Below are 57671 nucleotides of genomic sequence, written 5' to 3'. Positions count from 1 at the left end.
AAACGCTTGGGATGGATAACTCCATTGCATTGGCTGCAAAAACCATATTCTTTGTTTTCAAAACGAATTAACGCTTGGCTGATTAAGCCCAGTTCAATTTTAGCTTCGAGATGAATTTCATTGAGCACTTCGTTATTTTTGTTTTCGCAAGTCTGTTCAGAAAAATCTTGAGAACGACCTTTTCTAAAGTCTGCTTCAATTGCACTAATACGTCGTTGAAGTTCATATTTCTTCTCTAATAAGCTACTTAGAATTTCTTTATTCATTAGCATTCCTCCTCAAGCCTCAATTCATTTTAAGCCTCTAGTTGCTAACTGTTTTGATCTAGCGCAATAATTTGCTTAAGTTTTTACATTACTTAAGGGGTAAAACTTATTCAGCTAATGGCGACCCAAGGCATTATTTTTCGACTAAATAACTGGGTTTTTTGTTAGTGAGTAGCTAAACTAAATAGCCCAGTTCTCATCAAGAAAAAAAATGGTTCACAATAAAGTCTCGTGGAAAAACAGTCAGCAACAATACGGCTTGCTGAGTAAATTACTACATTGGCTCTCGGCATTAACGGTTTTTTCGTTATTTGCCTTAGGTTATTGGATGGTCGAGTTAAACTACTCAAGTAAATGGTATCAATTAGCCCCGCATTGGCATGAAAGCGTCGGGATACTTTTATTAATGGTAACTATATTCAGATTGTTGTGGCGTCGTATTGCCGGCTCTCCCGGTGCAATAACTAGTCATAGTGCTTTTGAGAAAAAAGCCTCAGCTTTAATGATATTTATTTTGTATATTACGTTGTTTACTGTTTTGATTTCTGGTTACTTGATTACAAGTGCTAACGATAAAGCTATTGCTGTTTTTGATTGGTTTAAGGTTATACCATGGGTGCTGGAGATAAAAAACCAGGAAGATATTGCAGGTGTGGTACATTATTACCTAGCTTACGGCATAATGATTTTCGCACTATTACATGCATTAGCTGCCTTAAAACACCATTTTATTGACCAAGATGTCACGCTAAAACGTATGACTAAAACCACAGATAAATAATTAAAGGAACTGATATGAAAAAAAAATTACTTGCTAGCGCTCTATTAACCTCGAGTTTACTAATACCAGCTTTAGCTGCTGATTATGTTATTGACACTAAAGGGGCACATGCCTCAATTAATTTTGCAGCGAGTCATCTTGGCTTTAGTGTACTTGCCGGCCGATTTAACGACTTTTCAGGTAACTTCTCTTATGACAAAGATAATGTTTCTGCAGCTAAAATTAAGGTAATTGTAGATACCTCAAGTTTTGATTCAAACCATACTAAACGTGACAAGCATGTACGTTCAGATGATTTTTTAGATGTTAGTAAATATGCACAAGCGACATTTATTAGCAGTAAAGTTGAAGATAAAGGTGATGGTAAACTTGCCATAATAGGAAGTTTTACCATGCACGGTATTACTCACCCATTAACTATTGACGCCGTTAAAATAGGTGAAGGTGATGATCCTTGGGGTGGTTATCGTGCCGGTTTTAGCGGTACCGCCACTATCGCTATGGCAGATTTTGGTTTTAAAAAAGATTATGGCAAAGTGGATCTAACTTTACATATTGAAGGTATTCGCCAGTAATAAATAAAGTTGATTGAAAAAGGGCCATGTGCCCTTTTTTTTCGCTTAAATTTTATAACCGCTTAGGTCAATTTCATCAACCCAATTGGGTTGTTCACGAGATAACAATAACGCGAGTTAACACCGATATTTTTACGCTATCGGCTGCCATTAATACTGCTATATTAGGCTTATATAATTACTCGCTGAAGGTAAACTCTTTTGGTGGTGTTAATGCCAGTAAATGCTGTACAAAGTAATCCCAGCGTTTACGCATCATATACGGCTTTCTGGCAAAGCCATGACCACGGTTTGGTAGCATCAGCATATCAAAGTCTTTATTAGCGGCAATTAACGCTTCTACGACAATTAGAGTGTTATATGGCGGTACATTGGTATCAGTTGTACCATGGGCAATCAGTAGCTTACCTTTTAGGTTTTCAACGATTAATTGATTTGCTTGGCTGTCATAGTTAGTAGTGCCATCTTCCTTTTTTACTAACATACCATGATATTTTTCACCCCATTCATCCGCATAGTTTCTATTGTCATGATTACCTGCTTGTGAAACAGCAACTGAATAAAAGTCTGGATAAGTTAACAAGGCGCGTGTTGAAGCAAATCCACCACCTGAATGGCCCCAAATGCCAACACGGGTGCTATCAATCCAGTGATATTTTTTTGCTAGTTGTTTAATGGCTGACACTTGGTCCGGAATGCCACTATCACCCATGTTTTGATAATAAAATTCATGGAAGCTTTTTGAACGACCAGGTGTACCTAAAGCATCAATTTCGATAACAATAAAGCCAAGTTCAGCAATTGCTTGGTTATCACCTCTAGCGCTTCTAAAATGACGACCACGAATACTACCGACTTGTGGACCCGGGTATAAATAATTGACCACAGGATAAGACTTACTGGCGTCAAAATCGCTAGGTTTATACATTAGCCCATAGATGTCATGCTCATTATTACGGTCTTTAACAATAAACGGCGTAGGCGCTTGCCAACCAGTATCGCTAAGCTTAGTAATGTCCATTTGTTCGATGATAAAACCAGACTTACTGTTAGTGCTGCGAACAAAGCTGGTTTCTGGCTGGTTTGGTGTTGAGACTCGATCTAAGAAATATTCAGCATTGCTACTCAAGGTAATACGGTGATGTTTTTGCTCAGGGCTTAATAAGGTAAAATTTGAGCTATCTTTGTTAATACTATAAAGGTAATGAAAATAGGGATCTCCAGCTTCTTTACCCGCGGCAGAAAAAATGAGTTTCCCTGTTTTTTCATCTACATTGAGTAATTCTAAAACGGTCCAATCGCCCTGAGTTATTTGATTTTTAATTTTACCGGTTACGGCATCAACTAAATATAAATGGCCCCAATTTGAGCGTTGAGAAAACCAAATAAACTCATTACTTTGATCTAGGTATTGCCAACTAATAGCACTAACACCTGACTCGAAAAAGCTATCGGCAGTTTCAGTTAACACTATACGCACTTTACCGCTTATAGCATCTGCTATTTTTAAGCTTGCAGTTTTGTGATCACGTGTTGATGAGACAAAGGCAAAATGACTGCTGTCACTCGACCAGTCAACGTCTAACAAACTACCATCACTACCAGCAACATGGTCTGTTATGGTTGATCTGTGATCATCGGCAGGCATATCTAGCACCACTACATTTGCTTGTTCAATATCAATTACCACACGGTGAATTTTGAAGATGTGTTTATCACCCGGTAATGGATATTTCCAAACATCGATTTTAGGGTGACCAACTGCGGTAGACACTATAGCCATTTCACCAACGTTTCGGCTGTCATGTTTAAAGGTGGTGAGTTTTTTCGAATCGGGTGACCATTTTACTACCGGCTTGTCACCGCGAACCCAACCTGCATTATTGGTGGCGTAACCAAAGTTTGCTATCCCGTCAGTGGTTAATTGTTTCTCGCTATTATCATTAAGGTTACGCAGCCATAAGTTATGGTCTTTAATATAGACTGCCAGCTTGCCATTAGGCGAAACTAACTCACTATTTTTAATAGCAATTTCATTCAGTTGACATAAGTAATTTTCAATATTACATTGGTATAATTTATCATCTACAGTCAGCGTAATTATTTTTTCACTTATCAGTTCAAAGCGATTAAAAGGTAAGTTTTCTGGTTTTATTTCTTGTTCAGTAAGGCGAGCTAAGGCGCGGGTAAGTTTTTGATGATCGAAGGCCAATTTCTTTTCTTTTGTTACTGCGTCCAAGATAAAAAATTGTTTGCCATGCTGGGTTTGGCTGCTATAAATCAGCTTGTTGTTTTCAGTCCAGCTTGGATACTCTACTGTGCCAACAACTAATTTTTCGGTGTGTTTGCTCAGTTGACGTTCAGCTTGTTGGTATTTTTCAATGTTGAGTGATTCAGCATTAACACTAAAGGCTAGGCATGCTAAAACTGTGCTTGATGATATAGATTTTATTTTTGAAACCATGAATAACCTTGATTTTATCAGTTATAAAAATAGGATTTTTAAGATGCTATCATTTCTGATAACTTTACTGTGGAGATTTTCGACCAAGTGAATATTGATTGCGATAACTAACCGCTAACTTGCCGTTAATTCATTGATTTTTACTTTATGTAGACTAAAGTCTAGGCTATTTTTTGTCAATTTTAGACTTAGGTCTAATTTATAAACTAACGCTGACTCTCTACTGTTACTAACATAATAAATAGCTTTGATTAAAATTCGATCAAAGTGATGAAATAGAGAGTGATATGCCGAACTTGTTTAATCATAGTGATCATAGTGGTCAACAAGCACAATTGTCTTGGTTGCAATCGAGCAATGGTGAATGGTTTTATTTCAGAGACAAAAATTTTATTAATGAAGATACGCTATTAGCTCGCGAGCAAGATTATATCTGGTTAGTTTCACAAGCTACTTCCGCTGATAAAGTCAGTGGTTATCGTGTGGCTAATCAAACAATAGAAGAGTTTATTGAGCAATTAGCCGATGTTAATCAGGTTGTTGTGTTTGGCGTTCCTCATGAGAAGAAAGGTAATGCGATTCATGTTTATGTTGAGTTAAATAACCCAGCTACTGAATTATCGACACTATCAAACACTATTAATGCAAAACTTGCCAGCTGTTTGGGTGACTTTGCTCAGGCTGATACCATCAAATTTGTTGATCAATTACCGATTACTCACAACAAAAATGTTTCTAGAAAAATATTAAAATCTCAAAATATAACCATGAATTACGCAGCATAAAAATTATAAAAAAAACGATAACGGTTTCTAATTTTTATTAAAAATACGCTATCAAAAATTAAAACGATAAAAACACGACCAGAGCATATCTTTTGTTGCTCTAAGATCAATAACACACGGGGAAAGTAAAAATGTTTAATATGAAAAAGCTTTTATTAGCAACAGGTCTTTTGGCTATGGCCGGCAGTGCAACTGCTGGTTATGAAATTAAATTGTCAGACAAAGATACCATTACTTTTGGTGGTTATGTCAAACTAGACGCACGATATGTTGACGGTAACATTAACAGTATCACTAATGATTATTGGGTCGGTGCAGGTAACGTTGGCGATATTTCTCGAACTAGCCTTCGAGCAACAGAAACGCGCATTAATACTAAATATGTTCATGGTGATGTAACTGGCTTTATTGAGTTTGATCTTCATGGCGGCGGTGGTAATGAAATTGTTTCAAACTCATCAAATCCAAGATTACGTCACGCATTTATCAAATATAAAAATATTCTAGTTGGCCAAACATGGTCAACATTTGTTAATACCAGTGCTTTAGTTGATGGAGTCGATTTTGGTGGCCCGCTTAATGCTTCTGCGTTTATTAGACAAGGACAAGTACGTTATACCCAAGGCAATTTTCAAGTTGCCTTAGAAAACCCTGAATCTGACAAAGGTGATTCAAGTCAAGATTCTATGCCTGACGTTGTTGCTAAGTATACCTTTAATGGTGACTGGGGTAATGTTTCTGTTGCGGGTTTAGCTCGTCAATTAAATACTGTTGGTGGTAATTCTGAGTCAGCATTTGGTTACGGTATTTCAGGTAAAATCAACACGTATGGTAAAGATGACTTGCGTTTTCAAATACACGGTGGTGACACCGGACGTTACGTTGGTGTAGTAGCTGCGCGTGATTTAGTGGGCGAAAAAGTAGAAGAATCAAAATCTTACATGGTCGCTTATCGCCATTTTTGGAGTGATGATATTCGCAGTACTGCATTTTATGGTAAAACAACGACAGAAGTTGCTGATACCGATAGAAGACATTGGGGCGTTAATCTCTTTAAAAGCTACACCAAAGAGCTTTCATTTGGTGTCGAAGTAGGCAACTTTGAATCTATAGATCAAAATGCTGATTCAGATTACGTACAATTTTCAGCTAAATACGTGCTTTAGTTTAACATCTTATGTTAGTTAACCTCCCAACCGAGGTTGTTTTGGGGAAGCTTCTGGCTTCCCCTTTTTTTATGTTCAGGATGAAAGGTATGTCATGATCACATGGATGTGAAAGAATGACGATGTTCAGGATGAAGGGTATGTCATGATCATATGGTCGTTTCTTGCCATCTCGATAATTGCTCCTGCATTACTCTAATGACTTACGTCTATGTAAGAACATGGCATTACGACATTAATGCGCCCATGCATGTCGATGTTCAGACCATCCATGGCTTCACGGCATGAGTGCATTATGCATCCCATTCATAGCCATCCGGTAATTGCTCCTTGCATTACTCTAATGACTTACCTCCATATAAAAATATCCACCTTGATGAATATCCATCTTGATTTAGCCGTTTCTGCTATCTTTATGGCGCTTGTTTTTAACTGATAACTTATAACTGACAGCTAATAACTATTAACTTAACAATAAGTTAATAGTTATTTTTTTAGGTTGGCAAAAGCGTCAGCAAAGGCATTACCCATAGCGGCATTATTTGAGGCTTTTGGTTGCTGTGTTTTTGCCTTATTTTTGCTCTGTTGTGGTGGTTTAGCACTTTTGTCGTTAGCTTGTGCTTTTTGAGACTGTCCTGAAGGCTGACTTTTTGTTTGTGCTATTGTTTCATCTAAACGCATAGTTAAACTGATACGTTTGCGTTGTGGGTCAACTTCCGTCACTTTAACTTTGACCACTTCACCGGCTTTGACAATTTCATGCGGGTCACTGACAAACTTATCGGTCAGTGAAGAAATATGCACTAAACCGTCTTGATGCACACCCACATCAACAAAAGCGCCAAAATTCGCTACGTTAGAAATAACCCCTTCGAGTATCATGCCCACTTTAAGGTCGTTAATGGTATTAACACCGGCTTGAAAAGTGGCGGTTTTAAATTCTGGACGAGGATCACGACCGGGTTTTTCTAATTCGCTAATAATATCTTTAATGGTTAGCGCACCAAAAGCATCGCTAGTTAAGCTGTCGATATTAATTTTTTCTAGCGTTGATATATTACCCATTACTTGACTGATATCAGTGTCGAGTTGTTGTAATATTTGCTCAACTAAGCGGTAAGTTTCAGGATGAACGCCTGAATAGTCTAGCGGGTTATTACCCTGGCTTATGCGCAAGAAGCCTGCGGCTTGTTCAAAGGCTTTTGGTCCTAAGCGAGCGACTTTTTTTAATTCATTGCGATTGTTAAATCGGCCGTGTTCATCGCGAAAACTAACGACATTATTTGCCATAGTTTTGTTTAAACCTGAAACCCGTGATAACAAAGCGGCAGAAGCACTATTTAAGTCAACCCCAACAGCGTTAACACAATCTTCAATAACATTGTCTAAGGTTTGGCTGAGTTGGCTTTGGCTGACATCATGTTGATATTGACCAACACCAATGGCTTTGGGATCTATTTTCACTAGCTCTGCCAAGGGGTCTTGTAAGCGGCGTGCAATAGATACCGCACCGCGAATTGACACATCTAAATCGGGAAACTCTTTGGCGGCAAATTCTGATGCTGAATAGACTGATGCGCCGGCTTCACTGACAATCACTTTGGTGGGCTTATTAGTTGCTAACTTAGTAATAACATCGGCGATAAGCTGGTCACTTTCACGTGAAGCCGTGCCGTTACCTATCGCGACTAATTCTACTTTATGTTGTTGGCATAAATTAACTAAAGTACGTACTGATTTATCCCAATGATTTTGTGGCGCATGAGGAAATATAGTCGCCGTTTGTAATAATTTACCGGTAGCATCAACAATCGCCAATTTACAGCCGGTTCTAAGACCGGGATCTAAACCTAAGGTTGTTTTTGGCCCTGCTGGCGCCGCCATCATTAAGTCGTTTAAATTACGTGAAAAAACCTTAATCGCTTCAATTTCCGCTTGTTCGCGTAATTGACCTAATAATTCTGTTTCCAAACTTTGGCTTAACTTTATTTTCCAGGTTGTTTGTACCACTTTAGTTAAAAATGTTGCCGCAGCTTGCCCAGTTAAGCGCAAATTGAAATGCTCGGTGATCAGCTGTTGTGCACTTGAAAAAGCCCCTTCTTGGCCGGGGTCGACATCAATACTTAATGATAATAATTTTTCATTACGACCGCGTAACATAGCAAGCATACGGTGTGATGGCACCGACTTTAATAATTCGGAATGCTGAAAGTAATCACGATATTTTGCTGCGGCTTTATCTTTGCCTTTGATTAATTTACTGCAAAGGTGTGCTTGCTTAAGTAAATGACGGCGTAATTTTTGAATTAAATTAGCGTCTTCGGCAAAGCGCTCTACCAGAATATAGTGCGCACCTTCAAGTACTGAATTTTCATCAAGAAAGCCTTGCTCTTTATTGATGAAGGCTTGTGCTTCCTGTTCAGGGTTAAGTTGCCAATTATTATAAATTTTATTGGCTAAAGGCTCTAAACCCGCAGCAATCGCAATTTGCCCTTTGGTTCTTCTTTTCGGTTTAAAAGGTAAGTAAAGATCTTCTAAACGAGTTTTATTGTCGGCATTATTGAGGTCAGCCGCTAACGCAGGGCTTAATTTACCTTGTTGCTCAATATTGGTCATAATAACTTTTCGACGATCGGCTAAATCTCGCAAATAAACTAAGCGTTGCGCTAAGTAACGCAAATGATTGTCATCAAGCCCTTGAGTGACTTCTTTTCTATAGCGAGCAATAAAAGGAACCGTTGAACCTTCATCTAATAAGTTTATAGCCGCATTTATTTGGCTGGTTTTTACATCAATTTCTTTGGCTATTTGCTCAGCAATGGGGGTCATCTATACGGGATCCTAGTTGAATAAAAGTGGGGTGTTTACCGTCTATTTGTTGCACATAGTATATACCCAAACGCTCGCAAGGTGCGATATACCGGCTAAGATTTTTTCTTGTCAGCGAGAAAAAACTATACAGGTTAAGCGCTTAATATGTTTTTAATAGAGAAGCATTTAATTTAACGTTACAATACTGGCATACGTTAATGCCAAGTTAATCAATTTATGCTTAATGACAACTTGTATTATGTAACTTTATAAAAATAATCGGACAAATTATGGCTCTCTCTGTTGTTATCTTAGCTGCGGGTAAAGGCACTCGCATGCGCTCTGCTTTACCCAAAGTTCTTCATCCCGTTGCTGAAAAGCCGATGGTCTCTCATGTTATTGACGCTGCACGTCAAGTTGATAGCGAAAATATCTACTTGGTTTATGGTTTTGGTGGCGATGTGCTTAAAGCCAAAGTCACGGGTGATGATTTAACCTTTGTAGAACAAAAAGAGCAATTAGGCACAGGTCATGCTGTTGATATGGCATCGCCATTTTTATCTGACGATGAAGATGTATTAGTGCTTTATGGTGATGTACCTTTAACTAAAGTGAGCACATTACAGCGATTAATTGCCGCTAAGCCTGACAATGGTATGGCGTTATTAACCGTGCATTTAGCTAACCCAGCCGGCTATGGTCGTATTATGCGCGATAGCTCAGGCACAGTGGTTGGTATTGTTGAACAAAAAGATGCCACTGCTGAGCAACTATTAGTCAATGAAGCTAACACAGGTATTTTATTGGCCAATGGCGGTGATTTAAAACGCTGGTTAGCCAATTTATCAAGCGATAATGCCCAAGGTGAATATTACTTAACTGACATTATTGCCGCTTGTCATCAAGAAGGTAAGCTTATTGCAACGGCCCACCCTGATAGTGAAATTGAAGTAGAAGGTGCCAACAACCGTGTGCAACTGGCCGGTCTAGAACGCGCGTATCAAATAAGAAAAGCAGAAGCTTTGATGATTGCTGGCGCGAGTTTACGTGATCCTAACCGTATTGATATTCGTGGCCATGTTAGCGTGGGTCAAGAAGTGGTGATCGACGTGAACTGTATTTTTGAAGGCAATGTTGATATTGCCGATAACGCGACCATTGGCGCTAATTGTATTTTAAAAAATTGTACTATCGGCAAAGGTGCTGACATTAAGCCTAATACCATGATCGAAGGTGCCATTATTGGTGAGCTAGCCTCAGTAGGTCCGTTTGCTCGTATTCGCCCCGGCACAGAATTAAAACGTGATGCTCATGTGGGTAATTTTGTTGAAATGAAAAAAACATGCTTAGGCGAAGGTGCAAAAGCGGGCCATTTAAGTTATTTAGGTGATGCAGAAATAGGCGCTAACGCTAACATTGGTGCCGGTACTATTACGTGTAACTATGACGGTGTGAATAAAGCTAAAACAATTATCGGCGCGGGGGCTTTTATCGGTTCAAATGCCTCATTAGTAGCACCTGTTGTTATTGGTGAAATGGCCACAACGGGCGCCGGTTCAGTTATTGTTAAAAATGTTGATGATCATGAATTAAGTGTGGCGCGTGGTAAACAGCGTAATATTGCGGGTTGGAAACGCCCAAGTAAAAAATAACTTTATATTTTTTTATAAGCCTATTAAAATTTATCATGAGAAAAATGCACGAGTTTAACAAGGCGTGCATTTTATTTTTTACCATAACTTATACCCATATCACTCACTTTGTGAGTATTTATACTCGTTAAAATAACTAACAACGACATTATTTATTTCATAGTTAGAACAACTGGTTATTAAATAAATAGTTTATATTGAGCCATTTTCTCTGGCTATAAAATAGCTCAGCCAACGAAGAGAATTCTTATCATCAATGAATTAACGGTTAACGGATAATAAGATTTTAAACACTCATTTACGCTGAAAACCAGATGAGAGTTAATCAATAGTTAAGTAAATTGATGACCGATCTTTAGATAAATATTGTTTTTATTTTCAGCTTTTGTTTTAATAGCTAAGTTTTAAACCGAAACTTTTAAGAGTAAAACGAAAGCAATGTCAAAACGAAATACTCAGCAACGTCGTCACACCATTATTGCCGAGCTAAGCAACCTAGGTGAAGTAAGTGTTGATAGGCTTGCAAAAATGTTTGATACCTCAGAAGTTACTATCCGTAAGGACTTGGCGGTATTAGAAAATAGTGGTTTACTCCTGCGTAGATATGGCGGCGCAGTGCCTTTACCTCATGAAATTATCGCGCCGAAAACAGATAAAGTTTCGAAACGAAAGATAATGATCGCAAAAACAGCGGCATCGCTGATCAGAGACCATAATCGTATTATTTTAGACAGTGGCAGCACAACATCAGCTTTAGTGCGGGAGTTGAATGTAAAACAAGGCCTAGTGGTGATGACTAATTCACTTGCTATAGCGTCTGATTTACATGCGCTAGAAAATGAACCAACATTATTGATGACCGGTGGTACTTGGGACCCGCATTCGGAGTCATTTCAAGGGCAAGTCGCAGAAAGTGTTTTACGCTCTTATGATTTTGATCAGTTATTTATTGGTGCCGATGGCATTGATTTAGCTCGCGGTACAACAACGTTTAATGAACTACTAGGCTTAAGCCGAGTTATGGCTGAAGTATCTCGTGAAGTTATCGTGATGTTAGATTCAGAAAAACTTAATCGCAAAATACCTAATTTAGAATTACCTTGGGGTAAGATTCACACGTTGATCACAGATGCAGATATGCCTGAAAACGTACGAAGTGAAATTATCAAACAAGGCGTTAACCTCGTTATAGCAAGTTAAAAAGGATAGATAATATGTGTGGAATTGTTGGTGCTGTCGCACAGCGCGATGTAGCAGACATTTTAGTAGAAGGTTTGAAACGATTAGAATATCGTGGTTATGACTCTGCTGGTGTGGCCATTGTTGATAATAATAACCAACTTAATCGCGCTCGTCGTTTAGGTAAGGTGCAAGAACTTGCTGATGCATTACATGCTAACCCGATAGTGGGTGGCACGGGTATTGCGCATACACGTTGGGCAACACATGGTGCGCCAAGCGAAGCTAATGCGCATCCGCATATATCGTCAGAAACCATTGCGGTTGTGCACAACGGTATTATTGAAAACCATGAAATTTTACGCACTCGTTTACAAGATTTAGGCTATAACTTTACCTCTGAAACTGACACAGAAGTTATCGCCCACTTAGTGCATCATGAATTAAAATCGACCAATAGTTTGTTAAGCGCTGTTCAAGCGACCGTAAAACAATTAACCGGGGCTTATGGCACTGTTGTGCTTGATACTCGCGACAAAGACCGTGTTGTGGTTGCACGTTCTGGTAGCCCATTAGTGATTGGCTACGGTGTTGGTGAAAATTTTATTGCCTCAGATATGCTGGCACTATTACCCGTGACGCGTAAATTTGCCTTCTTAGAAGAAGGTGATGTTGCCGAAGTTACGCGTTTTGAAGTGAACGTTTTTGATACTAACGGCAAGCCTGTAAAGCGCGAAGCGAAAGAGTCTGCTGTTAGCCATGATGTTGGCGACAAAGGTGAATATCGTCACTACATGCTAAAAGAAACCTTTGAGCAACCTACCGCCATTCGTAATACCTTAGAAGGTCGCTTATTGGGTAACGTTTTAGACATCAATACCTTTGGTGAAGGCGCTGATGATATTTTTCAAAAAATTGAACATGTGCAAATTATTGCCTGTGGTACCAGTTACCATTCAGGTATGGTGGCACGCTATTGGTTAGAAGCCTTAGCTGGCGTGTCATGTAATATAGAAATTGCCAGTGAATTTAGATACCGCCAATCGCACGTACCTAAAAATGCCTTGTTAGTAACTATTTCACAATCAGGCGAAACTGCTGATACTTTAGCCGCCTTACGTTTAGCTAAACAAATAGGTTATCAAGCTAGTTTAACGATATGTAATGTTGACGGCTCCTCATTAGTACGTGAATCTGACTTGGCCTTTATGACTAAAGCGGGTGCTGAAATAGGCGTTGCTTCAACCAAAGCCTTTACCACTCAACTGGTGGGTTTATTAATGATGACCTTAGCGATTGGTCAGCATCACGGTATGTCAAAAGACAAGCAAACCGAAATTGCTCAATCATTAATGACCTTACCGAGTAAGCTAGAAGAAGTGTTAGCACTTGCGGGCTCAATTGAAGACTTAGCAGAAGATTTTGCTGATAAACATCATGCGTTATTTTTAGGGCGTGGTGATCAGTACCCTATCGCGATGGAGGGGGCATTAAAGCTGAAAGAAATTTCATACATTCATGCTGAAGCCTATGCTGCCGGCGAACTTAAACATGGGCCACTGGCGTTAATTGACGCCGAAATGCCAGTGATCGTTGTCGCACCTCAAAACGATTTAATTGAAAAGTTAAAATCCAATGTGGAGGAAGTACGTGCTCGTGGTGGTTTAATGTATGTATTTGCTGATTCAGACGCTAACTTTAGCAGCGATGACACCATGAAAGTGATTAATGTGCCAGTATGTGATGACTTAATTGCCCCTATCGTTTACACCTTGCCGCTACAATTACTGTCTTACTATGTTGCCATCATCAAAGGTACCGATGTTGACCAACCGCGTAATTTGGCTAAGTCGGTGACGGTTGAATAGTTTTCTGTCATGGGGTTAAAAACTCTAGCAGTTAAATAACATTATAAATTCAAAAGCAGATGAGAACATTTTAAAGCAGCCTTAATATCAGGCTGCTTTTTTTGTTGCTGGGATTGAGGGAATCAAAAAAATTAATTAACAAACATCATCAATGTATCTATTTTAAAGAAAATAATACGGTTATATTTGACGAAATAAATGTAGTTCATTGAAAAATCATTCAATCAATGTAATCAAATTTTAGCATTATGCAGGATTATTTTCCGCTATTGTCCGCCTGATTTTTTAGTGATGAATAAGGTTTAGTGAGTATATTTCAGTGCCGAATAAGGTTTATGTTAACGGGGGACTAATGGTGAATGATAAATATTTTGCCACGGCTAATTAACCTGCTTAAGTTGCTGTACTTATTTAAAGCGAAGTAGCGTCAGAAAGAGACTTTCTGGCGGATAAAATTAGTAACATAAATAAAGTGAACTTATGCGATGAGTTGTGTTATGTTTACGATCAACGGCATGGAAAATAACAAAATGCTGTATTGAGTTAAGGGAGTAAACCATTGATAGCGCATCCAGGGACGATAGATTGGAAGCACTCTTGATGGTTTTTTTGTGGCCAAAATTACTGATTTGTTTTATTTTACGAAAATAGGAGGGTGTAAAAGACCAAGGTCAAAAAAAGATAGAAAAATAAAAAATATAACTATAAAAAATATAACTATACTAATACTAGAGGAAGAGAATATGTCATCAACATTTAAAATAGCTACCTTAGCTTTAGCGGTAAATATCGCTTTAGGTACTGCGCCAGCATTCGCTGCTGAAAATGATGCAGATAAAGTCAAAAAAGAAAACATTGAACGTATCGCTGTTGTAGGCTCTCGTGGTGCACCACGTTCAGTTGATAATTCACCGGTTCCTATTGATTTAATTGGCGCAGAAGAGCTAGAAAGATCGGGTAATACCGATATGCTTGAATTGTTAAAAGGTACTGTACCTTCGTTTAACGTACAGAGTAACCCAATATCAGATGCCGCCAGCTTAGTTAAACCCGCTAACCTTCGTGGTCTTTCATCAGACAGTACGTTAATACTTGTTAATGGTAAACGCCGTCATCGTGCTTCTGTTATTGCATTGTTAGGTGGTGGTATTAATGACGGTGCTCAAGGTCCTGATATTTCAGTTATCCCAAGTTCTGCTCTAAAACAAGTTGAAGTTTTACGTGACGGTGCTGCAGCACAATACGGCTCAGATGCTATCGCAGGTGTAATGAACTTCGTATTAAAAGATGATGCAGATGGTGGTTCATTAAACGTACGTCATGGTTCATATTATGAGGGCGATGGCGATACGACTGAAGTCTCTGGTAATATTGGTATGGCATTGACTGAAGATGGTTTTGCCAACCTGAGTTTTCAATATAAAAATTCTGATGCAACAAGTCGCAGTGTACAACGTCCAGATGCAGCCGGTTTTATTAAAGAAGGTGTGCCAGGTGTGGGTGACCCTGCTCAAGTTTGGGGCTCGCCTGAAGTTAATGACGACATCACTATTTTTGGTAATTTCGGTTTAGATATCGGTAACGACCGTGAAGTTTACATGTTTGGTAACTTCTCAGAACGTGATGTTCGTGGCGGTTTCTATTATCGTAACCCTCATACTCGTGGTGGTGTTTATAGTAACGGCGATACCGATGACGACGGCGATAGTAACCTACTGATTGCCGATTTAGATGGTTTAGATACTGGCGGTACTTGTAGTCCCGTTAACGTAACTTCAGCCAATGTATTAGCCCAAGACGACTATATTAATAATGTTGCCAATAACGACAATTGTTTTGCCTTTAATGAAATGTTACCAGGCGGTTTTACACCTAATTTTGGTGGTAACATCGTTGATACATCACTAACTATGGGAACACGTGGACAGTTTGATGACACTTTGTCTTATGACGTCAGTGGTTCTGTAGGTCGTAACGAATCAAGTTATGTTATTTATGACACGTTGAATGCGTCTTTAGGCCCTGAAACGCCACGTGATTTTAATCCAGGTAGACATATACAATTAGAAAAATTCTTTAACATTGATTTAGTTAAAGAACTTGAAGTAGGCATGGATATGCCACTCATTATTGCTGGTGGTTATGAATACCATCAAGAAACCTTTGAAGTTATAGCTGGTGATGAGGCTTCGTTTATCGCAGGTCCATATACAGAGCAAGGCTTTGGTATTGGTTCTAATGGTTTCCCTGGTTTCAAACCAACAGCTGCAGGTTCATTTTCTCGTCAAAACTATGCGCTTTATCTTGATGTTGAAGCACAATACACTGAAAACTTCTTAATGGGCTATGCCCTACGTTTTGAAGATTACAGTACTTTTGGTAATACCACGAATTATAAAATCACCGCACAATATAATGTTACCGATGATTTTTCAGTACGTGGCTCGGTAAGTTCAGGCTTCCGTGCACCTACGGTTGGTCAAGCTAACTATGCTAATGTGCAAACCTCTTTAGATGGCGGTGAGTTAGTTGATTCTGCTTTACTACCAGCGTCTAACCCTATTGCTATTCAGCTAGGTGCAAAAGAATTAACGCCTGAAGAATCAGAAAGCATTTCATTAGGTGCGGTTTGGGAAATAGAAGGTATCCATTTCACACTTGATTATTATAATATTGAAGTAACTGATCGTGTTTCTCAGTCTACTAAATATACCTTAACAGAGGGTGATAAAGATAAATTAAAAGCGGATGGCGTACCAAACGTAAACTCTATTCAACAAGTAAGTTTCTTTACCAATGATTTTGATACTACCACTGAAGGTATTGATTTTGTGGCTAACTATTCAACGAGTTTGTTAGATGGTGAGACCACATTTGGTTTAGCTTATAACTGGAATGAAACAACCGTTGATACTTACACTGAAATCACAGGTGAAGGTAAAGTTTCTCGTTTAGAAAATGATTTACCAAATCATCGTGCAACATTCACGTGGTCACAAAGTTGGGACGATGTCAGTATGTTTACCCGTGTAAACTACTACGGTGAATACCAAGGCGTGCACGTTGATTGGATAGGCTCTGCAGCTGAACCAGGAACAGAAATTGTTGCTGACTCAGAAGTTACTGTTGATGTTGAAGTGAGCTATCACGTTATGGAAGATTTCAAAGTGAGTGTTGGTGCTCAGAATATATTTGACGAATACCCGAATGAGCTTGATTTTGAGCAACAAACAGGCGGCCAGGCAAATAATACCTGGGGTGGTAAGTACTATGAAACTTCACCATTTGGTTTTAACGGTGGTTTCTACTACGTAAAAGCAACTTATAGCTTTTAAGTTACCTATACTGAATGTGCTCTTGGGTAAAGTAGACCTGCCGATTATCTAGGCATAGTTTTACTTACAGATGAATTTTTCAGTGAGTTAATAATCCGAAATCAAGCAATTGATTTCGGATTTTTTATGTTTAACAGCAAAGAAAAGTAACAACTCGTTTTAACTTCACTGTCATTGCGCCGATCAGCTCATTAATCAAACTTCACCATTACAAGGCTTATTTCAGACAGTAAAATAGCCAGCTACTTAGGAAAAACTGTCCTGAAAATGGTAGGAAAAAGATAAATTTCATCAGTAAATACGGTGGTGAATAATGACAGAATAATCAGTACTAAGTCATGGTCACTATGGCTGATAGTTAAGTCTTACTGAAAGTTATAGCGTTTACTCTGTAAATAAGTACGTTTTATAAAAAGGTGGCTATTATTAAGGTGTCTTAGCGATAAGCTAAGACAAAAATATATTAACTCCCGCTAAACGTTATACTTGTTTTGTCTATAATACTTTCACTTAGCGGTAAACTAGCGTTATTAATTCAAATGTAGAATGAAAGATAATGACTATTTATCAGTGAATTAGGTTATTGGTATAAATGTAGTCTTAAGTTGGTGGTGGTTTTTAATTTAATAAACGGAGGGATCTATTATGTTAAACTGGGCGCTTACTTTTTTAGTTGTTGCGACTGTTGCGGCAATATTTGGTTTTAGTGGTATCGCAGGTACAGCCGCAGGTATTGCAAAAACTATCTTTTTTATCTTCGTTGTGTTGTTGGTTATTTCATTAATCGCCAATGCAGTTCGTGGTAAATCACCAAAAATTTAGGGAAAAATTATGACTTTTATAAAAAAACTATCAATTTCACTTATTATATTTATTTCTATGTTCGGCTTAACAGCTTGTAGCGATAAAGAGGCAGAAGAAGCGGGTGAAAAAGTAGAAGAAACAGTTAAAGAAGCGGGTAAAATGACTCAAGGTGCGGGTGATAAAGTAAATGAAATGAAAGAAGATGCTAGTAAGGCTATTGACGCTGCAGGCGAAAAAGTGAATGAAATGAAAAAAGACGCAAGCAAAGCTATGGAAAATGCAGGCGAAAAAGTAGAAGAAATAAAGAAAGACGCTGGTAAGGTTATGGAAAACGCGGGCGAAAAAGTCAATGCCATGAAAGAAAGTGTCAGCAATAAATTTGGTGAAATGAAAAAAGATGCAGGTAACGCCATTGAAGATGCTTGTGAAAAAACAAAAGAGGGTGCAGATGCTAAAGATGACGGTTGTTAATTTATAATATCAGTTAAGTTATAAGTTTAATCTTATTATAAAACCCTCTTTTTAAAGGGTTTTTATTTGGCATTGTATTGTCAAAAAAATATTTAGCATGACACTGCAATATGTACGTTAGTTAATTCATCATAAATATTAGTTTAATGGCGTCATTTTAATTTTTAATGATAAGACTTTGCCATTAAAAGATATAAAGTAATCGTATGCAAAACTAAGCTAGGTTAACAATTCAAGATTATTGAAAATAAAGTCGTCTTTAATTTCAATAATCATATTATCATACTCTGTAAAAGAGAGTATTATAACCAAGTTATTATGCTATTTTGCAACTTTCAACTTTCAACTTTCAACTTTCAACTTTTGAACATTATTGGAATAAATAAGGAAGAAAAATTCCAATATTATCGCGGCTACAAAGTTAGTTCATAACTGCAAGTATTGATGGTCGATAATACCAACCATCAATACTTGCAGTTATGAATTATTAGAGATATTTAAAAATGCCAAATAATTCTAAAATTAAAATATTAGTGTGTGATGACGATGTCAATTCTCGGATGATTCTGCAAGAAATATTCGCCTGCGACAGTATAGAAGTATTAGAGGCTGAGGATGGCAAACGTGCTGTAGAGCAATTTGAAAAACACCAGCCAGCGCTAATTTTACTCGATGTATCTATGCCGATAATGAATGGTTTTGATGTGTGTGAACACATAAGATCTCTGGAAAGCGGACAGCATGTTCCGATCATTATGGTTACTGGATCGGATGATTTGGACTCTATTCATAAATCTTACTCGGCAGGTGCTACTGACTTTATCTCTAAACCTGTTAAATGGGAAATATTAGCACAGAGAGTAAGATATATTCTCCGTGCTAGCCAAGCCTTTGCGGACCAAATGTCACAAAGAAAAGAACTTCATAAACTGGCTTTTTATGATTCGTTAACAGGGCTGCCAAATAGGCTGTTGCTACTGAAAAATTTACAAAGCTTTATAGCCATGGCTCGTCGCAACGACTATCAAGCCGCAATCTTGTATATAGACCTCGATAGATTCAAAAGAATTAACGATACTATGGGACATAGTATTGGAGATAAACTACTGCGTAAAGTCGCTGATCGCCTACAAGAAAATATGCGAGAAAGCGATGTGTTTTCTCGGGGCAGCGCAGAACAATTAATAAGTAACGGTCAGTTATCGAGTTTTGGTGGTGACGAATTTACTATTTTCTTGAGTAAGTTGAGCAATTCAAGTGAAGCAATGCTGGTTGCTGAACGCGTGATTCAAAGCTTCATTAAACCTTTTAAGCTAGAGCAATATGAAGTTGTGATTACACCAAGCATTGGTATTTCTATTTTTCCAGACGACGGTGAGAATGCAGAGTCTTTACTTAAAAATGCCAATACGGCAATGTATTCGGCTAAAGAGGCTGGACGTAGCTGTTTCAAGTTTTATTGTGGTTCAATGAATGCAACAGCATCAAGTCGTCTACAGCTTGAACAAGACCTACGTGTGGCAATTAAGTCAGGTGAAATTGTACCATTTTATCAACCGCAAATTTGTGCTGAAACAGGTAAGATTGTTAGCGTTGAAGCATTAGCCAGATGGTTACCAGCACAAGGAGGTATTATTCCTCCTGATGAATTTATTCCAATTGCAGAAGAAACCGGCTTAATTCACGATTTAGGACTTTTAGTCTTAGAGCAGAGTTGTAAGCAGGCTAAACAATGGCTAGATAATGGTAACGAGGTAAGGATTGCGGTAAACGTATCTGCACACCAGTTTAGACAAATTAATTTTACTCAAACTGTTGCGCAAACACTAAAGCAATATAACTTACCGCCGTCGCTACTTGAGTTGGAGTTGACCGAGTCGGTCATTATGAGTGATGCTGAAGAAAATATTAAGCGCCTAATCGAATTGAAGAATTTAGGTGTTACATTGGCGGTTGACGACTTTGGCACAGGCTACTCCTCGTTAAGCTATCTGAAAAAATTCCCCATTGATACGCTTAAAATCGATCGGGCTTTTATGTGTGATGCTAATTCAGCACCTGACGATATTGCCATTGTAAAAGCCATTCTAGCGCTGGCTAAAAGTTTAAAGCTAGGCGTTATCGCGGAAGGTGTAGAAGAAGTGGAACAAATAGAAATATTAAAGCACAGCAAAAATTTACTGTTGCAAGGTTACTTATTTTCACGGCCATTGGCTGCAAAAAATATTACACCGCTGTTAAATCAGAACTTTACTCATCTTATGCAAAATTATTAATGACGAAATTACAACGCATCGGCACCTTAGCTTACGTAAAAAATAGTATCACGCTTTATATAGATAGTGACCTTGCAGCCAGTACTGTTTACACCAAGATGTTTCTGACTTTACAGTCGCAAGCTTCTGTTGCGGGTATACCGTTGAAAAAAATGGCGTTATCAAGTAATTGTGATAATCAGTCATCAATGCTTGTAGCATGTCAAAATACTGAGCATGCAGAGCAGCTTATAAAGCGTTTTAACCTCAATGTTCAACAAGTATATTGGCTACAAGAGCATCCGCAACTCACAGCCCAGACACAATTACTAAAAAATCATTGGTTTATTGACTGGTCAAATGAGCAAGCTTTGTTACCTATTTTATCTTTGTTAGCACGTAATAACGACATTTATAGCACTCAACAAGATAGCGAGCAGAAGTTTAATTTATTGACTAAATGTTTAGGAGAGTTGGTAGTAACGCTTAGTGCTGAAGGGAAAGTAACCGAACTTAATCCGGCGTTATCGGTAGTACTGGGTGATTCAAGCGCATCTGCAATAGGTAAAAATTTACTTTCGTGTATCAAAATCCCTTCTGATGCGGCCAAGGACCGTTTGCTAAATATCTTATCTGACCTTGAACCCACAGGTGCAATGACAAGGTTACCACCTTTCCCTATTGAGTTAGAAAATACCGTAATAATTGTCGATGGTTTTGTAGGTTCATTACGTAACCACGATAATTTACTTATTATGCGCCAAATCGCGATGTGGCAACGTCAGGAATGGGAAGAACAACAAAAATCGCACAATGAACCCGTAACTTTATTACTCATAAATCCTGATGAGTTCGCTAAATTTAATCAACAACATGGAAGTAAATTGGCCGACCAAGTCTTGGATGAAATTATGCTCAGTTTGACTGATTTATTACGTACAGCTGATTTTGTCAGTCGATATAGCGGTGTGGTTTTTGCGGCACATTTACCTGAGACCAATGAAAAACAAGGTCAAGCACTGGCCGCTCGAGTACGACAAATGTTAGTGAATAAGTCGTTTACTCAGAAAAAGTTGAAGCTAGACTTTAGTTTTGGCATAGCAACACTTGATGCTGAAGAACAGCTCGAAGAGCAATCGCCTTTAAAATTGTTTAGGCGAGCAAATACCGCCTTACAAGCCGCTCGCAGCATAGATGGCGATAAATCAGTCGGTTGGGAACCGCAGTTTGACGCTAACATTATTGCTAATCTTGATCACATAAGTGGTAAGTTTTCAGATGTGCCTAGAGATGACTTTAGGTTACTTTCACTGCAATGGGACTTAATTCGCTTAATTAGCACTACACATTCATTACAAGTTTTTTCAAAGCAAATTTGCCAAATGCTAACCGCAGGAATGCAATGCGAATATGTGGGTTTATATTTAGTTAAAAATCAAGAATTGATTCTGTCGTCTTGCAGTACATCTAAGCAAAATATGGATGTCGAAAGTGTACAAAACTGGGTTAGCACAAAAATACAACTTGCTAGCTTGAATAATTTAAGAGGTAAACCACTTAAGCCTTTCGCGGAATCTTGCCAAGCTATTATAGTGCCCCTGTTCACTCGTAACCAATGCTTGGGTATGATTTTATTACGTTGGCCGTTGAGCGAGCAAAATAATGCTGAAAAATATAGCACGCAATTACAGCAAGTCACCCCAAATTTAGCTGCTGCTATTGATCGTATTGTTCTACACGAAAATGACCAACGAAAAAAAGTGATCACTCATAGCACCATGGGTGATCAGCATGAATTACTTTTTGAATCTGCTGCTATGCGTACCGTAATGCAGGAGGTACAGTTAGTGGCGCCTACCGACGCCTCTGTGTTGATTACTGGTGAGTCAGGTACAGGTAAAGAGCTCATCGCACGACAAATACATAATCATAGCGCGTTAATAGAAAAGCCTTTTATTACTGTAGATTGCAGTACCATAGTTGAACATTTAATAGAAAGTGAGTTATTTGGTCATAGAAAAGGCGCCTTTACCGGTGCGACCAGTGATCAACCGGGCCTGATTGCACAAGCTGACGGTGGGACATTATTTTTAGACGAAGTCGGAGAACTACCGCTTGATATACAATCAAAGCTTTTGCGATTTGTACAAGAAAAAACCTATGTCGCGGTTGGGGATCAACGTGTGCGTAAAGTCGATGTTAGACTGGTATTAGCCACTAACCGTAATTTATTAGCTGAAGTTACTATGGGGCGATTCCGTTCAGACCTTTATTATCGTATTAATGGTTTTACCATCAATCTGCCACCTCTGCATAAACGAGGCGATGATACATTGTTACTTTGTCGTCATTTTTTAGCTAAATTTAGCCAACAATATAAAAAAGAAATTATTGATTTTACCCCAGCAGCAATAAACATTTTGCAAGGCTATTCATGGCCAGGCAATATCAGAGAGCTGCGAAACGCGATAATGCGGGCCGTTATACTTTGCGAGCGAAAATTAATTGACAGTCCACATTTGGATTTCCAACAGCAAGGTGATATTAAAGCATCCGCAGCACATCTGCTTTTGCCTGAGAATGAGGCGTTTACTGATGAAACGAAAGTAAACATGGCGCAATTTTCAGATATATCGATATTACTTAGTCAACTAGTGACAATAGCGCTACAGCAAGCGCGTTTATTTCCAGTCAGTGCTTGGTTGGAGCTGCGGTGGTTAACGGTATGTTTAGTTAAATGGGGCAGCCTGTATCAAGTAGCTTTGCAATTAGACCAGTCTGAATCAACATTGCGACGTCGCTTTACTAAGCTCAATGGATTAGATCTCAAGCTTTCTCAACTGGATGAATTAGCGATTGAATGCGACATAATATTAGGACAACTGCTAACAGGAAACACTAATACTTTGCTTTGGTCTAAAATTGAGATGACATTACATCAAATTGTAATAAAAAAAGAGATCAGCCAACAGAAAAAAGCACAATTACTCAATGTAACTCAGCCTACATTACGTAAAATTTTGCAACAGTTGCTAATTTCATAAAAAGCTATACTTGTTACTTAGGTTAGCACTTAGTACTCGCTTTTTACCTATAGCAAGTTAATAGCAAAAAACTGGAATGTAATTGAATTAATGCTAGGGAATTCAATTGCTTAATTTTTATTTTCCTAGTTAAATATTATACTTAGCTTGGAACCTAGAGAAACTTAGCCTGCATTGCTGTCGAGTAGTCGCCATGCTCTTCATCAAAGTCTGCCGAGTAATATGAACTTGATTCTAAGTCTCATCAGTTTATTCCCACTCAGCATAATTTTAATTATAGCCTCAATTAAGCTTGTCTAAATGTCTCCAGCTTCTCACAGCTCATAATATAAGTAGCCTGTATTTTCTGCGCTATAATATGAATATCTGCAGTCAGGTTTTGCTTTGTATTCGCTTCTAAATTTTTGCACAACTCATACAGCGCTTTTGCTCCAGCATTTCCTGACATGGATTGTAGGGCATGGGCAATGTCAATTACCTTATTTAAATCTACTTGTTCACTTTTTAGCTGTGCTAGTAACTGTTGAATCAAGTTGTCAGCTTCCTGGGTAAATCCATCTAAGACCCGATTATAGAGCTTACTCTTATTAGCATCGCCAATTTTTAAAAGCGTATTGATAGTGTCCATGTCAATTAACTCAGCTTCTGCATTAACTTCATTTTCAATGTCTTTACTACTTAATGCTACAAGGTCATCTGAGCCATTCTTTGGGATCGATACATGCTGTATATGTAATTCGCCTGTACTACCGTGATCACTTACCGATGGATGACTAGGCGCTTCTAGGTAGTGTAGAAGTGTTTGTTCAAGTTCTCGCAATAAAAATGGCTTGGTCATAACACCATTCATGCCTGAATCTAAACATTGTTGGCGTAAGTCATCACCCATACCAGCTGTTAGAGCTACAATAGGAATATTTGGCCAGTTTTTTCTTATGGCAACCGTTGCTTCATAACCGTCCATAATTGGCATTTGGCAATCCATTAAGACTAAATCAGGTTGTCTTAAGTTCACTTGCTCGACGGCTTCCGCACCGTTGTCTGCTAGCCATACTTCACAACCTAGCATTCTGAGCATGCTTGTTGCTACTTCTTGGTTAGTTAAGCTGTCTTCTACCACCAAAATATTGGCAACAAATATCTGATGATTACGGTGGTTGTTTTTACCTGTTTGTTGCTCATGGGTTTTGATTCCCAAGGTTCTATATAAAGTGTTTATCAGGTCATTAAAATGTACTGGCAAATGTAAAATATTGCGTTTGTCATTTTCCTGCCATTGTGAAGAAGGTAATAAGCAGATCCAGTTTGCAAGTGGAATACCCGCGTTAGTAATTGCAGTTTCGTGCTCTGAAAGGCTAATCCAAAGACCATTTTTAGCAGAAGCCAATTGAGCATTAACCCGTTTTACGTGTACTGATTTAATGCCTGATTTTAACAATATATTGGCAACTGAAGTGCCTAAACCGTCATTAAGATTGATCAAATGAACCGTTGGACAATCCGCTATTGGTTCATATTCGATTTCCGAGTTATCCACTGTCGGTAAATCGAATATGAAGCTAAAACGGCTGCCTTTTCCTAGATTCGATTGCACACTAATATTACCACCCATTAAGGTAGATATTTGTCGACAGATAGCTAATCCAAGGCCTGTGCCACCATATTTTCTCTTGGTGGAGGCGTCTGCTTGTGTAAACATTTCAAATACTTTTTGTTGGCGATCTGGTGCCATACCAATACCGGTATCTTCGACACTAATTTCAAAACGACTAAATTGTGTCTCGTTGACTTGTTGACTAGCTTGCGTTTTGTAGCATGGAATGCGCTTAATACTGACATTAACTTCGCCACGCTCAGTAAACTTAATAGCATTACTGGTTAAATTGGCAATGATTTGGCGCAATCTCTCTGGGTCGGCATATACATAAGGTAATGACTCTGGGGCTAGGATGGCATTGATATGCAGTCCTTTATTGTATGCAGATTCACTGAATAAATCACATACTTCCTCTACTATCGTTTCTAGGTCGACTGGTACCGACTCTAGGGTCGTTTTACCTGTTTCTAATTTAGAGAAGTCTAGGATGTTATTTAGCAGATCAAGTAGCAAGATACCTGAGCGATAGACCAATTGCGCAAAATGTTGTTGTTTGGGTTTTAGATCTGAATTTAACAAAACTTCGGTCATGCCCAGTACGCCGTTCATCGGTGTGCGTATTTCATGACTCATAATGGCTAAGAAATCACTTTTCTCTTTGCTGGCTTTGTCGGTTTCTTCCATGCTAGTTTCAAGCTGTGCATTGGCATGGCGTAGCTCTTTGGTACGTTCTTCGACTTTTTCTTCTAGTTTTATTAGCTGCTGCATTTCACGTAGCCGCTTTTGTCGATATCGCCAAATGAAATAAAGTAGCATCAAAATCACTGCTAGGGAGTACAAACTATACGCCGAAAAGGTTTTCCAAGGTGGTGGTAATACCGTGATCGGCAGTGATACACCAACAGTATTCCATAATCCTTGGTTGTTACTGGCTTGAACTCTAAGGGTAAAATCGCCAGCAGGTAGGTTAGTAAATGTTGCCAGTCGCCTGTTCCCAAGATCGATCCAATTTGAGTCAAGCCCTTCTAATTGGTATCTATATTGATTTAAACTGGGTGCATTATAGTCAAGTGCAGCAAACTCAAATGAGATAAAATAGTCTTTGTAATCCAATTCCAAATGTTTAAGCTCTTGGTAAGGTACATCGAACCATACTTGTTCATTGAGTTTTTTAATTCTGACAAGTACCACAGGTGGGATTGTTTTACTGTCTTTAATGTCATTAGGATTAAAGCGTATAACGCCAGCATTACCACCAAAATACATATTTCCTTTGCTGTCCTTAAAACCTGCAGCAAAGCTGAAATCACTTTCCTTTAAGCCTTGATAACTATTAAAATGTCGCATCTCCCCGGATTGTTTATTTAATCTTGTTAAGCCGGCTGTACTGCTGAGCCATAGATGGCCATTATCGTCGTCCAAAATTGCATATATATGGCTGCTGGGTAGCCCACTTAAACTGTCGTAATGGCTAAAATTATTATTTAAATTAGTAATGTCTTGAGGTAACCATTTATTGAGCCCTCCGCCTTGGGTGCCTACCCATAACTGCGCTTTGTTATCTTGATAAAAGGCCCAAGCCATGGGCGCAGACAAACTATCTAGGTTACCTGGTTGATGCTCAATATGATCAAAATCCAAGCTAATAGGGTCAAGTAAATTAATGCCATCTGTAGTGCCGACGACTATTTTACCATTGGACAGCTGATACACTGCTAAAATATAATCACTATTGAGACTTCTGGGGTTATTCTCATTATGGCGAAAATGAATAAATTTCTCGCTACCGACCGGGAGATAATTTAAACCACCACCAAAGGTACCAACCCAAATATTATCTGCTTTGTCTTGGAATATACTAATAACACCATTAAAACTTAAACTTTGAGGATCCTTAGGCTCGTTTACATAGTATTTAATTTGCTCAGTATCGACATCGAGTTTACCTAAGCCAGCACCGCGGGTGCCAAACCATAAGATATTATCGTCACCGTGCACGACCATGACTCTGTCATCAGCTAATGCAGGAACACTGTCTTTATTAATAATTTGTTGTACTTCACCATCGCTATTTAAACGTGTTAAGCCAGCATAAGTGGCAACCCAAATTGCGGACTCTTTTTCCGACGATATGGTTTCAGTAATTCCCAAGATATGATTACTGGCCAAGCCTGTATCAATATGTTGAAAAGGTACTTCTATACTTTTACTTAGGCCATTAAAGGTACCAAACCACATTAACCCTGTTGGGTCTTGTAATATGGACAGAACCATATTGCTACTTAAGCCATCTTCTGTTTTAAAGGAGCTAAATTTGTTTTGCTCGTTCCATATGGCGACACCTTTATCTGTTCCGATCCAAATACGTTGGTCTTGATCTTGAAATACTGTGTATACGTGATTGGATGGTAAACTGTTTTTTTGATTTTCTTCATGCTGCCAAGCAGTAAATGTTAGTCTTTGCGGATCAGCAACAGCAACACCATTATCGGCACTAGTAACCCATAAGCGTTGTTGTCCATCGATAAATAAATTGGTCAAACGATCACTAAAAAATGGTGTGTCTGAACCAGTATAAAAACGTTCTAGTTTTTTAGTCTTTTTATTCAGTTTTAGTAGTCCATTTCCATCAGTGGCTAACCAAATAAAGTTAGCTTCTTCAACAAACGCACTGATAAATATGTTTTTATCGAACTCAGGGAGTAAAGCTTGGGTATTGAAATGTTCAAAAGTCATTTTATCAGGTTGAAAACGACTAAAATTACCATTGTTATAACCTAGCCAAATATCACCACTTTCAGCTAACATCATACTCATGATGTGATTAGATAAAGGCGCAGTGTTAACAAATGCATCACTTTTCAATGTTATAAAAGATTGCTTAGCCGCGTCAAATAAGTTCAACCCACCGCCGTCAGTAGCTATCCATAAACGTTTGTTATTATCTTCTATTACTGCTCGAACATTGTCGGAACTCAGCGAGTCAGGTTTGCGGGGATCATGGACAAACTTTACTAGTTCATAGCCGTCGTATCGAGCTAGCCCTTCTTGAGTGACAATCCATAAATACCCTGTACTGTCTTGAAAGACTTGCCGAATGCTTTTTTGGGAGAGTTGTTGATTAAGTGCTGCGGGGGTAAAAATAAAATTAGCTTTTTGTTCAGCATGCAGCTTGAAACTAAAAAATAATAATATTAGCAGGCAATAAATAGTGTTTTTTAACATACTTGAATTACATATATTTTAATTTAGAAATAGACTAACCCAAAGCGTGTAAAACACCAAACCTTAGACTTACTTACAGTTAATTTTTTACAGTAATATAAACCGACTACGAGTTATGGCTATTGAAAAAATTGATGAAAATTGGTCGGTTGAAATTAAGTGCAGTAATACACTTTTCATTTCTTAAAATCAAATTATGCCCGTTATAACCTAAGGAAATACTTAGTTCATAACAAGCATAATTTAATGATTTATTTCTTATTCATTAATTGCAAAGTTTTCTTGGTTCAATTGAGCTTCGCGCCAAGCAAAACCCTCACGCCATGCAAAACCTTCACGCCATGCAAAACCTTCTTCCCAAACTTCAAAGTCGTAGTCTTGAATGTAGTAGTTACCATCGGCGTCTTGACGCGCAGCGCCCATATAATGTTGTTCACCACTCAAGTCAGCTGCGACATCCATGCCATTATTAGCACAACCCTTGGCTGTTGATTCAACCGCATTTTTCGCATTTACACGGCCTGCCCCTTGATAAAAAGGACTATAAGCAAGTGCACCGTCTGGTGATTGTGCCATGGTAGTACTGCCTAATAGCCGACATTTAACATCGTCAGCACTTAGGTTAGGGTTATTTTGTAGCATTAATGCGACTATGCCGGTTACGACACCCGAAGACTGTGAAGTACCTGACATCATGTATCGGTCTTTAGCCATTAAGTATTGAGGAAATTTAATGGCAGTTTGCATTGTTGAATTACCTAGACTGAACATATGGCCACCTGGAGCGACTAAGTCAGGCTTGATAAAGGCGTCATGCGTTGGACCCTGAGATGAAAATGACAACATTTCATCATCACTGGTGTCTAGTGTATTTTTATCGCTGATGCCACCAACGCTTATGACATAAGGTACGTTAGCAGGAACGCCAACTGTCATGGCGCTAGGGCCAGTATTACCGACAGATGTTACTACCACTATGTCTTTTGCCCATAATGCCATAACCGCTTGGTTTAGTGGATCTTGCCAATAACTTGAACGGGGCTGCGCACCGAATGACATGTTAACAACACGAATATTTAACGCTTTGTGATTATCAGCAATATATTGTAAGCCACGAATAGCATCTGCATAGGTACTGTGACCGTCTGGATGAATAGCTTTTACCACCACTAAGTTAGCGTCAGGTGCGACACCTTGATAGTGACTAGTCATTTGACCATACTCAACCGCCCGATCGCTGTTAGCAATAATGCTAGTTACGTGAGTACCATGAATATTTTCATCGGTCATTTTATGAGGCGAAACTTCAGTGCCGTTTATAGCGTCGTATGCTGCTTTGATTCTAGATTGGTTCGAAGTATTGCGGTTTAATGCTTTGTGAGCACCCCAAAGACCACTGTCGACTACGGCTACAGTAACGTTTTTACCAGTAATTCCCATTTTGTGTAATGCATCTGCACCAATAACATTGACGTAATAAGTGTTGCTGTCACCATCAATACTTTGAGTTTCGTAACCTTCTGCAAGTTTACGGTCACAATTTTCAGCGAAACCCACAGCCATCGAAAAATCGTTGTGCATGTAACTATCAGTACCATTATTTGTAAAAGCTAATTCAACCGTCGCATCTTCATAAGCCTCTAAAAATGCAGTGGCAGGAATATCCGTGGCATTAAGTACTAACTCGCCATTTTGATCTGCTATTACGCTAACAAATACAGGAAGACCATTGATTTTAAGTGTACGTATATTGCCTAATCCTGGAGGCCAATTAAAGGTCATTTTATTGAAATTGACTTTTTGGTCTTTGGCATTATAAATATTCCAGCGGATTTTGTTAGCTGACATTTCAACAACATGGCTGCCGTAAACTTTACAGTTATCGAGTGCACTGGCGCTAAAAACTGCTTCGTTTTTAATGATGGTAATAACGTCTTCATATAATTTTAAAGTCGCTAACTCGTTATCACTTACGTTTACAGCAAGTCCGTTAATTAATGACAGTTCGTGAGTGATAATTCCACCTACACTACCAATAATATTCTTAACACTTAAAAGATCATCACCTTGAATGATCACTTCATTGTGGCGTTCAACCAGGGGATCTAATAAAGTTTTAGCACTGTGTGCGGAGAAAGGTATTGCTGAAATACTTAACATTCCAGCTAACAGCATGGCACTCTTATGAATATATTTTAGCTTCATATGTCGTTTTCCTAAATATCTATATCTTTTACGTATTACCATTAGCGATGCAAATTTCGAGCCACAAACCAAGTGGCTGATTTTATGTGTTTTAATTTAATTTGAAATAAATGACATGTTTAAATTGAAGTTAGTGAGGGTAATTGTTGAATGTTTACAGTAATAATTTACATTCATTTATTTCAAATAAGAGGTGGTTTATTGTTTTTGTTATTTAAATCATGTTGCTAGTAAATTAATATCCCTATCATGTCGAGTGAAAATATCGGATGAAATTTTAAATACACTTTTAGCCACTATAATTATAAAGCTCATTAAGTATGTAAGTTGATGAAGTAATTAATATAAAAATATTCTAAATAGAGTTTTTAATTATTTTGGAATAAACACCTCACGTCATCCGTTATCTCAGTGTCATTAACATAAATATAAACAGACATTAGAGGAAGTAAACATGACTAAATTAAATAAAATAGCACAAGTATTAGTATTAAGCGGCATGAGTTGTTGGGTAAGTATCGCGCAAGCTACTGATATTGAAATTAGCCAAAGCACCAAGATAAACCAACAAACTCAGGCATCTCAGCAAGTTGACTCAGCAGATAATGCTACACAAATATCGACACAATCAGACACCTCAGCTCAGAGCGATAGCCAAGTTAAGGCGAATAGTGAAGAAGAGAACACAGTAGAGAACGCAGCAGAGTCTGCACCAAGCGAATCAACAGCACAGTCGTCAAGTAACACAGGGAATGTTGGCACAGCGCAAGCCTTTGATAACAATAGTCAGTCAATAACTGGCTTATCAAATGACGCGGGTAAAAACATCAATGTCACTTCAGCTACAGCAGCAACCTTGACTCAGTCACTTAGCCAAGTGACAAGCACAGAGTTTCCAACGCTAGCTAAAAGTAATACACCTGAAAACTCTGCAACAGTGCCTGAAACAGGGTCTGAAGCAGCTGTGCCGAGTGAAGCCATGCCAGCGCCTGAAAGTATTGTGTTGAATCCTACGCTTGATAGTGCAAGGTCTTTTACTAACACTTCACAAGTAACGCAGCAACTCATTTTACAGCCTTCTGAGCAATTCTCTTTGCAAGAAATGGCTAATGTTGAAAACATTAGTGCATTAGATACTGCATCAAGCTTGAGTCAGTCACTTAGCCAAGTGACAAGCGCAGAGTTTCCAGCGCTAGCAGAAAGTGCTGCACCAGAAGGGTCTGAAGTAGGGTCTGAAGAAGCTATGCCGAGTGAAACCATGCCAGCACCTGAAAATGTTGCCTTGAATCCTACGCTTGATAGCGCAAGGTCTTTTGCTAACACTTCGCAAATAACTCAGCAACTTTCCCTACAAGAAATGGCTAATGTTCAAAACATCACCGCATTAGATGCGGCAGCACAAACCTCGCAAGCGCTTGAACAAACGATTAATGCCAATGTTGAAGATGCAATCACCTCAAGTACGCAAAGTGCTATCAGTGAAAACGTTAATACGCAAATTACCAGTGCGGTTACTGAGCAAATTAACACCGAGTTGGCGGCTGCAACCGCTGCTGAAGTGGTTAGTACCTTAACAAGCGATTTAGCGTTAGCTTGGTAATTGTTGCCATGTTGAATGTGCCAGTAGCTCTGGCGCTTTTTTTTATTTGAGGTAGTTAAGATGAAATATATATTAAGTGGTTTAAGCTGTGGTTTAAGTTGTGTTTTAAGTCTACATTTAATGGCGGCAACATCAGAGCCTATGACGGTTAACGGCGAAGTTTCTTTAGGTCTAATTAGTCATTCAGCACTGAGTGTTGATGAGCTTGATGAGGTTTCTTCACAGGGAGATAGTGGCCTGCAAAAAACAGCAGCAGTTACTGGTTTATGGAAAGTTAATGATAAAGCGAAAATAAGCGCGGCATATCGTTATAATGAAAAAGACTATAATGAGTTTGATGCCTTCGACCTAACTTTACATCAAGTCAGTCTTGATGCTAGTTATCAATGGCGTAAAAAAGATTTAGGCCTACGTTATGATGGGGCTAAGGCCCAATTAGCTGGCGATAGCTTTTTAACCTTTCACCAAGCCAGTATTTACTTAGGCACTTTTCTTCAACCACAAACTTTTTTACGTACCAGTGCAAAAATTAAAAGTAAAAAATTTGCCGAGATCACTAGCCGTAATGCCGACGCTTTTGGCGCCAGTGCTGAGCTGTTCCACTTTCTTAACGACGGTGACACTATGTTTATGCTCGGCGTGAGTGCGGATAAGGAAACGGCTATAGACCCTGAGTTTAATTATAGCGGTTATGGGTTGAGCACTAAGCTTTCGCAAAATTTTACATTATTTGGTTTAGCGCAAAAAGCCGCCATAGGCTGGCGTTTTCAATCGAAAGATTATCAAACTTATCGTCATGAGGATATGGACAGTCAGCTTGAGTCAAAGGCAGATGAACATAGAAACATTTTTCACGCGCAATGGCAGTTAGACTTCAATAAACACCTCGCGTTGGTCAGTAACCTTGAATATGGCGATTACCGTTCACAACTTGATAGCCAAACGTACAGCCAAACCCTCTCTTCATTGTCTATTAAAGCGCAATTTTAAGGTCTAAAGATCGCGCCCACACCATAAATAGGGTCCTTACCTTCAGGGCCCAAATCTACCGCTAGATCATTGAGTTTACCTAATAAATCCTGCTTATTCTTACCATAAGTTAGCGCTAAACAGGCTAAGGTTGCTGTAACATAAGGGGCAGCAATCGATGTGCCTGACTCCCGGCCCACACCTTGGCCACTTTGCGCTGTGAGTACATTCACCCCTAACGCTGAGTAATCGACATAGTCACCTCTATTTGACCAACGATACGGTTGTTGATATTTGTCTATCGCACTGACCGCGATAACCTCTTGATAAGCGGCAGGATACATAGGTGGAGCTGCCGGCCCTTCATTACCCGCAGCGGCGATAACGATGGCACCTTTTGCAATAGCGGCGCTTAGTACACTCTGCAAAATTTGATTGTCTGGTCCCGCTAAACTCATATTAATCACAGGAACGTTTTGTTCTAACAGCCAGTTTACGCCAGCGATGATGGCTGACAGCGTTGCGCCTTGGGCATAGTCTGACTGCTGATAAAATACTTGCGCGGAATATATTTTACCTTGCGGTAACAGTGGCAACAGTTGTGTGGTTTTGCCAACTAATAAACTGGCAATCACGGTACCGTGTTGCAACGAAGCAGATAAATCATCAGGTAAAAAAGATTTCGCAGTAATATCGGCGTGTTTAAAAGCCTTATGTTTGGTATCAATTGCGCTATCAACCAGACCCACTTTTACCGCTAATTCGCAAGCCGGATTAACGCGGCTTAGTGGCGATACTTTTTCTTTGGCGATGTGATGACGGCTTAAATTTTCATCTACCCGCTGACTTTTTTGACTTTGTGTTTGATACATATGGTTTCTCGCTAAACTTAGCGTGGCTTGCGTTGAGAGTATCTGGCTTAACGCTTGCTTTGAGTCTAAAGCTTTGGGCACATTAAAACGCAGCAGTGCCATAGCCAAACCCGTATAACGCGACTCGGTAATAATCAGCGCGCCATGCTCAACTAAGCGTTTTTTACTGCTATCGTCGGCTAATAGTAGCCATTGTCGCTGAACAGCTCGCCAACCACCTTCTACTTCGACATCAAGCCACAGATTTTTACCTGCGCTGGTGGTTATCGCTAAAGTGGCAGGTAAAGCGTTAAGTTGCTCAGTGCTAACCTTGTTAATGTCGGGTAAGTCACTTAATTCAAAAGGAGCTAGTATCGGCGGTCTATCGAGTTGTCGGGTAATATCGCGGGCGGTGCGCTCTATGGTATTAATTTGTCCTAAAACACCGCCTGTGGGCAATTGTTGGGCAGATGATAAGGTACTAAAAACAGCAATAAATATGGCGGTAAAAGCTAAGGTTTTCATGTTAATCTTGAGCCTCAAAAATAAGCGTGTAGTTAATAAAACGTTTCAACTGAAAATAAATTTCCTTTTTATGGAATAAATTTTTTTTACATACGTCTTCTTAGTAGAGAGGAGTAAAAAACATGAATAATACCATTGAAAATATACTACCAATGCTAAGACGCTTTGCCTACTCATTAACCGGTAATGCCGCAGATGCTGACGATTTAGTGCAAATCACGCTAGAAAAAATACTGAAAAAAGGCGTGCCTGATGAAGTAGATGTCAATAAATGGGCTTTTAAGGTTTGTCGCAATGTCTGGATTGACGAATATCGTGCGCGCAAAGTCCGACAGAATGCCGTGCTTAAACCTGAACTGCAAGAACCACAAAGTGTGAATGAACAGCAAGTATTCGACAGCAAAGAAATGCTTGCACAGGTTAATGTCGCGATGAATACTTTACCCGACGAACAACGCGCTATTTTGTCTTTAGTGGCGGTACAGGGTATGTCATATAAAGAAGTGGCGTCGTCAATGGAAATCCCTGTTGGTACCGTGATGAGTCGGTTATCAAGAGCGCGCTGCGCATTATTAGATATGATAAAACCTGATAGGTTAGGAGCAGACGCATGAAAATCAGCGATGAAATGCTAAGTGCTTTTATAGATGTTGAACTTAGCGAAGCGGCAATGGAAGAGATACGCTGTGCGCTGGAAAGCGATGACGATTTAGTGATGCGTTTAGCGGATTTAGCACAAGCGGATCACTGGGTGGCAGAAAATGCTGCCGTGATTGATAACACACCGATGGCAGACAATTTATTGCCATTAGCGCAAAGCATTGATAAAAAAATAGCGCAAGGGGAAACGGCTGAGTCAGCGGCTGAGTCAGTGAAAAATGTCGTGAGTTTATCCGCTTGGGAAAACTTCAATAAAAGCCTACAAAAGCCTTATGCATTGGCCGCTGGCGTTGCCATGTTATTTGGCGTAGGTACGGTAACCTTAATGCAGTCTCAACAAGCACCGACAGTGATTACTGCGGGTATAACACAAGTGTTAGATCAGCAGCGAAGTGGCGAAATATCGTCAATAGCGCAAGGAGATAAGATCACAGCTAACTTAAGTTTTACTAACCTTGCCGGCGATTACTGTCGCCAATTTCAGCGCGTTAGCGAGCAAACGGCGAGTGTTAATATTGCCTGTAAAGAAAATGGCCTATGGCAGTTAAAAATTACCGAAAAAGTAAAACTCACTGAAAACACCCAAAATTACCGCGCCGCATCTAACCAAGCGCAACTGGATAGCGCTATAGACACGATGATCAATGGACCGGCTATGGACAGTACTCAAGAACAACGAGCCATCGCGAACAACTGGCAAACTGAGCAACAATAATCGAGGTTAAAATGAAAACACTTATTACATTTATATTGATGACTTTATTAGTAACGGCTTGCGCATCTAAGCCTGAATATCGCCCAGCAAACAAAGGCTCAGTCGGCTATAGCGAGCAAAAAATAACCGAGGACAGGTTTCGTGTGCAGTTTAAAAGTGTTTCTAACAGTGTCGCAGATGCCGCGGATTATGCCCTATTAAGAGCAGCTGAACTGACTCAAGCGCAAGGCTATGATTGGTTTGTGATCACCAGTAAAGAAACCTTTGTAGAGTCTGAAAAAGTTCAGCCAGCTTCCTCGATAGGTTTATCGCATCAGCAGCGGGTTGAACGTCGTTGTGGACTATTAACTTGTGAAACTTACCGACGTCCAAGCAGTGAAGTCGGGGTTGCTTTTAGTAGTACGAATACGAATAGCCGCAAAGAAGTGCATAGTATTTTAGAAATTCGTCTGGGCAAAGGCGTTATGAGCAACGAGTCAAGTTACAGCGCTGCAGATGTGATTGAAAATTTATCTAAAAAACTAGCAACAAAGGCTAATTAATTCCTTGGCTATGGTGGGTTAAAAGCTGAAGTAGCATATATTCACTTGAGTAAGCATTTGAAAAGGCCTATTTAGGGCTTTTTTTTTGGCTAATACTGATTGGCTTAAGTCAGAGAGTAATGATAATTGAGTATAAATATCCTCGCACCCAATTACTCAGGCGCGAGGATATGATTGGCAAGGTTATTAGTTGAACATTATGCTAAATCGAAACGGTCAGCGCTCATCACTTTGGTCCATGCGGCAACAAAGTCGTGGACAAATTTTTCTTTATTATCGTCCTGTGCATAAACTTCACTATAAGCACGAAGAATCGAGTTCGAGCCAAAGATAAGATCAACACGTGTGGCTGTCCATTTGACCTTATCTGTTTTACGTTCACGAATTTCATATAAATTATCGCCAACGGGCTGCCATTTATAGTCCATATTCGTTAAGTTAACAAAATAGTCGTTCGACAACACACCTTCACGTTCGGTAAATACACCATGCTTGCTGCCACCAAAATTAGTGCCTAGCATACGCATGCCACCAATAAGTACAGTCATTTCATGAGCAGCTAAACCCATTAACTGTGTGCGGTCTAGCATTAACTCTTCAGCGCTAACACTATAGTCAGCTTTGAGCCAATTACGATAAGCGTCATGCAGAGGTTCAAGTACTTTGAATGACTCTACATCGGTCATCTCGTCAGTTGCATCACCACGTCCAGGGGCAAATGGTACTGTAATATCAACGCCAGCCGCTTTTGCTGACTGCTCAATACCGACATTACCTGCGAGGACAATAACATCAGCAATACTGACGCCACTTTCGTTTGCAATCGTTTCTAGGGTAGTGAGCACTTTAGCTAGGCGTGTAGGCTCGTTTCCTTGCCAGTTATTTTGTGGTGCAAGGCGAATGCGAGCACCGTTAGCACCACCGCGCTTGTCAGAGTCACGGAAAGTTCTAGCGCTGTCCCATGCTGTGGCAACCATTTCGCTGATAGTTAAATCACTAGCGGCTATTTTTTCCTTAAGCGCTTTTACATCATAACCTGTCATACCTGTGGGTACGGGATCTTGCCAAATAAGCTCTTCTTGCGGTACTTCTGAGCCTATGTATCGTGCTTTCGGGCCCATATCGCGATGGGTCAGTTTGAACCATGCACGGGCAAAAACGTCAGAGAAATATTCAGGGTCATTGGCAAAACGTTGTGAAATCTTAAGATAAGCGGGATCCATTTTTAATGCCATATCTGCATCAGTCATAATGGGATCTTGGCGTATGCTAGGGTCTTCGACATCAACCGGTTTATCTTCTTCTTTAATGTTCACGGGTTGCCACTGCGTAGCACCGGCGGGGCTCTTTTTCAGTTCCCAATCATGGTTGAGTAGCATAGAGAAATAGCCATTGTCCCACTGTGTAGGATGAGTAGTCCATGCACCTTCAATGCCACTGGATACCGTATCGCGACCAATACCACGTTTTGTTTTATTGTTCCAACCTGTGCCTTGCTCTGAAATATCGGCAGCTTCTGGTTCTCTGCCAAGTATTGAGGCATCGCCATTACCGTGACATTTCCCCACGGTGTGACCCCCTGCGGTTAGGGCAACGGTTTCTTCATCATTCATCGCCATGCGTTCAAAGGTAACACGCATATCATGAGCGGTTTTTAATGGGTCAGATTTGCCGTCTACACCTTCAGGATTAACATAGATTAATCCCATCATTACTGAAGCCAATGGGTTTTCTAAATCGCGATCACCAGAATAACGGCTATTTTCGCTGCCACTAGGTGCAAGCCACTCTTTTTCAGCACCCCAGTAGATGTCTTTTTCTGGATGCCAAATGTCTTCACGGCCAAAGGCGAAACCAAAGGTTTTCAACCCCATAGATTCATAGGCAATAGTGCCGGCGTAAGCAATTAAATCTGCCCAGCTAAGTTGGTTACCGTATTTCTTTTTGATTGGCCAAAGTAGACGTCGTGCTTTATCTAAATTTACATTGTCGGGCCAAGAATTAATCGGGGTAAAACGTTGATTACCCGTAGCAGCACCACCTCGTCCATCAGCAATACGATAGGTACCGGCTGAATGCCAAGTCATACGGATCATTAAACCGCCATAATGTCCCCAATCTGCGGGCCACCAGTCTTGACTGTCAGTCATCAGTGCGTGCATATCTTTGTTGAGCGCGGCAATGTCGAGATCTTTAACCGTATCCCGATAATTGAAATTCGTGCCCATAGGATTGGTTTTACTATCATGCTGATGAAGAATGTCGAGGTTTAGCGACTTAGGCCACCAGGTCATATTTGTCATCGAACTCTCTGTAGCACCACCGTGCATCACAGGACATTTTCCACCAGATGTTGTTTTATCGTCATTCATATTTTGTTTCCTTTCGTGCAGTGATAGAGAGATATCTAAGTCATCAGCCAATTTGGCATCATTACTCAGCGTGGTCATGTCAAATTATAAGTACACTGTTTAAAGCGCTAATATTACAAATATTTTATTACCTATTGAAATTCAGTTAGATAGACCTAGATTGACAGTCAAGAATTTCAGTTAAAATGTGATGTTTCTCCATTTGATATGATGGCTAAATACGCATTTTCAAGTGACGTTACTCGAAGAGCTAAGCCGCTATATTCAGTGTTATTTTAGCCTTTAGCAGCATTTTGAATGGCTTCACCCGCTTTTTCGAGATCTTTACCTGCACCATCAATGGTGGCACAAGCACCTAAGGTGCTACTTAGTAATAACACCGTTAATATTGATTTAATCTTTGAGTAGTATGTTTTAGCTGTCATTTTCTGTTCCTTTTAGGTTATTAGTTTGTCGTGACACAGACAGCATCACGCTAAGCGCTATTTCATATTCATTAGATTATGGCGCAACTCAATGCTTTTATCCTTATATTGTTCTGGTTAACGTTAACAGCGTCAGGTGTTTTATCATTAGCTTATCTCAGTACTATAAAATAGCCCTATAGATCAAATTTTTGGTTCAGTAGGTGATTAAGTTTGTATCACTTTTAGCAAAAAGTTTAGTGTTTAAATAGCAAAGAGATAATGCAGATAAAAGCAATGATTATTGGATTAAGCAGAATAAAGTCACTTAGCCAATATTTTTTAAACGTTTACGATTATTGTAATGGCGATAATAAGGCAGATAAAACGAGATGATACTGGTAAGAGGTATTAGTAAGGTGAACCGAGTGTTTATCAAGAGAAATCTGTTTTTTTATAAATAGTATAGTCACTTACAACTAATCATTAGTTTTTTGAGTGTTGCTTGGCCATTGCTTAAAAGGCATTGTGAGAGGTTTTTGATGCGAGTTACTACAAGTGATTAAGATAGGATAAAGCTTATATCACAGATTAAATGCTCGTCAGTAAGGCATTATTTAAGCTGTGATGTATCGGCTAATTTTTGATGATTATGTTGTTAGTTACAAACTAAGCCTTTTAAAGTGTAAAGTTTAATACCCTTGATAAGCTTTGTAGTTAGGATAAACCTCTAGATAATCACACCAAGTACTAAAATCTCGGTAGGTAAAGCGTGTATCTGTCGTAGTTATCCAGTTGGAGGTCGATCTCATGCGTAGCCAAAATTTAACTTTATAACCATCAATGGCAACAAAGCAAGCTAAGGATTCTTCGGTTTCGTTTTTAACTTTTACTTGGCTAAAACCATTAGAAGATTCGCTAAATATGACAGTTGTTTTTGGCAAAGCCCAAATGACTGGACTAATAATAAATGCCGTAGCACAAAGGTATTTGATGATTCTCATAGATTAACATACTGTTTTTAAATGGTTTTAATTAATTATTTTTATGAAGAAGCTTAAGTATAATTAAAATTAACCTAAGCTAATTTTAATTATACCATTGAAAGCGTTATTAGGTGTCTCCATAACTAATAATAACGAAGAAGTGTCAAAAACGACAACGCTTAAAAGACGCAGTAAAAAGAGAACTTATTCATGGCTAACATTACCCCGATTAAAAAAGAAACTCATCAGAAAATTAAAATCGCTGCTAAGCGCGATTTATCAAATGTATCTAATCAACATATTGCACCGATCACCGCTCCTGAGTATTCTCAAGCAGCAACCAGCTACCCTATTGTACTTGTTAAAGATCAAGGTACAGAGCGCTACCGTAGTGTGGTAATGCTAGGTTTAGAAGCGAATGAAAACTTATATTATAAAGAAGATTCTTGGAATGCAGTTTATGTTCCGCAAAGTATTTCAATGGCACCTTTTTCTCTAGGCTTAGACCCAGAAAAAGAGAAAACATTAACGGCTTGTGTTGATTTAGACAGCAAGTTTGTTGGTGAAGATAAAGACCATGAATTATTTGATGCTGAAGGCAAAGACACTGAGTTTTTTCAAGGTGTACAAGATTCACTAGGTCGTTTATACGATAATGAAGTGATGAACGAGAAATTCATTAAAGAATTGCTTGATAATGACTTATTGTTAGAACTTGAACTTAATATTAACTTTGCCTCAGGTGAAAGTAAAAAACTTGTTGGTTTATATAATATTAATGATAAAAAAATTCAAGAGTTAAGTGACGATAAAGTTTTAGATTTCCATAAGCGTGGTTTATTCGTGCCAATTTACGCGATATTAGGTTCAATGGGTCAAATTAATCGTTTGGCACAATTACGTAACCAGAGTGAATCTACCGCTAAAGTAAGTGCTATTCGCTTTACACCTGTGACTGCTGAAACTGAAACTGTAGCTGAAAAGTAATAGCGTAGTAAGTTACCCTTAAAAAAGGACCGTGTGGTCCTTTTTTTTCGAGTGAAATTTAGCTTTTTAAGCCGAAATTTTTCCTCAAGGTAGATAGTAAAAAACCAGCAACAAGAAAGCATAACCACTAAAACACTGAATTTAACGTTTGTACTAGTAGCTGACAGAGCCGCAACGGCTAAAAATAGGCGCTGGCAGCAAGAAAGTAAAGACAAACAAGAAGTGGAATATAACAAAACACGCGAAACCATAAAGTATCTTGGTGATGAAAATACTGAGCTAAACCTGGAACTTGAATAACAAGTTAATGCGCTTAAAGATAAATTAACCGAGTATCGCTTACGCTTTGATTACGCACAGAAGCAGTTAACAAAATTCAGTAAATAAACTGCTAATTTCGTTGGGATCCTTATATACTAACAGCCAACTTTTTAGCATTGAAAATGAGATTTTACGTGGCGATTAACCTACCTTTTAGCAAATTAAGTCAATGGCAGCAGGTGGCATTTAGTGCTGCATTACTTGAGCGCATGTTACCTAATTATCAAATGTTTGCTGAACATGTTGAGTTTGGTGACTTTAAGGTCTTGAGAAATCAACTTGATCTTATCTGGCAATGGTTAGATAAAGCTAACCGTTGCAAAATTAACTATGATGCCCAAATTGCTAAACTTGAAGAGCAAGTACCTGATCCCGATGATTTTGATTTTTTGGGTGTTTTTCCAGCCTTAGATAGTGCCATGGCATTAATGTCGTTATTTCAAGGTATGCAAGACCTAGAAAGTGATAGCTTGAGTAATATCAGTAAATTGTCAGAAAATAGTGTCAGTTACTATGTTGAGTTGAGCTTAGCTCAGCAAATTGATGAAATAACTCCTGATGAAGAAGAGATTGTGATCTCAGCGCAACAAATTGCTGAACATCCATTAATGCAGTGGGAGATAGCCACACAAAATGAGCTATTTGAATTTTTAACTACGGCTAGCGAAAATAAAGCCAGTTGTCTGCAGGCAAAAGCTATGGTGCTAGAAGAAGGTTTATCCAATTTAGGCATAGACATTAACGCTTAACTTTTAGTGGTTAATTAAACCCAATTTAAGTTGACGTTAAGCTCGTAACCTTTTTTTTTGTAAAATAGTGTGCTGTTTTTGCTATAGAATTTGGCAACTTAATATGGCGTCATCAGCGATTGCTGTTAGGACGTTGAGGATATGTTTTTGTTTTTTGAAGGCTCAGAAAAAAAAGCTCAAATTGTTGTTAAAGCCAAGCAACTTTCGCTACTTGATGATATTACCGATGACTTTTGGACTGCGTTTGTTCAATGTTGTAATGCGCAAATTTTGTCGTCAATTCGTAATGATGACTGTAAAGCTTTTTTGTTATCAGAGTCGAGCTTATTTGTTTGGCACGATAGGTTATTAATTTTGACCTGTGGCAATACACGATTAGTACATTCGGTCGAATTTTTTATTCAGCACATCGGCATGGATAAAATTAAGCAGGTTATTTATCAACGTAAAAATGAATATTTTTCCCATGCTCAACCAAGTAGTTTTGGTGACGACATTAAGTTGCTCGGGCAATATGTTACGGGTAAAGCCTATCGTTTTGGTGAGTTGGACAGCCATCATAACTATATTTTTCATCAGGATAACAGTTTTCAAGCAGATAAATTAGATAAAACCTATGAACTGCTTGCATATCAAATTAGCGATCGGGCTTCTGAAAAGCTGACCACTGTGGGTTTAACCGCACAGGAAATTCGTCAATTTTTACAATTAGACAAATTCTTTGCTGACTTTACCTTGGATGATTTTGTTTTTGATCCCTTTGGTTACTCTGTTAATGCGATTAAAGGTAAAAAATATCTCACTATTCATGTTACGCCTCAAGCTAACAGTAGTTACGTCAGTATTGAATCCAATATTAATTTAATAAAAATTGCGGCTGATTTTTTAGCGATACTAGCACCAAAATCGTTTGATTTACTGAGCTTTAATGACTTTGATTTTGCTAACTTAACGGAGGAGTTTATTCCAAAAAATTATGTGAGCAAATCCTTAGTAAGCGAGCATTTAAGCAATAATTATTTAGTTTGTTTTGCTAACTATATATTACCGCAGCAAAAATTTATGCAAGCAACGGTGCTTGATTTAGCAGGAGAAAACCATGCACTGTGATTTTTTAGTAGAAAAAACTTCAAGACTTTTTAGGTTTAAAATTTAAAATAGAAAAAGTACTTTTTCCGGAAAAAATGAATTTAAAACGGCTGATGTGGTTGAAACTAAAGGCCATGGAAAAATGTTACTCACTGATGGCTTAATTATGGTGACCGAACGCGATGAGTTTGCCTACCATGACATGATTACTCACGTGCCATTATTTGTTCACCCTGCAGCAAAAAATGTCTTGATTATTGGTGGTGGCGACGGTGGTACTGCGCGTGAAGTTTTACGCCACATCGGAGGAGAAAAGTGCACTATGGTGGTTGATGCCTGTCGTCAGCACATACCACAAACATCAAAAGGTTTAGACCATGAAAAAATGTATTTGCGTTATTAAACTAGTGTTGCAGTCATCATTTTTCAGTCTGTATCCTTTTACGATGAATGCTAATATGAATGAAAGACCACGACTTCGTTAGCGTGATGACAACGAATAACAATAAAAATAGGACGGTAAATGAAATTATCTTATGCATGGTTATGGGTTAGCACACTACTTTTTTCCCCCTTGGGTTTTGCTGAAGCTGCAGATAAAACTGTTAGTAGTAAAGTCGCTAATATTGAGTTGTCAGTCAGTAAAACTATGGCAGCATTTCAAGTGCCCGGCATTGCTGTGGCAATTATTAAAGATAACGAAGTTGTGCTAAGTAAAGGCTTTGGTGTGCTTAAGCAGGGCAGTAAAGAAAAAGTGACTGCCGATACCTTATTTGGCATTGCCTCAAATACTAAAGCCATGACCGTGGCATTGTTAGCGGGTTTAGTAGACGAAGGGAAATTGACTTGGGGAACTAAAGTTATTGATATCATTCCTGCGTTTCAACTACCCGATGCCTATGTTACGCGAGAATTTACTATTAGTGATTTATTGTCGCATAACAGTGGCTTAGGTTTAGGTGCTGGCGACTTAATGATCTGGCCAGAAACCACGTTAAGTAATCAAGACGTTATTAAAGGTTTAAAATATTTACCCCAAGTGTCGAGCTTTCGTAGTGAATTTGCTTACGACAATCTAATGTATATTATTGCGGGTGAGATTATTGCCAAACTCACAGGTAAACCTTGGCAAGAGGTTATTCAACACCGTATTTTTGAGCCATTAGGTATGGATAATACCCACGCAACTTTCTCTTTAATTCCTAAAAGTAATAAAAATGTGGCTCGCGCTCATGTGTTATTAGATGGTGAGTTGCAGATTATTGGTGGAAATTTTTTAGAGAGATTTTCATCAGCAGGCTCGGTTGCATCTAGTGTTAATGATATGGCGTTATGGCTTAAAGCTCAGCTTAATCTTGGACAATACGGTGTTGATGGCGATAAAGCGTTAAGGCTTTTTAGTGAACAGCAAAGTCGTGAAATGTGGCAAGCACGTACGCTTTTACCGGTTTCATCACAAGCTAGCGAGCAAGATAAAACGCATTTTTATGCTTATGCGTTAGGTTGGTTTGTTAAAGATTATCATGGCGTAAAAGTCGTACGACATACCGGCGGCATATTAGGCATGGTGTCAAAAGTGGTGATGGTACCAGAAGAAAATTTAGCCATGGTTATTTTAACCAATCAACAATCAGGTTTTGCTTTTAATGCTTTATCTCAACAAATTTTGACTGAATATCTTGAACTACCCGAAAAAGATTGGGTTGCGCATTATGTTAGATTGCAGCAAAAAAATAATGCCAACAAAAAAGCACAGTTAGCCAAAGTAGCTGCAGCCGCCGATAAAAGCTCAACACCTTCTTTACCGTTAGCAAATTATGCGCAAAATTATGCGGATGATTGGTATGGTGAAATAACCATTAGCTTAGAAAATAACCACTTAGTTATGCAGTTTGCTCATACCCCGGCACTGCATGGCACCTTAGCGCATTATCAGCACAATACTTTTATTGTACGTTGGGACGATCGAACTTTAGAAGCCGATGCTTATGTGAACTTTAATTTAAATCCCGATGGCAGTATTAGCTATGTCAGTATGAAAGCAGTGTCTTGGGCGACAGATTTTAGTTTTGATTTTCATGATCTAAAACTTTGGCCTAAATCAGTGGGTAAATAGGATAAGTGACGAATAAAAAAAGCGTCTGATGGCGCTTTTTTAGCACATTTTAATCAACTTAACTAAATTTAATTTGGGGTAAATAAGGCTAATGCTTAGGCGCTGTCCTTACTCTGAACTATTTTGGTAGAGTCGATAGATGACTTGGCCAGCCACCTTTTCTTTTAAAAGTTGCCAATGGCTTGGCATTATTTGCAGGTTATCGTCAGCTTCCATTTCAACATAGATCAATGCCTCGTCAGTTAAGCCTTTTTCGACTAATAACTCAGCGGCTTTTTGCGCTAGGCCTTTTCTAAAAGGTGGATCAATAAACACTAACGAATAAGCTTGTTGGTTACTGTGCAAAAAGTTTAAGGCATTTTGCTGTATAACTCTGATATTATTAGCTTTGAGTAACGCTTTGTTATCGTTTAATTGCTGAGCTGCTGCTTTATTCAACTCGACTAAAATTGCTGAATTTGCGCCGCGAGATATGGCCTCAAAACCCAGCCCACCAGAGCCAGCAAAGCAATCTAAGCAATTAGCGTCTTGAATATAAGGCATGAGCCAATTAAAAACCGTTTCTTTGACACGATCGGTAGTTGGCCGCAAACCATCGGCCATCAATACGGGTAATTTGCGACCACGATGTTGGCCTGCAATAATGCGAATATGGCCTTTTGGGGCACTTTTTTCTGATTGTTTTTTGACTTTGCTCATAACTTAAACAGCTTTTGTTTTTTGTCGGCAGGTTAGGTGATACTATATCGACAATTTTATCCTTGTTTACCCGCGAATAGCAATTAATCTAATGAATTGTTCAAGTTAGAACATGCCTTAGATAGATGGTTTTAGTAGTAAACCTCTACATCAAATTAATATTGTAAATACATTTATGTCAAAGAAAAAAGGTATGTTCTCCTGGTTAGGTCTAGGTAAAAAACAGCAAGAAGACGCGGCCTCAGTTGTTGAGAATGTTACTGACGAGACTGAGCAAGTAGCGGCCTCTGAAGAGCATTTAACCACTGATGCGATGAGTCATGAAGAAAAAATGACTCAAAATAATCAGCAAACACCGGCAAAAGAGCTTGCAATCGACAATGCCATTATTGAAGACTTACCTGCAGAGCCAGAGCCAGAGCCAGAGCCCAAAGTTGGCTTTTTTGCTCGTTTAAAGCAGGGTTTAACTAAAACACGGCAAAATTTAGGTGGCGGGCTTTTCAGTTTATTTAGCGGTAAAAAAATTGATGACGCGTTATTTGAAGAACTCGAAACCCATTTGTTGATAGCAGATGTTGGTGTTGAAACCACGACAAAAATTATTACAGCGTTAACAGAATCTGCATCGCGTCAGCAACTCAAAAATGCCGAAGCTTTATATGATTTATTAAAAGCTGAGCTGAAAAAAATTATTGAACCTGTTACCCAGCCCTTAGTGATCCCGTCATCTAATAGCCCTTATGTTATTTTAATGGTCGGCGTTAACGGGGTGGGTAAAACCACCACTATTGGTAAATTAGCGAAGCAATTTCAGGCCGAAGGCAAGTCGGTTATGTTGGCAGCTGGAGACACGTTCCGTGCTGCGGCCGTTGAACAATTACAAGTATGGGGTGATCGAAATGATGTGCCGGTCATCGCTCAACATACAGGTGCTGATAGTGCCTCGGTTATTTTTGATGCTATCAGTTCCGCTAAAGCGCGTGGCGTTGACGTGTTAATAGCCGACACAGCTGGGCGCTTACAAAATAAAAGCCATTTGATGGAAGAGCTGAAAAAAGTGGTACGAGTAATGAAAAAACTCGATGTTAATGCTCCCCATGAGGTGATGCTAACCCTAGATGCAGGTACCGGACAAAACGCTTTAAGCCAAACTAAACTTTTTAACGAAGCTGTGGGTTTAACTGGATTAGTATTAACAAAACTTGATGGTACTGCAAAGGGTGGTGTTGTGTTTGCTGTGGCGGACAAGCATGCTATTCCCATTCGCTATTTAGGTGTTGGTGAAGGTATTGATGATTTACGGCCATTTAATGATAATGACTTTATTGACGCCTTGTTCACACGCGAAGCACAAGAGTAATAAGACCTGATATGATCCGATTTAATAACGTTAGTAAAACCTACCCAGGAGGATTTTTAGCACTTAAAAAAGTGAGTTTCACTATTGCTCCTGGCGAAATGGCGTTTTTAACGGGCCATTCTGGCGCCGGTAAGAGTACCTTATTGAAACTCATGAGTGTGATGGAAAAGCCAACGGTTGGCAGTATTGAGATTAATGGTACTGAATTATCTACCATTAAGTATGCACAAGTCCCTTATGTACGTCGCGGTATTGGTATGATTTTTCAGAGCCATAATTTGTTACCCGACCGCACTGTTTTTGATAACGTTGCTCTGCCTTTGATTATTGAAGGCTATAGCCACAAAGAAACTCGTAAGCGTGTTGAAGCGGCACTTGATAAAGTGCATTTAACCAGTAAATTAAAGTGCTTTCCAAATATGCTTTCGGGTGGCGAACAGCAACGTGTCGGCATTGCTCGGGCGATTGTTAATAAGCCACCCATATTACTAGCAGATGAGCCTACGGGTAATTTAGACCCTAAGCTTTCATTAGATATTATTCGATTATTTGAAGAGTTTAATGATATGGGCATCAGTGTGTTAATTGCGACCCATGATTTAGGGTTAATTGCCCGCATGAGGTATCGCACACTGACTTTAAAGCAAGGTCATATGATCACCGACGGTATTGTTGATGGTTTACAAACGATAAGTGAACGTAATGGCAGCTAATGATACTCGCCACAATAATAGTCAGCATTTAAACTGGACTGGACGCATTACTGCCAGAGTTTTACGGCACTTGCAGCAAGCGATAGGGAGCTTAGGTGACTTGTGGCGCACACCCTTTACTTCTGTGATGACCGTACTTGTTTTAGGGATTAGTTTAACCTTGCCTGCCACCTTACATTTGTTTGTAAAAAACACCCAAACAGTTACCGAACAGTGGAATTCTGCCTCAGAAATCACCTTGTTTTTGCAGCTATCAACCTCTGATAAAGTCGCACAAAACCTTGTGCAACGTATTCAGCTTTACCCTGAAGTAGCTAATGTTGTTTATATTTCTGCTGAACAGGCGTTAACTGAGTTTAAAGTGAGTTCTGGTTTTGGCCAAGCATTGGAATATTTAGATGAAAATCCATTACCGGCAACCTTATTGGTAACGCCAATTAAACGTTTTAGCCAGGCACAAGCTGCCCATGAGTTATTACTTAAATTAGAACAAGAGCGCGCTGTTGATCAAGGTAAACTGGATTTGGAATGGCTAACTCGATTACAGGCTATAGCAGCTCTGATAGAAGACGTTGTTATTGGTATCGCCATATTATTGTGCTTATCCGTAGTCTTAATTATTGGTAATACCATTCGATTGGCCATACTTAACCAAAAAGATGCGATTGCTGTGATGAAATTAGTGGGCGCGACAGATGATTTTATTCAGCGGCCATTTTTATATGCTGGCATTTGGTACGGGTTACTCGGTGGTTTTGTAGCGAGTATTTGTGTCGCTATTTTAGCCAACTATATTTCTGGCGCTTTACGCCAGTTAACTGATCTGTATCAAAGCCAATTCGTTTTTTCAGGCTTATCATTTAACGAATTAGCGATACTACAACTAACGGCAATAGGCTTAGGTTTATTAGGCAGTTTCATTTCTGTACGTCAACATATCCGAGCAATTGAGCCAACCGCAGATTAATATCCTCTGTTTGTAGTTGCTTTTTTTACTCACCACCATCTTGTAATTTATAGTGATTTTAATTTTGGTGACAAAGTTTAACAAATTATTCACGAAAAAACTGACAGAGAGTATTGTTTCACCCTGTCTTCTAAGCTAGTGTTAGCTCATTAAAGTCATATTGATCTTTCATACACCCTGCACCGTATTATTTTCATTTATCACTTAGATGAGGATCTTGAGGTGATTTGGGTATATATGTTATTATCATCGACCAGATTAGATAGAGGAGTTATTAAATGAGTGAAGCAATGCAATCAATGGTTTTAACTGTGCCCAAAAGTGGCAGCATTGAGGCATACGTGCAATCAGCATATAGCATTCCAATGCTAACAGCTGAAAAGGAGCGTGAATTAGCAACTCGTTTATATTCTGAAAATGATTTAAAAGCGGCGCAAGAGTTAATTATGTCGCACCTTCGTTTTGTTATTCATGTAGCTAAAGGTTATGCCGGTTATGGTTTACCACAAGCTGACTTAATTCAGGAAGGTAACATAGGTTTAATGAAAGCGGTTAAACGCTTTAATCCAGAAGTGGGTGTGCGTCTAGTATCATTTGCTGTGCATTGGATCAAAGCTGAAATTCATGAATTTGTGCTAAAAAATTGGCGTATCGTTAAAGTTGCCACTACCAAGGCACAACGAAAATTATTTTTTAACCTACGCAAAAATAAAAAGCGTTTAGGTTGGTTTAGTCACGATGAAGTCCATAATGTTGCTGAAACCTTAGGTGTAACGCCCAAAGATGTTTTGGAAATGGAATCTCGGATGAGTAATCAAGATCAAGCATTCGAATTATCAACTGATGATGATGATAATGCTAGCGCCAGTACTTATTCTCCAGCGCAATATTTAGAAGATAAACAATCCAATCTTGCTACTGAAGTAGAAGACTCGAACTGGGAGCAGCACGCTAATAAAAGGTTAAGTAATGCTTTAGTAGGTCTTGACGAGCGAAGCCAAGATATTATTCGTACTCGTTGGTTGCATGACGAAAAAACTACCTTACAAGAGTTAGCGAATAAATATGAAATATCAGCAGAGCGCGTTCGACAATTAGAGAAAAATGCCTTAGCAAAGTTAAAAGGTGCCATGGCAGCATAGCGCTAAAAAATAATTTAGACCGGCTTTATGCCGGTTTTTTTATGTGCAGAATTTATGTGAAAAATAAACAGTCTGTCTTGGTTACATGGCTGTGAAGCATGATAATAGAAAAATTTCCATAGCGACAAGGTGATTATTGTGCTTATAAAACAACCGCTTAAATCTAGGTTAAGGGTGTTTTTCCAACATAAAGTAACATAATCACAATGAAAGTCACACTAGTCCAACGTTGTATTACAACTCTTCAACATTAAATAACAAACCTCACTGAACTTTTGTCGCAAAATTGCTTTAGGCGATAAAACGCCATTTTATAAAAAAGCTATAATCGATGTTTGGAGAATTTAATGTATTCAGAAAAATTTTTAAGCCATGCTATTCGCGTTGCTTTACTCGCAGGTACCACTAGCTCTTTAGTTGTTGCTGGTCAGGTTAGTGCTGCAGAAAAGCAAATGGCAAGTGTTGAACGTATCGAGGTAACAGGCTCACGTATCACCCGTACTGATATTGAAACAGCCAGCCCAATAACGGTAATATCGTCAGAATTTATTACCCAAAGTGGCTACACCTCAGTAGCAGAAATATTATCAGCACAGCCTACTGCTGCAGGCATGAGTTTAGGCGCTACCACTAATAATGGCTCAGGTGGTTCGGCAACAGTAAATTTACGTGGTATGGGTGCTCAACGCACTTTAGTACTATTAAATGGTCGTCGTATGGTGTCATCAGGCACAGGTGCTGATTCAGCCGTGGACTTGAATACCATACCCGTTGCCATGATCAAAAACATTGAAATTCTTAAAGATGGTGCGTCTGCTGTTTATGGTTCTGATGCCATTGCTGGTGTAGTTAATATTATCACTAAAAAAGATTTCGTTGGTACTGAGTTAACGGTTGAAGGCAGCCAAACTGATAAAGGTGACGCTACGAGTAAAGGTATTAATATTTTACATGGTGTAGAGCTAGCTAATGGTAATTTAGTTTTAGGTTTACAGTATTCTGATCGTGGTGAAGTTATTCAATCTGACCGTGACTTTGTTGAACCGGGTGCATCGTCATTTATTCCGCAAGGTTCTTTAGCGGGTCTAGTTGCCGATGCATCAGGTGGTTTTAAGTCAAGAGACACTTCATACGACTATACTGATGATAGCTATGCGCAAACACCGAATGAATTATTAAGCTTCTTTACGGCTTACAATACTGCGCTAGATTCAGATACTGAGCTCAATGTTGATTTAATGTATACACGCCGTGAATCTAATCAGCAATTAGCACCACAGCCAGCGAACTTAGATTTAGCCTCCAATAATTTGAATTCTATACATATTGACAACATTCAAGACGTTTTTGATGAACTTAACTCTGCTATTGATGATCCCGATGATCACCATGTTATTGGTGATAAAGTAAATTACCGACGTCGTATGACTGACGCTGGTCCACGTATCTACTCACAAGAAACTGATACTTATCGTGCGTCAATTGGCCTTAAAGGCTATTTAGAAAATGATGCTATGTGGGATATTTCGGCAACATACGGCCGAAATGACTCGAAAGATAGCGTTCAAAATTCGATTCATGCCGGTAATATGGCAACCAGTATCTACCAAGACCAAAGCACTTGGTTCAGTGGCGAAGCATTTGATAAAAGTGTTTTAGTGTCTGAAGGCATTATATACAATGAGGAAAATGAAGGCGGCAATGAGCAATTCACTTTAGCTGCGGGTTATAGTGGCGTAACTGAAAGCGATATTGGTTATGCAGTGGGTTTTGAAACCCGTCATGAAAGTGGCTACTATACGCCTGATGAAGTGACTCAAAAAGGTGAAAGTACCGCAGCACAGCAGTTTGCTACTGACGGTAACTATTCTGTGCAATCAGTCTACGGTGAAGTCTCAGTGCCAGTTACTGATGAGTTAACCTTTGAAGCCGCTTCGCGTTATGACCAGTACTCTACTTTTGGTGGTGAGATAACGTGGAAACTAGGTGCCACGTACCGAGTGAATGATTCTTTTATGGTACGTTCAGTAGCCGCTACAGGCTTTAGAGCACCGAGTGTAAGTGAATTATACGGCGGTGACAGCGGCTCTTATGACTACTTGAGTGACCCATGGGATAATGAGCTAGATCCACAAATTAAAGTCAATTACACCAGTGATGACGACTTACAGCCTGAAGAAAGCGAGTCATTTACTTTTGGTGCTGTGTTCGAGTTAACTGACAACCTTTCTACGACAATAGATTACTGGGCATTTGATATTACCAACGCCATTAGCCGCGTTGATGTTCAGCAAGAATTGAATGCCTGCTTTAACGGTGCTCAAGCTTCATGTACAGCGGTAAATATTACGGCTGGTGGTGATTTATCTGACTTAAGCGCTCAATTAACCAATATCGGCTCGCAAAAAACTTCAGGTGTTGATTGGAATGTCAGCTATAGCCATGACTTGTTTAAAGTTACTTTTGATACCACGTACTTAATTGAATTTGAACAAGACGACACAGACTACACCGGCACTATCGATGGCAATATTGGTGGCTATGCTGATATTAAGTCTAATTTATCGGTTTCTGGCTATGTAACTGATGATCTAACCGTACTTTATAGTGCGCAGTTTATTCGTGGCATGGATGGTGAATATTACGGTGAGCAATTCGCCACTGATGATATTATCTACCATAACGTTTCAGCCTCATACCATATTAATGACCAATGGGCTGTTAATGGCGGCGTTAAAAACCTTTTTGATACTGAACCTGAGGCAGTACTTGGCGGTAATGATATGGGCACAGTACCCAGTATCTATGATGTGGTAGGTCGAAACATGTTCATTAGTACCTCTTATAACTTTTAACTAACTCAAAGCCTAGGTTAATGACTTGGGCTACCTTAAAAAAGCGATGGCAAAACCATCGCTTTTTTTATGTTATAGCTGATCAAGTAGCATTTAATATTTTAGATCTATTTATGCTGGTTAATGAATGGCAAGCTTAAAAGTAACGTTCACTATCGACAAAGACTTAAGGTGAACGTTATAAAACTCAACGCAATGAGTTTAGAGAAAATTATTATGTAGTTTTAAATAGAGAAATGATGCTTGTAATACTATTAAGCAAAGCAAGTTAACCAACTTGAAACTGAGCAAAAGGTCATACAGATAAGAAATTAACTAATCGCCTGCCTTATATTAGAATGCTTAATTTGACCTGTCAGGTTAGTTTCTTAGGGTACAATCAAATATGAAAGTTCATGATCTTACTCTGATATTTGAACTTTAAGAGTATATTTGAAATTGTAATGATAATATAGTCAACATTAAAATCGTTTGTAGTACTAATACCAAATATTGTAATTTTATCTATTTCTAAGTAGGAAGTATTACTAAGCATTGAAAAAAATTAATTCACTTTTACAACCGGTATTAAAAAATGACACAACGTAAAACCATACACCGCTATGACATTATTTCAAATACCACCCGTTGGGAGCTGTTATTTTTGGTTGCGCTGCTGTCGATATTACTGACTGGAATGCCAGCGCAGGCGGCGACTGAGTACGAATTCCCCCCAGTTGGTCAATTGCCAGTTGGTCAATTACCGGCTGGCTGTAGTATTGATGATCCAAGCATAACTGCCAATCAACTAAGCACAACTTCCTATACTTGCGGTGCGCTCACTCTTGCCGATGGAGACACCATCTCAGTAGGATTGCTAACAACACCTGTCACCGTTACTTTCACTGGTGCATTCACGACAGCCGCGGGTAATTTGATTAATGCTCAAGGTACCACCTCAGACTTAAATATTGTCACTAATGGGGTGCTGACACTAGGTGCCGATACTATTTTAAATACAAATGTGACTGGCACTGCCGGCATTAATTTGGGCGCGGGAAGTTCTATTGGTGGCAATATCACAGCCAGCACTACTACTGGGGTCGTTACCCTAGGTGCAAGCAGCACTGTGGGTGGTTTTATTCACACTGATCTCGGTGCAGTTAATGTCGCCGGTTTGAGTGTTGTCGGTGGTGATATTACCACCGAAGCAGGTGTTGTCACTCTTTCGCCCAGTGTTTCAGTGGCTGGTGGTATTGAAACTATTGCAGGTGGCGTCACTGTTGGTGGAAGTTCTATTATCGGTGGCGATATTACCACCGAAGCAGGTGTTGTCACTCTTTTGACAAATGTTTCAATTGGCGGTGGTATTGAAACTATCGCAGGTGGCATCACTATTGGGGATGGAAGTTCGATTGTCAGTGGCAGTATTACCACCGAAGCAGGTGTTGTCACTCTTTTGACAAATGTTTCAGTTGGCGGTGATATTGAAACTATCGCAGGTGGCATCACTGTTGGGGATCGAAGTTCGATTTGCGGCAGCGTCATCACCACCGGCGCCGGTGTCGTCACAATAACAACCAATGTACAAATAGGCGGTGATATCAGAAGCGTTCCAGGGGCCATCACTGTTGGTAGTCAAAGCACGGTCGCAGGCAATATAATCGTTACAGGCGCAGGTGTTGTGACGTCAACGAATAATCTTATCGGAGGTAATATATCCACCATAGCAGGCGCTATCACTTTAACGGACTCACGAGTTGGTGGCAGTGTGGCTGCATCGGGTGCAGGGGTAGTCACCATAACCAACAGTGTAACTAACGACACTACACTGGTTGTGCCGGTGTCAGCCAGTTGCTCGGTAGCAGCACCAGCGTTCAATCACTTTCAAATCGAGCATGATGGCCAAGGTTTGACTTGCGCTTCCGAGAACTTTACGGTCAAGGTTTGCGCTGACACAACGTGCTCTACTTTATACGCTGATGCTATTGACGTGAAGTTATCCATTAATGGGATACTTGATCAAACGGTAACTGTTGTTGGAGGCAGTACTGTTGCTAGCTTTTCTTATACCCATCCAGGCACAGCAACATTAAGTATAGATCAAACGTATGAATGTAAAAGTGGCGACTCAACCAGTTGTGAACTGATATTTACTGATGCAGGCTTCAGGTTTTTATATGGTGCTGCTGAAACAACGTCTATCGGTAATCAAACAAGTGGCAATAACTTTGCAGATATAATAAAACTGCAAGCAGTAGAGAACGTGAATGGGGTTTGTACCGGCTTGTTCACGGGTAATGTCGATGTTGAATTGTCGCAACAAAATATTGCACCTAGCGTAACAACGGGCTTAAATTTTAAAATCAACGGCACTTCAGGTACAAGTATTGATAAATATCCCATTTATACTCCAATCATAACACTTGATTTTGGTGCTGAGAGCAAAGCAACCATCCCAATGCCAGTGTACTTAGACGCCGGAAAAATTCGTTTGTATGCTAAATACAATGTGGGTGGTGTTAGCCTAGTTGGCGAGAGTAATGATTTTTGGGTGAGCCCTGCAAGATTAGTGGTTACTGCAACAGCTGGTGGCAGCGCTATCACTGGTAATTCGAGTAGCTCAGCTATAAAACATAAAGCGGGACAAGCATTTGATTTTACCGTAACAGCCTATAACGCTCTTGGCACTTCACCGACCAACATTACGGCTAATTATATTCCTAATGATATTCAACTGTTATTAACGAGAACAGGTCCTACGGCAGGTGGTGTTGATGGTACGTTTAACTATGGTACTGGCACAATAGAAAGTAAACTTACGCCAAAGTATATAAGTATTAAACCGGTTAGGTTAAGTGCGTTTAATTCAGGAGTGTCTTCTACTAACAGTGCCTCTTATTCTGAAGTGGGCTTATTATCTCTGGACCTTCAAGATCTCGACTATGGCTTTTCAGGTAATACCATTACCACCGACAGTCTTAATATAGGACGTTTTACCCCTGATTATTTTGAACAAACGGTGGTAGAACCAGGAGCCTTTTTTGCCGTTTGTAATCAAAATACGACTTTTGCCTATACTGGGCAAGTTATGGTGAGTGATACTACAAAAGGGGCGATATCTTATCTTGCTAAGCCTGTTATTGAACTAACGGCAAAAAATGTTCAAGGTGTCACAGTACAAAATTATACCGAACCGGGTTATAACAAATTTATTGCCGCGGCTAATTTTATTATACGACCTACAACAGACTCTACTATTTTAGGCAAAGACACTAATTTTCTGCCTTTAACCGCTAAGCTACTCGCTGGCACCTTGAGTCATGATGGACTCGTTGCTAGTGCCCCTAGCTTTGGCGACACCCTTGGTGCAGGAATATTACATTATGAATTAGCTGATGGTGATAACTTTTTTTATCCACGTAATGAAAATTCAGAGGTTATTGCACAAGACAATAATATTGATTTTTTAATTGATCAAGTTAACTTTGTTGATAGTGATGGTATTGGCATTACTAATCCCGTAGATATTACCAGTACAACCGGTATTAACCTTCGCTTTGGTCGTGCTTTAATCGAAAATAGTTTTGGTCCCGAAACCGCCAATTTTCCTCAAAAATTATCTACGGAGTATTTAAATGCCAGTGGACGTTATGTGGCCAATGAACAAGACAGCTGTACACCCTATAATGCGAGCAATGTCATACTTCATTCAGGAACATTAGATAAAAATTTAGTAAGTGTGAATGCCGTCACAGGACAACTTGAGAAAGGTGAAACCCAAGCCATAATTTTAATGGCTCCAGGGGCAGGTAATCAGGGCACAATAAATATTGAGTATGATATTTATTCATGGCTTAAGTATGACTGGAATTGGAATGGTGATGAGACCAAATCATTTGATGAAAACCCTACTGCTACGGCCGCCTTTGGTTTGTTTCGTGGTAATGACAGAATTACTTATCAAGGAGAAGTATTTGATTAGATCCTAATCGCGCAACACAAAATAACTACTTGAATTTTCTATTAAAGTAACCGAAAAAACAAGGGAGAGATTATGCTTTGATTTATCTTTCAATACTTGTCAACACTTCGATTTAGAATATAAAACACTCGATTTTTAACACTTAAATAATATGCGGGTCCACTTGAATGCTAAGCCTCTTACCGCAACCGGATGTGAGCTTCCTTTTTCACGTTGTTGAGTGTAATAAAGACCTGCCCATAATGATCTTGGTACCGACTGTTCGAACCATTCAATAAACGATTGTTTTAGAAATTTTGAGCACTACCAACGCCATTGCACCCAACATTTTTTACCACTTCTTTCAGTGACAGGAGCTATTTCTGCTGCATCTTTAAATTTATCTTTATTTTCACCCATTGCCACCAACAGCCTAGGTGCTAAAAAAGGGCCTGTACCGGGCAAGGAATTAAATAACTCTGCATCAGGCATATTCTTTACCACTTTCATTAAATTTGTGATCTTGTTGTGCGCAGAGAAAATGCATCAGGGCAAGACGCTTGATTGAGCAATAGCTGGCTATTGTGATTGAGAGCACCGTAGCCTTGGTGTATTTTAACCAG

General features: G+C 39.2%; 38 protein-coding genes and 1 pseudogene (1 of these 39 running past the window's edge). 28 read left to right on the top strand and 11 right to left on the bottom strand.

The window, feature by feature from the left end; all coding sequences use genetic code 11:
• Positions 1 to 266, bottom strand: the 5' portion of a protein-coding gene (locus H4J59_RS17450) for a TraR/DksA family transcriptional regulator (protein ID WP_182241274.1). Its footprint begins 46 nt before the window's first position; only the first 266 of its 312 coding nucleotides appear in the window; its start codon is at positions 264 to 266; its stop codon lies beyond the left edge, outside the window.
• 211 nt (positions 267 to 477) lie between these two features.
• Between H4J59_RS17450 and H4J59_RS17445 the strand changes: the two genes are divergently transcribed.
• Both H4J59_RS17445 and H4J59_RS17440 read left to right on the top strand, forming a co-directional pair.
• Positions 478 to 1047, top strand: coding sequence for a cytochrome b (locus H4J59_RS17445; RefSeq protein WP_182241273.1), 570 nt, complete (start codon positions 478 to 480; stop codon positions 1045 to 1047).
• Positions 1048 to 1061: 14 nt separating this feature from the next.
• Complete coding sequence (locus tag H4J59_RS17440; protein ID WP_182241272.1) at positions 1062 to 1622, top strand: YceI family protein; 561 nt, start codon at positions 1062 to 1064, stop codon at positions 1620 to 1622.
• 178 nt (positions 1623 to 1800) lie between these two features.
• Here H4J59_RS17440 and H4J59_RS17435 read toward each other — a convergent pair whose 3' ends face one another.
• Positions 1801 to 4086 carry a DPP IV N-terminal domain-containing protein gene (locus H4J59_RS17435; protein ID WP_182241271.1) on the bottom strand — a complete coding sequence of 762 codons (2286 nt, stop codon included), beginning with the start codon at positions 4084 to 4086 and terminating at the stop codon, positions 1801 to 1803.
• A 287-nt stretch (positions 4087 to 4373) separates the two neighbouring features.
• On the opposite strand from H4J59_RS17435, the gene H4J59_RS17430 reads away from it, so the two are divergent.
• Together H4J59_RS17430 and H4J59_RS17425 are read left to right on the top strand one after the other, a co-directional pair.
• Positions 4374 to 4871 (top strand): acyl-CoA synthetase, encoded by a 498-nt coding sequence (locus H4J59_RS17430; protein WP_182241270.1) that lies wholly within the window; start codon positions 4374 to 4376, stop codon positions 4869 to 4871.
• A gap of 131 nt (positions 4872 to 5002) precedes the next feature.
• Entirely contained in the window at positions 5003 to 6037 is a 1035-nt protein-coding gene (locus H4J59_RS17425; protein WP_182241269.1) for a DcaP family trimeric outer membrane transporter, read from the top strand.
• A 486-nt stretch (positions 6038 to 6523) separates the two neighbouring features.
• Here the strand turns inward: H4J59_RS17425 and H4J59_RS17420 are convergent, their stop codons facing one another.
• A complete protein-coding gene (locus H4J59_RS17420) occupies positions 6524 to 8866 on the bottom strand; it encodes a Tex family protein (RefSeq protein ID WP_182241268.1) in 2343 nt (780 codons plus the stop codon).
• 272 nt (positions 8867 to 9138) lie between these two features.
• Here H4J59_RS17420 and glmU point away from each other — a divergent pair, with 272 nt between their 5' ends.
• From glmU to H4J59_RS17380, 8 genes are all read left to right on the top strand, one after another.
• On the top strand, positions 9139 to 10500 hold the full coding sequence (glmU, locus tag H4J59_RS17415) for a bifunctional UDP-N-acetylglucosamine diphosphorylase/glucosamine-1-phosphate N-acetyltransferase GlmU (protein ID WP_182241267.1): 1362 nt from the start codon (positions 9139 to 9141) through the stop codon (positions 10498 to 10500).
• 438 nt (positions 10501 to 10938) lie between these two features.
• On the top strand, positions 10939 to 11700 hold the full coding sequence (locus H4J59_RS17410; RefSeq protein WP_182136235.1) for a DeoR/GlpR family DNA-binding transcription regulator: 762 nt from the start codon (positions 10939 to 10941) through the stop codon (positions 11698 to 11700).
• 14 nt (positions 11701 to 11714) lie between these two features.
• Complete coding sequence (gene glmS, locus H4J59_RS17405; RefSeq protein ID WP_182241266.1) at positions 11715 to 13547, top strand: glutamine--fructose-6-phosphate transaminase (isomerizing); 1833 nt, start codon at positions 11715 to 11717, stop codon at positions 13545 to 13547.
• 743 nt (positions 13548 to 14290) lie between these two features.
• Positions 14291 to 16882, top strand: a complete 2592-nt coding sequence (locus H4J59_RS17400) for a TonB-dependent siderophore receptor (protein WP_182241265.1) — start codon at positions 14291 to 14293, stop codon at positions 16880 to 16882.
• Positions 16883 to 17527: 645 nt separating this feature from the next.
• On the top strand, positions 17528 to 17704 hold the full coding sequence (locus H4J59_RS17395) for a DUF1328 domain-containing protein (RefSeq protein ID WP_182241264.1): 177 nt from the start codon (positions 17528 to 17530) through the stop codon (positions 17702 to 17704).
• Positions 17705 to 17713: 9 nt separating this feature from the next.
• Positions 17714 to 18157 carry a hypothetical protein gene (locus H4J59_RS17390; protein ID WP_182241263.1) on the top strand — a complete coding sequence of 148 codons (444 nt, stop codon included), beginning with the start codon at positions 17714 to 17716 and terminating at the stop codon, positions 18155 to 18157.
• 503 nt (positions 18158 to 18660) lie between these two features.
• Complete coding sequence (locus H4J59_RS17385; RefSeq protein WP_182241262.1) at positions 18661 to 20433, top strand: EAL domain-containing protein; 1773 nt, start codon at positions 18661 to 18663, stop codon at positions 20431 to 20433.
• Positions 20433 to 23456, top strand: coding sequence for a sigma 54-interacting transcriptional regulator (locus tag H4J59_RS17380; RefSeq protein ID WP_182241261.1), 3024 nt, complete (start codon positions 20433 to 20435; stop codon positions 23454 to 23456). Before H4J59_RS17385 ends, H4J59_RS17380 begins: the two co-directional genes overlap by 1 nt.
• Before the next feature lie 286 nt (positions 23457 to 23742).
• On the opposite strand, the gene H4J59_RS17375 is transcribed toward H4J59_RS17380, so the two are convergent.
• Together H4J59_RS17375 and H4J59_RS17370 are read right to left on the bottom strand one after the other, a co-directional pair.
• Positions 23743 to 28278: a hybrid sensor histidine kinase/response regulator gene (locus tag H4J59_RS17375; protein WP_182241260.1), complete on the bottom strand. Its 4536-nt coding sequence runs from the start codon at positions 28276 to 28278 to the stop codon at positions 23743 to 23745.
• A gap of 258 nt (positions 28279 to 28536) precedes the next feature.
• Positions 28537 to 30483, bottom strand: coding sequence for a S8 family peptidase (locus H4J59_RS17370; protein ID WP_182241259.1), 1947 nt, complete (start codon positions 30481 to 30483; stop codon positions 28537 to 28539).
• A gap of 454 nt (positions 30484 to 30937) precedes the next feature.
• On the opposite strand from H4J59_RS17370, the gene H4J59_RS17365 reads away from it, so the two are divergent.
• Positions 30938 to 32083: a hypothetical protein gene (locus tag H4J59_RS17365; RefSeq protein ID WP_182241258.1), complete on the top strand. Its 1146-nt coding sequence runs from the start codon at positions 30938 to 30940 to the stop codon at positions 32081 to 32083.
• A gap of 60 nt (positions 32084 to 32143) precedes the next feature.
• Entirely contained in the window at positions 32144 to 33073 is a 930-nt protein-coding gene (locus H4J59_RS17360) for a hypothetical protein (protein ID WP_182241257.1), read from the top strand.
• Here the strand turns inward: H4J59_RS17360 and H4J59_RS17355 are convergent.
• Positions 33070 to 34428, bottom strand: a complete 1359-nt coding sequence (locus H4J59_RS17355; RefSeq protein ID WP_182241256.1) for a S8 family serine peptidase — start codon at positions 34426 to 34428, stop codon at positions 33070 to 33072. The genes H4J59_RS17360 and H4J59_RS17355 overlap by 4 nt on opposite strands.
• Positions 34429 to 34550: 122 nt before the next feature.
• Between H4J59_RS17355 and H4J59_RS17350 the strand changes: the two genes are divergently transcribed.
• Genes H4J59_RS17350 through H4J59_RS17340 form a run of 3 tightly spaced genes read left to right on the top strand, consistent with a single transcriptional unit; the run spans position 34551 to position 36345 of the window.
• Positions 34551 to 35042, top strand: coding sequence for an RNA polymerase sigma factor (locus H4J59_RS17350; RefSeq protein ID WP_182241255.1), 492 nt, complete (start codon positions 34551 to 34553; stop codon positions 35040 to 35042).
• Complete coding sequence (locus tag H4J59_RS17345) at positions 35039 to 35803, top strand: hypothetical protein (protein ID WP_182241254.1); 765 nt, start codon at positions 35039 to 35041, stop codon at positions 35801 to 35803. The genes H4J59_RS17350 and H4J59_RS17345 overlap by 4 nt, the downstream gene beginning before the upstream one ends.
• A gap of 11 nt (positions 35804 to 35814) precedes the next feature.
• Positions 35815 to 36345, top strand: a complete 531-nt coding sequence (locus H4J59_RS17340) for a CC0125/CC1285 family lipoprotein (protein WP_182241253.1) — start codon at positions 35815 to 35817, stop codon at positions 36343 to 36345.
• Between the two features lie 197 nt (positions 36346 to 36542).
• Here the strand turns inward: H4J59_RS17340 and katG are convergent, their stop codons facing one another.
• The 3 genes from katG to H4J59_RS17325 form a co-directional block, all read right to left on the bottom strand.
• Positions 36543 to 38717: a catalase/peroxidase HPI gene (gene katG / locus H4J59_RS17335; RefSeq protein ID WP_182241252.1), complete on the bottom strand. Its 2175-nt coding sequence runs from the start codon at positions 38715 to 38717 to the stop codon at positions 36543 to 36545.
• A gap of 275 nt (positions 38718 to 38992) precedes the next feature.
• A complete protein-coding gene (locus H4J59_RS17330; RefSeq protein WP_182241251.1) occupies positions 38993 to 39142 on the bottom strand; it encodes an entericidin A/B family lipoprotein in 150 nt (49 codons plus the stop codon).
• A 671-nt stretch (positions 39143 to 39813) separates the two neighbouring features.
• Positions 39814 to 40125, bottom strand: a complete 312-nt coding sequence (locus H4J59_RS17325) for a hypothetical protein (RefSeq protein WP_182241250.1) — start codon at positions 40123 to 40125, stop codon at positions 39814 to 39816.
• A 192-nt stretch (positions 40126 to 40317) separates the two neighbouring features.
• Between H4J59_RS17325 and H4J59_RS17320 the strand changes: the two genes are divergently transcribed.
• The 5 genes from H4J59_RS17320 to H4J59_RS17300 all read left to right on the top strand — a co-directional run bounded on the left by H4J59_RS17320 (position 40318) and on the right by H4J59_RS17300 (position 45369).
• Entirely contained in the window at positions 40318 to 41094 is a 777-nt protein-coding gene (locus H4J59_RS17320; RefSeq protein WP_182241249.1) for a SapC family protein, read from the top strand.
• A gap of 443 nt (positions 41095 to 41537) precedes the next feature.
• Positions 41538 to 42164, top strand: coding sequence for a YjaG family protein (locus tag H4J59_RS17315; RefSeq protein WP_220461188.1), 627 nt, complete (start codon positions 41538 to 41540; stop codon positions 42162 to 42164).
• A gap of 141 nt (positions 42165 to 42305) precedes the next feature.
• Positions 42306 to 43274, top strand: a complete 969-nt coding sequence (locus H4J59_RS17310; protein WP_220469873.1) for an adenosylmethionine decarboxylase — start codon at positions 42306 to 42308, stop codon at positions 43272 to 43274.
• A 94-nt stretch (positions 43275 to 43368) separates the two neighbouring features.
• Positions 43369 to 43656: a hypothetical protein gene (locus tag H4J59_RS17305; RefSeq protein WP_310733219.1), complete on the top strand. Its 288-nt coding sequence runs from the start codon at positions 43369 to 43371 to the stop codon at positions 43654 to 43656.
• A 120-nt stretch (positions 43657 to 43776) separates the two neighbouring features.
• Positions 43777 to 45369: a serine hydrolase gene (locus tag H4J59_RS17300; RefSeq protein ID WP_182241248.1), complete on the top strand. Its 1593-nt coding sequence runs from the start codon at positions 43777 to 43779 to the stop codon at positions 45367 to 45369.
• 108 nt (positions 45370 to 45477) lie between these two features.
• On the opposite strand, the gene rsmD is transcribed toward H4J59_RS17300, so the two are convergent.
• Positions 45478 to 46068: a 16S rRNA (guanine(966)-N(2))-methyltransferase RsmD gene (gene rsmD / locus H4J59_RS17295; protein ID WP_182241247.1), complete on the bottom strand. Its 591-nt coding sequence runs from the start codon at positions 46066 to 46068 to the stop codon at positions 45478 to 45480.
• Between the two features lie 175 nt (positions 46069 to 46243).
• Between rsmD and ftsY the strand changes: the two genes are divergently transcribed.
• The 6 genes from ftsY (at position 46244) to H4J59_RS17265 (ending at position 57069) form a co-directional block, all read left to right on the top strand.
• Positions 46244 to 47428, top strand: a complete 1185-nt coding sequence (gene ftsY / locus H4J59_RS17290) for a signal recognition particle-docking protein FtsY (protein ID WP_182241246.1) — start codon at positions 46244 to 46246, stop codon at positions 47426 to 47428.
• Positions 47429 to 47439: 11 nt separating this feature from the next.
• Entirely contained in the window at positions 47440 to 48141 is a 702-nt protein-coding gene (ftsE, locus tag H4J59_RS17285) for a cell division ATP-binding protein FtsE (protein ID WP_182137086.1), read from the top strand.
• Entirely contained in the window at positions 48131 to 49108 is a 978-nt protein-coding gene (gene ftsX / locus H4J59_RS17280; protein WP_182241245.1) for a permease-like cell division protein FtsX, read from the top strand. The genes ftsE and ftsX overlap by 11 nt, the downstream gene beginning before the upstream one ends.
• 278 nt (positions 49109 to 49386) lie before the next feature.
• On the top strand, positions 49387 to 50250 hold the full coding sequence (gene rpoH, locus H4J59_RS17275) for an RNA polymerase sigma factor RpoH (RefSeq protein ID WP_182241244.1): 864 nt from the start codon (positions 49387 to 49389) through the stop codon (positions 50248 to 50250).
• Positions 50251 to 50597: 347 nt separating this feature from the next.
• The gene (locus H4J59_RS17270; protein ID WP_182241243.1) at positions 50598 to 53105 is read left to right on the top strand and encodes a TonB-dependent siderophore receptor; all 2508 of its coding nucleotides are present in this window, start codon (positions 50598 to 50600) and stop codon (positions 53103 to 53105) included.
• Between the two features lie 574 nt (positions 53106 to 53679).
• Positions 53680 to 57069, top strand: a complete 3390-nt coding sequence (locus tag H4J59_RS17265) for a DUF6701 domain-containing protein (RefSeq protein WP_182241242.1) — start codon at positions 53680 to 53682, stop codon at positions 57067 to 57069.
• 138 nt (positions 57070 to 57207) lie between these two features.
• Here the strand turns inward: H4J59_RS17265 and H4J59_RS19550 are convergent.
• Positions 57208 to 57546: pseudogene (locus tag H4J59_RS19550) on the bottom strand (transposase); the annotation flags it as partial.
• Positions 57547 to 57671: the final 125 nt, after the last annotated feature.

It is taken from the genome of Colwellia sp. MB02u-10, from assembly GCF_014077185.1.
Classification (GTDB): Bacteria; Pseudomonadota; Gammaproteobacteria; order Enterobacterales; family Alteromonadaceae; genus Cognaticolwellia.
Note: the sequence above shows the minus strand (reverse complement) of the source record. Positions and strands in the feature narration are given on the sequence as shown.

What these genes read in the sequence shown, in the direction of transcription:
- H4J59_RS17315 (WP_220461188.1), top strand. Translation starts at nt 41,538, where the DNA reads ATGAGATTTTACGTGGCGATTAACCTACCTTTTAGCAAATTAAGTCAA.
- katG (WP_182241252.1), bottom strand. Translation starts at nt 38,717, where the DNA reads ATGAATGACGATAAAACAACATCTGGTGGAAAATGTCCTGTGATGCAC.
- H4J59_RS17420 (WP_182241268.1), bottom strand. Translation starts at nt 8,866, where the DNA reads ATGACCCCCATTGCTGAGCAAATAGCCAAAGAAATTGATGTAAAAACC.
- H4J59_RS17370 (WP_182241259.1), bottom strand. Translation starts at nt 30,483, where the DNA reads ATGAAGCTAAAATATATTCATAAGAGTGCCATGCTGTTAGCTGGAATG.
- H4J59_RS17355 (WP_182241256.1), bottom strand. Translation starts at nt 34,428, where the DNA reads ATGAAAACCTTAGCTTTTACCGCCATATTTATTGCTGTTTTTAGTACC.
- H4J59_RS17330 (WP_182241251.1), bottom strand. Translation starts at nt 39,142, where the DNA reads ATGACAGCTAAAACATACTACTCAAAGATTAAATCAATATTAACGGTG.
- H4J59_RS17310 (WP_220469873.1), top strand. Translation starts at nt 42,306, where the DNA reads ATGTTTTTGTTTTTTGAAGGCTCAGAAAAAAAAGCTCAAATTGTTGTT.
- H4J59_RS17430 (WP_182241270.1), top strand. Translation starts at nt 4,374, where the DNA reads ATGCCGAACTTGTTTAATCATAGTGATCATAGTGGTCAACAAGCACAA.
- rsmD (WP_182241247.1), bottom strand. Translation starts at nt 46,068, where the DNA reads ATGAGCAAAGTCAAAAAACAATCAGAAAAAAGTGCCCCAAAAGGCCAT.
- H4J59_RS17270 (WP_182241243.1), top strand. Translation starts at nt 50,598, where the DNA reads ATGTATTCAGAAAAATTTTTAAGCCATGCTATTCGCGTTGCTTTACTC.
- H4J59_RS17385 (WP_182241262.1), top strand. Translation starts at nt 18,661, where the DNA reads ATGCCAAATAATTCTAAAATTAAAATATTAGTGTGTGATGACGATGTC.
- H4J59_RS17395 (WP_182241264.1), top strand. Translation starts at nt 17,528, where the DNA reads ATGTTAAACTGGGCGCTTACTTTTTTAGTTGTTGCGACTGTTGCGGCA.
- H4J59_RS17325 (WP_182241250.1), bottom strand. Translation starts at nt 40,125, where the DNA reads ATGAGAATCATCAAATACCTTTGTGCTACGGCATTTATTATTAGTCCA.
- ftsY (WP_182241246.1), top strand. Translation starts at nt 46,244, where the DNA reads ATGTCAAAGAAAAAAGGTATGTTCTCCTGGTTAGGTCTAGGTAAAAAA.
- H4J59_RS17380 (WP_182241261.1), top strand. Translation starts at nt 20,433, where the DNA reads ATGACGAAATTACAACGCATCGGCACCTTAGCTTACGTAAAAAATAGT.
- H4J59_RS17425 (WP_182241269.1), top strand. Translation starts at nt 5,003, where the DNA reads ATGTTTAATATGAAAAAGCTTTTATTAGCAACAGGTCTTTTGGCTATG.
- H4J59_RS17345 (WP_182241254.1), top strand. Translation starts at nt 35,039, where the DNA reads ATGAAAATCAGCGATGAAATGCTAAGTGCTTTTATAGATGTTGAACTT.
- H4J59_RS17320 (WP_182241249.1), top strand. Translation starts at nt 40,318, where the DNA reads ATGGCTAACATTACCCCGATTAAAAAAGAAACTCATCAGAAAATTAAA.
- ftsX (WP_182241245.1), top strand. Translation starts at nt 48,131, where the DNA reads ATGGCAGCTAATGATACTCGCCACAATAATAGTCAGCATTTAAACTGG.
- H4J59_RS17265 (WP_182241242.1), top strand. Translation starts at nt 53,680, where the DNA reads ATGACACAACGTAAAACCATACACCGCTATGACATTATTTCAAATACC.
- H4J59_RS17375 (WP_182241260.1), bottom strand. Translation starts at nt 28,278, where the DNA reads ATGTTAAAAAACACTATTTATTGCCTGCTAATATTATTATTTTTTAGT.
- H4J59_RS17365 (WP_182241258.1), top strand. Translation starts at nt 30,938, where the DNA reads ATGACTAAATTAAATAAAATAGCACAAGTATTAGTATTAAGCGGCATG.
- H4J59_RS17410 (WP_182136235.1), top strand. Translation starts at nt 10,939, where the DNA reads ATGTCAAAACGAAATACTCAGCAACGTCGTCACACCATTATTGCCGAG.
- H4J59_RS17390 (WP_182241263.1), top strand. Translation starts at nt 17,714, where the DNA reads ATGACTTTTATAAAAAAACTATCAATTTCACTTATTATATTTATTTCT.
- glmU (WP_182241267.1), top strand. Translation starts at nt 9,139, where the DNA reads ATGGCTCTCTCTGTTGTTATCTTAGCTGCGGGTAAAGGCACTCGCATG.
- H4J59_RS17435 (WP_182241271.1), bottom strand. Translation starts at nt 4,086, where the DNA reads ATGGTTTCAAAAATAAAATCTATATCATCAAGCACAGTTTTAGCATGC.
- H4J59_RS17400 (WP_182241265.1), top strand. Translation starts at nt 14,291, where the DNA reads ATGTCATCAACATTTAAAATAGCTACCTTAGCTTTAGCGGTAAATATC.
- H4J59_RS17360 (WP_182241257.1), top strand. Translation starts at nt 32,144, where the DNA reads ATGAAATATATATTAAGTGGTTTAAGCTGTGGTTTAAGTTGTGTTTTA.
- ftsE (WP_182137086.1), top strand. Translation starts at nt 47,440, where the DNA reads ATGATCCGATTTAATAACGTTAGTAAAACCTACCCAGGAGGATTTTTA.
- H4J59_RS17300 (WP_182241248.1), top strand. Translation starts at nt 43,777, where the DNA reads ATGAAATTATCTTATGCATGGTTATGGGTTAGCACACTACTTTTTTCC.
- rpoH (WP_182241244.1), top strand. Translation starts at nt 49,387, where the DNA reads ATGAGTGAAGCAATGCAATCAATGGTTTTAACTGTGCCCAAAAGTGGC.
- glmS (WP_182241266.1), top strand. Translation starts at nt 11,715, where the DNA reads ATGTGTGGAATTGTTGGTGCTGTCGCACAGCGCGATGTAGCAGACATT.
- H4J59_RS17445 (WP_182241273.1), top strand. Translation starts at nt 478, where the DNA reads ATGGTTCACAATAAAGTCTCGTGGAAAAACAGTCAGCAACAATACGGC.
- H4J59_RS17350 (WP_182241255.1), top strand. Translation starts at nt 34,551, where the DNA reads ATGAATAATACCATTGAAAATATACTACCAATGCTAAGACGCTTTGCC.
- H4J59_RS17340 (WP_182241253.1), top strand. Translation starts at nt 35,815, where the DNA reads ATGAAAACACTTATTACATTTATATTGATGACTTTATTAGTAACGGCT.
- H4J59_RS17440 (WP_182241272.1), top strand. Translation starts at nt 1,062, where the DNA reads ATGAAAAAAAAATTACTTGCTAGCGCTCTATTAACCTCGAGTTTACTA.